The organism is Microseira sp. BLCC-F43, from assembly GCF_041929235.1.
In the GTDB taxonomy this organism is placed as follows: domain Bacteria; phylum Cyanobacteriota; class Cyanobacteriia; order Cyanobacteriales; family Aerosakkonemataceae; genus Microseira.
In genome coordinates this window covers 1-53,550 of sequence record NZ_JBHFNP010000149.1, presented here as the reverse complement: position 1 = coordinate 53,550, position 53,550 = coordinate 1, and the positions used below count along the sequence as shown (strand labels likewise).

The following is a 53,550-nucleotide window of genomic DNA, read 5'->3' as shown; positions in this document are numbered from 1 at the left end:
CTGGAATGATTTATTTTTCAAGGTTGTCGGTCGGTTTTGCCTTCCGATGTATATACATTAACCCACTTATTTAGTTTTGTAAATATCTGTTGCATTTATTTTTGATTGGTAGTAGTTATCAATGGTATTAGCGCAGCTTATCATTCTCACGACTGACGCAGCAACACCATATGTGGTGACTGCGGTGGGTGACGCTAGGGCTAACGCACCGCTACATTTAGCGGTGCGTTACGCGCTTCGCTAACGCACCCTACATTTCGATCTGTAAATTCTGCTGCTCTGCTCACCTGCTCACTTAACCGGGAGGCCATTTCATCTGGCGTCCGCCGAGAATGTGCAGGTGCAGGTGGAATACGGTTTGTCCGCCATCTGAGCCATTATTAATGACGATGCGATAGCCGTTATCGAGTCCGACTTGCTGGGCGACGCGCTTTGCGGTCAACAGTAGGTGTCCCATCAGGGCGTGGTCTTGAGATTCGGCATCGGATATTTGGGCAATCGGCTGTTTGGGAATAACGAGGATGTGAACAGGCGCTTGGGGGTTAACATCTTTGAAGGCGAGGGCGAGGTCGTCCTCATATACAATGTCAGCGGGAACTTCCCGGCGGATGATTTTGCTGAAAATCGTTTCTTTGGCTTGAGTCATGCTGGATGGTGAATTCGGCTAGCAGCATTCTACCTGTTGGGCTACGACGAGGCCATCACCTTTGTTTATTAGTGGAGAAACCCGGTTTCTTTGCCTAAGTCCTGTGTTTGTGGGAGAGACTTGGCGGGAACCCTAAAAACAAACCAAGTTATCGAAACTACCATGCTAGCCAGAGTTTGGAGTGCAACCATCGTCGGTATCGACGCGGTTAAAGTAGGGGTGGAAGTTGATGTATCGGCGGGAGGGCTGCCGGGAATTGTTGTTTTAGGACTCCCGGATGTAGCAATTCAAGAGTCACGAGAACGGGTAAAGGCAATGCTGAAAAATTCTGGATATGCCTTTCCCTTGCGTAAAATTGTTGTTAATTTAACTCCTGCCGATTTACGCAAAGAAGGGCCAAGTTTTGATTTGCCTATCAGCGTAGGCATTCTGGCAGCATCGGAACAAGTGAGCGCTCAATTATTGGGGGATTATTTATTCCTCGGTGAGGTTTCCCTGGACGGCACCCTTCGTCCTGTTGCTGGCGTTTTGCCTATTGCTGCTGCTGCCAAACCCATGGGAATTGTGGGATTAGTGGTTCCTGCCGACAATGCACAAGAAGCTGCTGTAGTCAAGGGTTTAGCAGTTTACGGATTTAAACATTTGGAAGAGGTGGCTAATTTTTTGAACCAGCCAGAACGTTACCAGCCAGTGCAATTCGATGGTATCAAAGAATTGGCTAAATCTCAGTTTAACGGGCCAGATTTAAAAGATGTGAAAGGGCAAACACAGGCCCGACGTGCGTTAGAAATTGCTGCTGCTGGCGGACATAATTTAATCTTTGTCGGGCCTCCAGGTAGCGGTAAAACAATGTTAGCGAGACGCTTACCTGGAATTTTACCGCCTCTGACGTTTGAAGAAGCATTGGAAGTGACGCAAATTTACTCGGTTGCTGGGTTACTTAAAAATAGAGGAACTTTGGTAAGCGATCGCCCGTTCCGCAGTCCTCACCATTCCGCTTCTGGGCCTTCTCTCGTTGGCGGTGGTAGCTTTCCCCGTCCCGGTGAAATTTCTTTAGCCCATCAAGGTATTCTTTTTATGGACGAGCTAGCGGAATTTAAACGCGATGTTTTAGAATTTTTACGTCAGCCATTAGAAGATGGTGTTGTTACTATTTCTCGCACCAAACAATCTGTTAGCTTCCCCGCTCAGTTTACCTTAGTAGCAAGTACAAATCCCTGTCCTTGCGGTTATTTTGGCGATGCGGTTCAACCTTGTACTTGTACTGCTAATAAACGCGAGCAATATTGGGCGAAACTTTCTGGCCCTTTGATGGATAGAATAGATTTACAAGTTGCCGTCAATCGTTTAAAAGCAGAGGAAATTACTACTCAAGCACAAGGCGAGCCATCTGCACCCGTGCGGCAGAGAGTACAAGCAGCTAGAAATCGCGCCATATTGCGATTTAAAGATGAACCTGCTGTGCGCTGTAATGCCCAAATGCAAAGCCATCACTTACAAAAATGGTGTCTGTTAGATGATGCATCTCGGAATTTATTAGAAGGAGCAATTAGGAAATTGGGACTTTCCGCTAGGGCGAGCGATCGCGTCTTAAAAGTATCCCGAACAATCGCCGATCTCGCTGGTGACGATCCGATTAAAACCCACCACGTCGCCGAGGCAATTCAGTATCGCACTATCGATCGAATGCAATAAGTTAACCCGATTTGCTAATTGCTAATTGCTAATTGCTAATTGGAAAAGAGAGAAAAGTTCACAATAATACTTTCCATTAGCCATTAGCCGCACGGTTGAGATAACTGGCAACTTTAGTTAATTTAGTTAAATTAGGAGATAGACAAATGTTAGGATTTGACCGCATTACTTTTGACCGCAACATCATGGCTGGACAAGCCTGCATTCGGGGAATGCGAATTACCGTTTCTTTAGTTTTAAATTTGCTAGCACATGGCAAATCAATTGCCGATATTATAGCAGATTATCCCGAACTTGAAACAGAAGATATTCAACAATGCCTGGAATATGCGGCTTGGTTAGCCAAAGAACAAGTTTATCCGAGAGGGTGAGCAAATTTGATGAGATTTTTAGCCAATATGGGGATTTCTCCCCGCACCGTTAAGTGGTTGCGATCGCAAGGACACGAAGCCATTCGTTTAGTAGAAAAAGGTTGGCAGTTTTTAACCGATGAAGAAATTGTTATCAAGGCGCGCCAAGAAGAGCGGATTATCCTAACCAGAGATTTTGGCATTGATTCGCTCATCGTCATGAGCGGCGAACTATCGCCCAGTATAATTTTATTACGGCTCAACGATGAAAGACCAGAAATGGTGAATGAAATATTAGCAGAAGTGCTGCCACAGTTTGCCAACGAATTGGAATTAGGCGCTATTATTACTGTGAGCGAAGAAGCGATCCGCGTGCGAAAATTACCGATATAAGATGAGTAGGGTTGGAATTTACCTAACATTTCAAATCAAATACAAGCACTTGGGAGTTAACACGAGCAAAGTAAATGCGCTCGCTACGTCAGAGAACCAAAGTAAAAAGTATCGGTTGCGGGATCGAAAGCAAAACGGATTCTTTCTAAAAAACCACCCAAGCCGATAAAAGAAGGAAAATTACCCCATAATTCTTCTCTATCCGGTACAAAAACAGTCGCTTGTACATCCAAGTCATCACCTAACTCTGCGACCAACTTTATATTCAATCTATAAATATTTCCATCCAACCACATTCCTCTAATTAACATTCTCTCCCTGGCTAAAGCAGAAGCAGAATTCACACCGGCAATTCTAGCGATCGCTGGTGCTAAGACTACATAAGGCGCACCTGTATCCACAACAGCTTCTGTGGGATAACCTGCAATTTCTACCCTTATAAAAATTCTATTTGTTTTCTCATTAGGAGTTGCAGGCTTGTACTTATACTGAATAGCACCTGTAGCAAAAGTATCGCCATTTGTAAAAAGCAATAGCATCAGTAAATAACTGTAAAAAATGTACCTTTTAAATCTCCTACTTTAGCTGCTAATTCGTCAAGAGAAGCTGCATCGGCTAGCAACTCGCCATTGCGAAGTGCTACCCATCGCCCTATATAGTTCAACCGATTTTTATCCATCCATGCTCGATCTGCCATAATACTTTGACGACGCTCAGGGTTGCTAGGAACGACGGTAGCTTTTGGCGGGGCGAGAACATAAGCGTAATATTGAATCTTTTCATTTTCAGGATAAAGTTCAACGGCTCGAAAAGCCAATTGACGTGCTATGTGCAAACCTCCTCGCTCAAAATCAGATTTAATCGCATTGATAAAATCTTCGGGTGAATTGTAAGTTGTGGGTAAACCTCTTGCTGCCAATTCAATTTGAAATTCTTCCCAAGGGATAATCTCTTCCTGGGTTTTTAGCTTTTGGGGAACTTTTTCCTCGTTTTGCAGGTTTTGAACAAGGGTGAATAGTTTCTCCCAAACTTCCATACTCAGAAAGACACCCGATCGCTTTCCCTCGGCGTCTACAATAAACTTTACCTGCTGCAATAGTTCTTGAGTATTCATATTTGCTTCATTATCTGGGGTCAATTTTTCTCAAACTCTGTCACCATAGCTTGACGGATTTGATTCTATTATGACCTGTTTAAACGCTAAAATGTGACAGATGCTCTGCCTCCAAACTGCGATCGCGCGATCTACGTTGCTGGAAACGGGCAATATGTGGAGGGAAATATTGCTAGCTCTTACTCTAAGCTTTGAGCCAATATTTGAAACGTTTTGATATCTTCTGAGCGGAAATTACCCTCAATTTTGTCATCCTGCACTCGCACTATCTCTGCTCGACCATCTTTAGCAGCAATCGCGATCGCAAACACACGACGCCATTCGTTTAGTTGAAAAAGGTTGGCAGTTTTTAATCGATGAAGAAATTGTCATCTTCGCTCGCGCCTAAGATTTCAGCTACAATGAGAACAAAACGGAGTCATGTAGGATGACAAACCAAGCAAAAACATTGGAAAAACTAGAAATATTGCAAATAATTTACAGCCAAGGGGGATACAGTAGCGATCTTGTAGAGCGGACTCTAGAAAAACTCATTGCTCATGAAATAACAACTGCACAACAGGAAGCTGGGGAGTTAAAAACAGAATTGCAAGCATTTGAAGAAAAGTATCAAATGTCATCTGAGGATTTTTACCAGCGTTTCCGTTTAGGGGAAATGGGTGATGCAGTCGATTTTGTTGAGTGGAGTGCTTTTTATCAAATGTGGACATCTGTGCAGCAGCGACTAAAAATTCTGCAAGCTCAGCAAGCATGACACTTCCACAGCAGTATTTAACCGAAATCAAGGCAAAATTGATTGCCAGTTCTGTCGTCGATTCCATTGCCATTGTCAAAGAACGTGCTTCGCTCGCTCAAGGGTATTTTCGGGCGCGACTTACCCTGACTAACGGTGACTTTCTAGAAGTAGTAGAATACTTGTCAAAGATGGACGCTGCGTGACAGAAAGTTATCGACATCAATGGATGGACGAAAAGCAACAAGTATTAAAAAAACGGTGGGATAATGTAGAACATTTTCCAAATTTGCCGAATTTACCACATCACGTACATGTGGGTGATGAATCTAACGTAGCTCCAGGTAAATCTCTGAGTATCCTAGAATTAATAGAGATTGTGGAAACCGAACTAATTTAACTAGGGCAACAATCCTTGAGGGAACAATTCAAGAATAAATAAGTGCAATAAAATAACAATAATTTGCTAACATTATGGTAAAAAAAATACCAGCGAGCGCTATAAAATATTAAAAGAGTTGGCTCGAACAGCGAACGAGGGCAAACCTAAGTTGTACAATAAGACAGTTGTAATCTGTGGCGGACTGTGATTGAGCGATATACGTTGCCTGAAATGGGCAACCTGTGGACGGAAACTTATAAACTTAAGACTTGGCTTCAGGTAGAAATAGCCGTTTGCGAGGCGCAAGCCGAATTGGGTTATATCCCCGCTGAAGCTGTTGAGGAAATTAAGGCGAAGGCGAATTTTGACCCCCAACGGGTGCTGGAAATTGAAGCGGAAGTCCGCCACGATATGATTGCGTTCTTAACCAATGTTAATGAATATGTGGGGGACGCGGGACGTTATATCCATTTGGGTTTGACGAGTTCGGATGTGCTGGATACGGCGTTGGCGCTGCAATTGGTAGCGAGTGTAAATGTATTGTTGGAACGGGTGGAAGATTTAATCCAAGCGATTCGCTACCAAGCACAACAGCATCGCAATACAGTGATGATCGGGCGATCGCATGGTATCCACGCCGAACCGATCACCTTTGGGTTTAAACTAGCAGGATGGCTGGCGGAAATGTTGCGTCACCGCGATCGCTTGGTACGCCTCCGCCAAGATATCGCCGTTGGTAAAATCTCCGGTGCGGTGGGAACTTATGCCAATATTGAACCGCGTGTAGAAGCACTTGCTTGTCAAAAACTCGCACTCCAACCCGATACCGCATCTACACAGGTAGTCTCGCGGGATATTCACGCCGATTTTGTCCAAACTTTAGCATTAGTCGCAGCTTCCATCGAACGCTTTGCTGTGGAAATTCGCAACTTGCAACGCACAGATGTTTTAGAAGTTGAAGAATATTTCTCCAAAGGACAAAAAGGCTCTTCTGCCATGCCCCACAAACGCAATCCGATTCGTTCGGAACGACTGACGGGAATGGCAAGAATTATCCGCGGACACGCAGTTGCTGCGATCGAAAATGTCGCGCTTTGGCACGAGAGGGATATCTCTCACAGTTCCGTGGAACGGGTAATCTTACCAGACGCCTGTATCTTAACGCACTTCATGTTAGTGGATATTACTGATTTGGTGAAACATCTATTAGTTTATCCGGAAAACATGGAACGAAATATGAACGTTTACGGCGGCGTTGTATTCAGTCAGCGGGTGTTATTAACCTTGGTAGGAAAGGGAATAAGTCGCGAAGAAGCCTATACAATTGTACAATCTTGCGCGCATCAAGCTTGGAATAAACCCGATGGTAATTTCCACGATTTGATTGCAAAAGATAGTCGCGTCACCCAGCTATTATCGCCAGAAGAAATAGAAGCTTGCTTCGATCCTCAACACCATTTGAAACATTTAGATCAGGTGTATCAGCGCCTTAGCATCTGATTAGGGGTAGGCTTTACTTATATCATGTCCGGTTAGGGTTGTTGTAGGGGTAGATTTTACCAATAAAATTTGCCTCCTACAGATATGCGATCAAAACCCCCCCTACTGCTAAGCTCGCGAAGCGGCTAATGGCTAATGGCTAATGGCTAATGTCAGGAAAAAAGCAATTAGCAATTAGCAATTAGCCATTAGCAATGTCTACTTATTTAAAACCTGAGGGATTAATTTCACCTATGTATGAAACTTGTTCAAAGGTCTTACCTCAACCGATTTTAGCGCAAAAGGATCTTGGTATAAGTTGAGCTTTTGCTGAATAAGCAACCAGAAGAAGGGGAGATCGTCTACTAAATATCTTTTCCACAAACGCCTTGGTTCAGATAGAAGTCGATACAACCACTCTAATCCTAGCTGACTCACAGGTTTAGGCGCTCTTGGTTTGGCACCAGCTTCAAAGTCAATGGTTGCACCAATTGCTAAAAATATTTTGATATTTTTTAACTGGTCTTTGTATTTAAAAATCCACTTTTCTTGTTTAGGACATCCTACACCTATTGCCAGAACTGTGGCTCCCGATTCCTCGATCAAATCAACTATTTTTTGGCATTCACTTTCATTTTTTTCAAAACCAAAAGAGGGAGAATACGCACCAACAACTATTTCCCTGCCTACCTTTTGATTGATTCTTTCCTTAGCTTTTTTCGCCACTCCTTCACCGGAACCCAACAAAAAAATTCTAGTTGATTTATTATTTTTGTTAAACTGATAAAATTCGGAAAAAAAATCAGATCCAGAAATCTTTTCTTTGAGGGGATACCCCAAAAATTTGGCAGCTAAAAATATAATCTGGCTATCACAAACACGATAATTACATAGTTTGTAAAGCTGATAAAACTCTCGATCTTTTTGGATTTTAATCAAATGATCTACATTGGGTGTTATTAAAATTCCACCCTGCTGAGTCAGTTTTTCTAGCAACTCTTGTTTCGAGATGTTGTCGATAGATACATTGAGTATATTAACCTTTTTCATGATTCTTGCTCCTCCATGGGAAAAATTATTGACGAATTCGATTCCATTCAGGTAACTAACTTGAAACAGCTATTTTTCAAGATTTACGCCATTGATGGTTAGCCGTGAAAAATAGCTGCAACGTATAGCTCAGTACCGCAAAGATCGCTGTAGTCCAAATCCCGGTTATCAAACATTCCGACGACCTGAAAACCATTTTTGGCTAGAAGAAGTTCCAATTCCTTAGAGGAAAACAAACGATATCTACAGTAATCTTCTATCGGTTCTTGTCCCGGAAGGTGCCAAATTCGCTGGCGATCCAGAAATTGTTGGCGCTGTCGGAAAATAGACTTGGCGATCGCTTCCCCATAAAATCTTTCTGAAACGCTCTTCAATGGCTTTTTATTCAACCTGTTTTCAGGCATATAAGCGTCAGCATTCAAAGCTTCTAGGAGCAGCAAGGTTCCCGTTTTTGCGTGGTCGGCATAGGTCTGTAACGTCCGATCAAGATCCCGATTGGTCAGCGCATAATTGATTGCCCATCTTAAGGATAAGATCCCATCGAAGCGCTGCTGCAAGCGGAACGAACTTGTATCGCCTACTTTAAACGTCAAGTTTGGATATCTAAACTGAGCAGAGCGAACAATTTGCAGTCTATCGTCGATACCCACACAGTTTGGACAGATGCGGGACAAAGCATTCAGTTCGCGACCCAGACCGCATCGAATATCCAAGATGGAGGAAGGAACGCGCTGCAAGTAACGGAAAAACATCCGCTGACACATTTTGGACAGTTCAATGTCGAAGGCAGAATAAATCTGTTCGTGAAGTTCAATTTGAGAATACAGCGATCGATCTATTTGCTTATTTATAAACATGAATTACCTCTATTATTTTTTTGTCAAATTTACCTGAATATCCGGGTTTTTAGGTAGAATTAATTACCAAAATCGTCAATTAAGCCCGCAACTTAAATTAGATCGATGCGAGGGCACTTGTTTGACTTCCCATACTTTTAACCCCATACAACATCCTCAATTTTTTCGGCTAATTAAGCAAATTTTTGTGGATAATTTGGGTAAATTAATTGCTGCTTTGCCATTTGGATTTCTTTAGATTAAAAACGGGAGCGCATCCCATAAGTCTGGTTACAGCAATGGGCAGATATATTCCTATACTTGCCCCCGTTGTAAAATTGCTGACGACCTAGACAAAGATTTGTTTAGTTTTTTTAGCGCATATTCTGCTCGTTTTCGACCGAGAATTTCTTGTCTCAATTTGGCATTTTTTTTAGCCAATTGAGTCTGCAATTTTTTGATGGTCAGCTGATAATTAACCCGAACTAAAACCTCTTCGACCTTAATGGGTTCAGTGATATAATCGGCTGCGCCCACAGCAAAAATTTTGACAACATCATCGAACTGAGTAGGAACATCCATGAAAATGATTGGAATTGAGCAAGTCGCTGGATTTGCGACGAGAGCAGCACAGACTTCATAACCACTCATACCTCGCAGATGCATCTTGAGCAAAATTAAATCTGGTAGCTTTGTTTGTACGGTTTTGATTGCCGCTGCTCCAGTTAATGCCTTGCGAAGTTTATAACCTTGTTTTATCAGTAATGTGGATAAAAAGAGCAGGTTATGTGGACGGTCATCAATAATTAACAGCGTGCTTCCAGTTACGCTGACTAAATTTTCATTCATGTTTGATTAAGCACTGGTTACATTTGCTACTGACATAACCCCAGAGAGTACAGGGAGTCATTGTCTCCAACTTGGCTGGAATCGAGTTGAAAAATGCGTAGATGCTTTTCTGATCGGCTGTATAAATAGTTTGCATCCAATGCCAGACTCGTGCAACTCAAGATCGCAAGTTAAGCACGCAACTTAAGATTATTTCTGTCTATAGAGCGATGCGATCTCACTTCCTTGAGTTCCAGTACTTGCACCCGCAGACACAATCCTCAAGTTTGTCGGATGCTTAGCAAGGATTTGTGGAAAATTTGTGCAAATTAAGGCAACTTTACAAAAATTTACATTAAGTGAGATTTAAAAGGCCAAAAACAGGATTTCGACCTAGATCTCTCACAGAAACCGGGTTTCTCGATCGCTCTCTGGTTCGCTTTCCCAAGGATGTTTCGTATCACCTTAGTTTCTTTGTGTCAGCGGTTTCTCGATCGCTCTCTGGTTCGCTTTCCCAGGGATTTTTCGTATCACCTTAGTTTCTTTGGGTAAGTCTTGGCATGTTTTCTATCCTGGGACAGATGCCAAGGGTAAACTGTTATTCTAGAAGCAATAAAATTGTTGGTTAAAAAGTTGAGACCAACATGCTTGCCTTGTAGGGCTAACGATTAGAAAACCCAGTTATATAGCACTTGGGAGGCTTTATTTTGGTGTCACCAGCTGATCAGTCACCAAAGCGTAAGCGAGGTGTTATCCTAACCCCTCAAGGTTGGCAGCGCTTGCAAGCAGCAAAGCGGCAGTCAGAAATTGAAGAAAATTCTCGCAACCCCTACACTTTGGAACAATTGAGGGCTCGCACTTCCTTGAGTACCAATACCCTCACTAGAATACACAACCGCAAAGTTGCGGTGGATCGGCAAAGTCTGGAATATTATTTTGCCGCGTTTAATTTAACTTTGAATGAGATGGATTGTACCAAACTTTCCCCTGAAAGTCTAGAGAGTCCGCCAAAAATCTGTCTCAAAGGTCAAGTAACGCTGAATTCCCATTTTTATGTAGAGCGTCCCCCCATCGAAACCCTGTGTGACGAAACTATTTTGCAACCTGGGGCGTTAATTCGCATCAAAGCGCCCAAACAGATGGGTAAAACCTCTCTGATGGCGAGGATTCTCCAGCAAGCGAGAGGGAAAAATCTAAGAACAGTGACTTTAAGCTTCCAACTGGCGGATGCTACGGTTTTTAGCGATTTAAATCGCTTTCTCCAGTGGTTTTGTGCGATTGTGACTCGGAGTTTGGGACTCCCCAATCAAATTTCCGACTATTGGGATGAGATTTTTGGCGCTAATTACAACTGTACGGATTACTTCGAGAATTATTTGTTGGCAAACATTGAAATTCCGCTGGTTTTGGCATTAGATGAAGTGGACGTAGTGTTTAATTACCCGGAAATTGCCACCGATTTTTTCGGCTTACTGCGAGCTTGGTATGAAAAAAGCAAGTATGGCGATTCGGGAAGCGATGTTTGGCAAAAACTGCGGTTAATAGTGGTATATTCTACCGAAGTTTATATCCCGATCAATCTCAATCAATCGCCTTTTAATGTTGGTTTATCGGTTGAGTTGCCAGAGTTTACCCGCGAACAGGTGCTTTATTTAGCCAGTCTGTACCAATTGGATTGGCAGCAAGAGGAAGTAGAAAGTTTAATGGGTTTGATTGGCGGGAATCCTTATTTAGTGCAGCTAGCAATGCATCGCATTAGCTGTGAAGAGATGAGCCTGGAACAGTTATTAAAAACCGCAGTTGCAGAAACCGGAATTTATAGCAATTATCTGCGAGGAATCTTGTGGAATCTCAAACATTATCCAGAACTGATGAAGGCGCTGACGCGAGTGGTGCTGTCACCCAATCCGCTGGAATTGGATCCGGTGCAGGGGTTTAAATTGCAAAGTATGGGAGTGGTAAGGGAACAAGACCGGGGATTCGTCCCCAGTTGCGATTTGTATCGTCAGTATTTTCGAGAATGCTTCAGCAGATCCCAGTTGAATGCCATCGAAGAAAGTCGCTTCGCCACGATTGTTGTCACCGATGCGGTCAATTTTGCGGCGCTGGTAAAAGCTGATTCAGAACGAACGCAGAATCAACTTTATCAAGACTTAGAGTTGATCTCCCAGCTATCTATGCAGTTTGAAGGTCAGGTAATTAAATCTATTGACGCTGGGTTATCGATCTACTTTCCGAATGCGACCAATGCAGTAAAATGCGCCCGAGAGATGCAACGGATATTCAATCAGGCGGCGCAACTCGCGAAAGAACCAGTGCTAATTCATCGCATTGGTATTCATATAGGAGAGGTGATTTTCAATTGCAGCGATATTACCGGAACTGGGGTCAAGATTGCGGAGCGCTTGCCAGGAGAAGCTCCCTCTGGAGGGATTTGTATTTCCCACGCAGTTTATGAAGCGGTCAAACCTTATCTTCCCCTGGAATTGCTCGACTTGGGAGAACAGGAATTTGAGGGAATTGAACAACCGATATGGGTGTATCAAATTGAGCTGGATTTTGCATTCAACAACTTGCAAGTGCCAACGTAAGGTGTTGAAATGCTGACTGGAAAAAGTCCTTCTTACGAATATAAGGTTGGTGGAAGTTTACCGCTTGATGCCCCTAGTTATGTGAGGCGTCAGGCGGATGAGGATTTGTACCGAGCGCTGAAAAACAGTGAGTTTTGCTACGTCCTCAATTCGCGACAGATGGGCAAGTCGAGTTTGAGGGTGCAAACGATGCACCGCTTGCGTCAGGCAGGGATTCGCTGCGAGTCGATCGATTTGACATTAATTGGTACGCAACAGGTGACGCCAGAACAGTGGTATGCCTCGTTGGTGGCTTTTTTAGCCCACAGTTTTCGCCTCAAGGTGAACGTGCGATCCTGGTGGCGCGATCGCAATCATCTTTCCTTAGTAAACCGTTTGAGCGAATTTCTGGAAACGGTACTGCTGGGTGAAATTGAGCAAAATATCGTCATTTTTATGGATGAAATCGATAGCGTCCTGGGTTTAAAGTTCCCGATTGACGATTTTTTTGCCCTGATTCGCGCTTGTTACAACAAAAGAGCGGAAAATTCAGCCTATGAGCGCCTGACTTTTGCGCTGTTGGGAGTCGCTACACCCGCAGATTTAATTGCGGACAAAAACCGCACCCCATTTAATATCGGACGGGCGATTGAACTCAAGGGTTTTGATATAGAGGAAGCGATGCCTCTGTTGCCGGGATTAGTTCAATCTCTATTGCCAAAAACCCCTATCGATAATAACGCATTCGGCGATGCTAGCCAGCCTGTAGCGGTTTTGCAGCAAATATTATACTGGACTGGCGGACAGCCATTTCTCACCCAAAAGCTTTGCCAGATCGTGGTTAATTATTGTCGAGGTATGGGCGAGGAAGTTGGGAAAATTCCTCCAGGAACAGAGGCACTTTGGGTGGAGGAGTTGGTGCGATCGCATATCATCGAAAACTGGGAAAGTAAAGATGAACCATATCATTTAAAAACCATCCGCGATCGCCTCCTCAGAAACGAGCAACGAGCAGGGCATCTGTTAGGACTTTATCAGCAAATTCTGCTCGCTCGTGAAGCTGGGGAAATCGGCATCGCCGCTGATGAAAGTTCCGCACAAATCGAATTATTGCTATCGGGATTGGTAGTGAAACATGAGGAATTTCTTCAGATTCGCAACCCGATTTATCAAGCTGTATTCAATCTCAATTGGGTAGGAAAACAGTTAGAAAAACTGCGCCCCTATGCCCCCATGCTAAGTGCTTGGCTAGCTTCTGCGGGTGAAGATGATTCGCGACTATTGCGAGGAAAAGCATTACGAGAAGCGCTGGAGTGGTCAGCATCTCGTAAATTGAGCAATCAAGATTATCAGTTTTTAGCCAAAAGCCAAGAATTGGAACGCCAAGAAGTGCAAAGAACGCTAGAGGCAGAACGAGCAAAGGCAATTGAATCGCAACTGATAGAGGAACAAAAAAGACTGGCACAACAGCAAAAAACTGCCAAATTGCAGCGGATATTGCTGGGTGTTAGCAGTTTAGCCTTAGCGATTAGTTCCGGATTCGGGATGATGGCATTTTTACAGTACCGCAAAGCTGCACTGAGTGAAATTCAAGCATTAGCTTCATCGTCTCAAGGCAGTTTTGATTCCCAGCGCCACTTGGATGCACTGATCGAAGCGATAAAAGCTAAGCGCCAATTGCAAAATCTAGGCACAGTCAACACAAAAATTGCAGCAGAAGTTGACGCGATATTGCGACAAGCAATTTACGGTGCCGATGAGTTTAACCGCTTGGTAGGACATCAAGGCGGCGCGATGGGAGTTGCCTTTAGTCCGGATGGCAAGATGATAGCAACTTCGAGTAATGATAGAACTGTGAAACTCTGGAAACGGGACGGAACTTTACTCAAAACTTTACCCCATAACGCCACAGTTTTTAGAGTCAAATTCAGTCCGGATGGTTCCCTAATTGCCTCAGCAAATTTAGATGGTACGGTTAAACTCTGGCGACGAGATGGCAGATTACTTAAAAGTTGGCAAGCTCATCGGGCGGCTGTTTGGGATGTGGCGTTTAGTCCCCAAGGTAATAGAATAGTCTCGGCTAGCGATGATAATACCCTAAAAGTATGGCAGCTAGATGGCACTTTAGTGGCTACATTGAAAGGTCATCAAACCACTGTGTGGGGGGTTGCCTTCAGTCCCCAGGGAAATCTGATTGCTTCCGCCGGTTTTGATGATACGATTCGACTGTGGCAACCGGATGGTATCCTAGTACGAACCATCAAGGCTAATAGTCTGCTGGTCAGAGGAGTTGCCTTTAGTCCTCAAGGCAATATTTTCGCCTCATCCAATGACGATGGTACGGTTAAACTCTGGAAATTAGACGGGACTTTAGTTAACACCCTTAAAGGACATAAAGGTCAAGTCGAAAGAGTTGTTTTCAGTCCCAATGGCAAGCAAATCGCCTCCGTTGGTGCCGATAAAACGGTCAAAATTTGGCAGTCTGACGGCACGTTAATCAAAACATTTCAGGGACATGAGAGTAGTATTTTGGATGTAACTTTTAGTCCTGATGGTAATATTATCGCTTCCGCCAGTGCCGATAGTACCGTAAAAATTTGGCGGCTAGAGGAAAAATTAGTCAAAACTCTCAATCCGATTAAGGCACAAGTGTGGAACATTGCTTATGCACCCGATGGAAGTCTGATCGCTTTGGCAGGTCGAGAGAAAACAATTAAACTGTTCGATCCTAAAGGGAATCTGCTGTTAACTCTCAAAGGACATAAATCTACAGTGCGAGGTGTTGCCTTCAGTTTCGATAGTAAATTCATCGCTTCCGCCAGTGCGGACAAAACCGTGAAACTGTGGCGCACCGATGGCACGTTAGTTAAAACCTTCACAGGACACAGCGCACCAGTTTGGCGTTTAGCTTTCAGTCCTGATGGTCATACCCTTGCCTCTACCAGCGATGATAATACAATTAAACTTTGGCAATTGGACGGAAAGTTAATTACCACCTTCAAAGGACATAGTGCCAGAGTTTATCAAGTCCGTTTTACCCCAGATGGCAATCAGCTTGCCTCAGTTAGTGAAGATGGCAATCTCATTATTTGGCAACGAAACGGAACTTTGTTACACCGCATCAAAGCACATAATAATGCAGTTTGGGGTTTGTCAATTAGTCTTGATGGTCAACTCATTGCCACCTCAAGTATGGATAGTACCATCAAACTGTGGCGACTTGATGGCACTTTAGTACGGACTCTCAAGGGTCATAAAATCCAAGCGCCTACGGTTGAGTTTAGTCCTGATGGAAAGATGCTAGCTTCTGGCAGTTTGGATAATACAGTTAAATTGTGGCAGCTAGATGGTACTGAGTTGATTACTCTGTTAGGACAGGGGGGTGTTTGGGATGTTAAGTTTAGTCCTGATGGGAAATATCTGGTGTCAGCAAGCGATGAACCCAGCGTCTTTGTCTGGAATTTGGAGCAAATTTTCCATCTCGATGAAATGGCATACGCTTGCAATTGGGTGCGGGATTATCTGCGGACGAATGCAGAATTTAAAGAGAGAGACCCCGCGGATATCCATTTGTGCGATCGCCTCAAAAATTAGCCAAACTTTTAGCAAGACAAACCGGGTTTCTTGCTGCAATCTCTAGGGAAAAGTAGAATCTTTTTAAGATAAACCAGGTTTGTTTACGTCAACAAATTAGCCAAACTTTTAGCAAGACAAACCGGGTTTCTTGCTGCAATCTCTAGGGAAAAGTAGAATCTTTTTAAGATAAACCCGGTTTCTTTACGTAAAAAAATTAGCCAAGATTTTAGCAATGATTTTTGACCAATCCGAGTTTGATTTGCGTTGCGAGTGGGGAGAATGGGGAGTTGCTAAACTTGCCCCCATCAGCGATGTGGTAATCATTGTCGATGTCCTGTCTTTTTCAACTTGTGTAGAAATTGCTACAAACAACAAAGCAATTGTCTTTCCTTATCCCTGGCGCGATGAGTCAGCTGCCGAGTACGCTAAATCTGTGCAGGCAGAATTGGCAAGTAGCGATCGCCAACAAGGATACTCGCTTTCCCCTGCAACGCTGGTGAATATTCCCGCCGGAACTAGGTTAGTTTTACCATCTCCCAACGGTTCAAATTTAACATTGCGGACTCTGAACACACCTACTTTGGCGGGGTGTCTTCGCAATTGTGGTGCGATCGCTCGCAATGCCCCTAACTACGGTGCTAAAATTGCCGTCATTCCAGCAGGAGAGCGATGGGAAGATGGCAGTTTGCGTCCAGCGTGGGAAGATTTAATTGGAGCAGGTGCTATTCTTAGTTATTTGGAAGGAAAACTTTCACCCGAAGCGGAAGCTGCTGTAGCAGTATTTCAAAACTGGCGTGACTCGCTTGGTGACGCTTTGAAACAATGCAGTTCTGGTAAAGAGTTAATCGCCAGGGGATTTACACTAGACGTGGAAATTGCCGCAGCTTTAAATGTTAGCAATTGCATACCCGTATTCGCGGATGGAGCTTATAGCGTTTTCCCTTAAATCTGTAACAGATCCCCCTAAATCCCCCTTAAAAAGGGGGACTTTGATTCTGCTTCCCCCCAAGGCATTGGGGGTTATACCGATTTCCCTTGATAATGCTACACATCAACATGTGGGGATTGTAGGGGCGGGTTTTACCAATAACCTTTGGTAAAAACAAACAGTTGAACTAAACCCGCCCCGCCCCAAGTGTTTCGCATTCATGGGAAAACCGTATTAGGGGGGATGGGATTTATCGCATCTTGAAGCGAAAACGATCGACTTTGATTCTGCTTCCCCCCTTGCCAAGGGGGGTGAGGCGGGATGGGATTTGTACCATCTTGAAGCGAAAACGATATTTATCTCGGTTCTTGGCATAGTTTTCCTACATAACTAATAACTTCTGGGAAGAAACTTAAAAAATCAGACTCTATTCCAGAGTAATTATTCATCAGTTCATCGATTGCTGTCGCCAAAGTATTTTCTCTTTTCAAGCGTCGGGATATCCGCGCAAATGCTAAACCAACGCCTTCGGGCGTTCTGTAAGAGCGGAGCCAATCTTCAGCAATCATTCTGGGTAGTGCTTTCTGTAAATTAGCTGGTAAAATATCTTGATATTTTTGTAATTATGTATAAATATTGCCGATAAATTTATCTAAACTTTCATCAGAAAACCTCTCCCAATGCTTTGCTAAAAAATGGTCGTAACAAACATCGATAATAATGCCGGAAAATCTTCTATTATAAACGATTCGCCTTTTACTGTTAATAAAAATTCGGTGCGTATCTGTAAATTCATCAACTTTTCGATGCAGCTTTATACCTTTGATAATTTCCGCACTATATTGGTTGTTATATTTTTCTAAATTGCCCTTGACAAAATCGCCCATTAGGTTTCCAATTCGGGATTCAGGATGGTTTTCTGCTAATAGTAAATGAGCGAGATAGTTCATAGATGAGCGATTTCAAAATAAACCGGGTTTTTTAAACAATATCTTTGCCAAAAAGGCGATACCCTAAAGGGTATCGCTATACAAACAAAGCCCGCCTTCGCGGGCTAAAATTTTTACAGCCCGCGAAGGCGGGCTTTGTTTGTGTAGCCCCAGGTTTTAACCTGGGGGTGGGGGCGTTTCTGAGTGGCTTTAATTTTCCGACTTTTCTGCTTTGAGGAGGGGGAAAGCGATCGCATCCCGAATACTGGCACAATCAGTCAGCAACATCACCAAGCGATCGATGCCAATTCCCAATCCCCCCGTCGGCGGCATTCCGTATTCCAACGCGGTGAGGAAATCTTCATCCACGCCTTGCGCTTCCAAATCTCCCGCCGCCTTCCTTTCCGCTTGCGCTTCCAGTCGCAGTCGCTGATCGATGGGATCGGTTAATTCAGAAAAGCTATTCGCAGTTTCTCGCCCTACTATAAATAGCTCAAATCGCTCGACCAAACCTGGTTTTTCCCGGTGAGGTTTCGCCAGGGGAGAAATTTCCACCGGATAATCAATTACAAAGGTAGGTTGAATCAGATGGGATTCTACCGTTTGCTCAAACATTTCATTCAGCAAATGTCCCATCGTTTCGCAGTCTTCCAAACCTTCAACGCCAAACTCGTGGGCAGCTTTTCTTGCTTCGTGAACTGTTTGGAAACGGTTCAAATCTAACCCGGTTTTTTCTTGTACTAACTCGTGCATGGTAGCGCGACGCCAGGGAGGTGTTAAGTTTATTTCCTCACCTTGATAAGTAATTTGCAGCGTACCTAACACTTCTTGGGCGACGGTAGCAATCAAATTTTCCGTCAGCGCCATCATGTCGTTGTAGTCGGCATAAGCTTGGTACACTTCAATCGTGGTAAATTCGGGATTGTGGCGCGTGGAGACACCTTCGTTGCGGAAAATTCGCCCCAATTCGTACACTTTTTCAAACCCACCTACAATTAATCGCTTCAGGTGCAATTCTGTCGCGATTCGCAGGTACAATTCCATTTCCAGGGTATTGTGATACGTGATAAAAGGACGCGCATCTGCACCGCCTGCTTCTGATTGCAGGACTGGCGTTTCTATTTCTAGGAAACCCCTTTCGTCTAAATAGCGCCGAATTCCTGTGGTAATTTGAGCGCGACGGCGGAAGGTTTCGCGTACTTGGGGATTTACAATTAAGTCAACGTAGCGCTGGCGGTAGCGTTTAGCAACGTCGGTGAGTCCGTGCCACTTATCGGGTAAAGGTAATAAGGATTTAGTTAAAATCGCGTATTGCTTGACATAAACCGATAGTTCGCCTTTTTCAGTGCGTTTAATCGTCCCTTTAACGCCGATAATATCGCCGACATCGGTGAGTTGCTTCAAGTGGTTAAAAGCTTCCCCATCGATATCTGCCATGCTTTCGGAGATTCTTTTCTTATCCAGATATAGCTGAATCGTGTCAGTTTCGTCTTGCAAGCTAAAGAAGGCGAGTTTGCCGAAGACGCGACGTGCTAAGATACGTCCTGCGAGCGCAACTTCTAGGTCAACTTCTTCACCGCTGGGTAACTCGGCGTATTTCTCCTGAAGTTCCGCTGCGTGGTGGGTAGACTCCCAACGGTAGGCGTAGGGATTGAAACCCAGTTGCTTAATCTGTTCGACTTTCTGGAGTCGCGTAGCGCGGATTTCTTCTAGGGTTGATTCGTGTTCTCTTGGGGACTGATCGGAGGACATGGTGATATTTTTTATAAGCGATCGCTTTGCGCCCTGATGCTAAAGTTAATTTAAGCATAGGCCGATAGCGAATTTATATTATAAAGTCAGAAACCCGGTTTTTTACAAAAACCGGGTTTCTAGAGAGAGGGTGTCGCCCGTCAATTTCCTTCGCTTTTAATTACGATGGAATAAAGAAGCGAAGTCTTCCATCCTCACCCCAAAAAACCTATGAACCCCATCCTCTTAAATTTCACAGAAATTGACGAAATGCAAGCCATCTTGCACGATTATCCCCCCGCTGACGAAGCAATGGAACTGCTCAAAAAACACAACGGCAGACTCGACACGACTTTCGAGCAGTTGTGGACCCAAGCAAACGGAATCGAACCACTCGAAACTCAAAAATCTCTCTGGCAAGTGACGCTGAAAGTTATGCGGGATGAACTTTGCGGTCACGAGGGTTTTCGGGCGATTCTCAACGAATATCTTAAAAATCCAGGAAATGCGGCTTTATTGACTACGTTGGTTGTGACTTTGTCTGGGATTACAACGTTGCCGATTAATCCAGGGATCGCTACTATTATCATTTTATATATTCTCAAAGTCGGGCTCGGCATTTTTTGCGAGTATACCGAACCAACTTCGCCAACAAGTGCAAGCTAAATGTTATTTCCTATTCACCTTGCCGCCAAATCTATAGCTCGCTCAGATTCTTCATAAAATACAGCGTAATTGGCTGGCAAATCTGGCAAGGTAAAGTAGAAAGTACTGCCTCCACCCAGACTACTTTCAACCCAAATTTTTCCGCCATACTGCTCAATGATACTGCGGCAGATAGCTAAACCAAGCCCAGAACCGCCTTTCTGGTGTGCGTCGGAAGGATAGACTTGCTCGAAGCGAGCAAAAATTGATTCGAGTTTATCTGATGGAATCCCCCGTCCCCGATCTTTTACTTTGATTAGTAAGTTTTGTAACTGAGGATTAGATCCCGCTTCCTCATCTCCAGTTTCTAGCAATTCCGCTGTCAACCACACTGTACTACCTGGGGTTGAAAATTTAATCGCATTACTAAGTAAATTCGTTAGCACTTGGATGATATGGTCTGGGTTAACGTATCGTTTTACGGGGATAGTGGAAAGCGATAGCGTCACCTCAGCTTGTTCAGACATTGCTTGCAAACTATCTGCCGCTTGTTCCATCAAATCGGCAATATTGCAGTTTTCTCTAGATGTCAAATCTATGCCTGCTTCGATCCGTTCCAAATCCAGAAGGTCGTTGAGCAGGCGTAACAAGCGATCGCTATTCGTCAGCGCAATGTCTATAAATTGATGTCCCTTCGCTTCCAGAACGCCATAATGCCCCGTACTCAAAAGCTCTAACGCAGTCTTTATACAAGCCAAAGGTGTGCGTAATTCGTGGCTGACGATGGAAATCAGTTCATCTTTTTTGTGTTCTGCCTGCTTGCGGGCTTCTATTTCCCGTTGCAAGCGATCGTTTTGTTTCTGGAGTTTATTTTGCAGGTTCCTGATCGTTAGTTGATTCTCAATCCTCGCTAATACTTCTTCTACTTGAAATGGTTTGGTAATGTAATCTACCCCACCTAATTCAAAGGCTTTTACTTTATCGGTTGTTTGGTCTAAAGCGCTCAGAAAAATTACGGGTATTTCGCGAGTATTATCTATTGATTTTAATTGTTTACAAACTTCATACCCATTAATTTTTGGCATGATGATATCGAGCAAAATCAAATCGGGGGGAGACGCGATCGCTGCCTTTAAAGCCAGGTTGCCGCAAATGGCTTTTTGGACTTTGTAACCCCGTTTATTCAATATTGTGGATAGAACCCGCAGGTTATTGGGTTCATCATCTACCACTAGGATTGTCGTGTTTCTAGTATCCATGTTTTACCATTGATTTTTTGATGAACGACTTCAGGTGCTGGCGATTCTTCTATAATTGTAATTTTACTTACATAATACAGCAGTAGCCGGGTTTGGCAGCCAAGGCGCTAATGTTTTTATGTTATCTTTACAAACAACGGCTAAATATCCAAACTTACCACAGTTAAGTCGGCGGGATGCTCAACGGTAAACTGATAGTATAGTTCCCGTTTATGCTTGCCCCTGGATTGACGTGGCAGCGCCAGCAACCATTCTAGCTGACCCATCTTGCCCAGCCCAATTGGGGGATTGGTGGATTTGAGGTGGACTTTAATTTGCTCGTTGCGGCTCACGGGCAATTGTTCGATTAGTCTTATGGTAGTCGCGCGATCGCGTAAATTGGTAACCACCAATCGATAATCATAGGTTGTGCGGCGATAATTCCCCATCAGTTCTACCTCCCGTTCAGCTAATTCCCGCTCAACTTTCAAACCCTCATCAACTCCTAAGTTCAGTTTAAACTCTTCTCCCGGTGCAACTTTCTCTAGCTGGGTCGTCCCTACCAGCGCATCATCGCGGAAAATATTCGCCTTACCCGGTAGCAGCGTTGCCCCCAGCACGTTATTCTTTACCGTAGCTTCAAGATAGGCAAACCTAAATAATCGCGGCACCGCGACGTACTCGGTGCGACAAGGATAATCTTGGCTAAAAATGACGACTTTATGCGCCGCTGCATCGGCGGGAATATTGCACCCCCCATCAACGCAGAATGTCACAACGCTACCCGATGAACTGACGACTTTCTGCGTTTCTACTACATTTTGTTTCTTAACCGCATCGGTTTCATCTGCCAACAGCACTTCTAACTCGGCGAAATCTGTATCCTCTCTCAAATCGGGCGCCGGTGCTGGAGTCGCATCCAAGCTGTCAATATACCAGGGTTTCAGCTTGGGAGGCAGTGTTGTCAGCGCTGGTTTGGCGGTAGAAAGTTTCAGGGCAACACCCATCCAATCTTCCCCTGTTTTTTGTCTAACTTCCGCTAAATAACTCAAATTTACCCGCTTGCTGCTGCTAGTCCGCAAATCGTATATGGGAGTCCAAATCGCTCGATTGACCAGGTAAGATACTTCTAACTCGAAATCAAGAGCATTAGCAGGCTCTACACTAACAACGATCTTGTAACTGCTCAACGTATCCTTATAAGCAGGTTGCACCATTTGCTGTCGCTGCTGGCGTAATGCTTCTAATTGTCGATCGATTTCTTGTTGTTCCCTTTCCCGCTGGGCAATTGTTTTAGCATATTCCCCGTGCTGCTGTCCCAAAAAGTTTAGGAACTCCTCAATCTCATTCAAACTAATTTTTTCTGGGCTATTTAATCCCGAATAACGTTCCACCGACTTTTCCCCCAAACCTCGGACAAAATCCCGTTGCAGTCCCACCGATGTCAGTATATCCCGCAGATTGCGCTGTTGTTCTTCTAACTGCCGAATTTGCTGACTTATCTGGACGACGCGCTTGGCAAAGGTTTCAGAAGCAAAAACTTTTTCGGTTCGCACGCCCAATAATTTCACGGGGACGCTACCGCTAACTTTTGCGCGTACCGAGTCCGTCTGGAGGGTTAACGGCAATTCAGAAACAATTAATTCGCGCTCATAACCAGTCAGCGACACCATACCGCGCCGAGTTACTAAAGCTTGATTTGTATAAACCGTCACTTCTGCTATGGGAGCGACTATCGACTGACTGGCTGGAAAAGAGGTTTCTGGGTTCATGGGATATGCCTCCCTTCCGCACTCGCGTTCGCAGTTACTAATTGAGGACTGACGCCAAGAAACCCGGTTTCTTGGTTCCTCGTGGGTAAGTCCTGTGATTTTTTCCCTTTCATTTCATAGGATAGTTCGTTAATTGGATTTATTCTTTTTAATTCTGTCAATTTCTTGTTGCAATTCTTCAATTTGTCGTCGCAAATCGTTAACTTGGTTGTTGGGGGTTTTAGCTTCAACTTCAACCGCTCCCTCTGGGGCGGAGCGTTTATAATTACCGTTGCGAATTTGGCGGTAGTCTTCGGAAGTTGACCACTGGCGCAGGTGACCGATGCGTTCTACTAAGAAAGGATGGCTGAGAAATACACCTTGAGCCAAGTTATTATAAAGCAGAAATTTATAAACTTGATTGAGTTCTTCTCGGTCGAGTTCTTGATACCTTTCCGATTGGCGGATAAATTCTTCTAAGCTGCATTCGTTGGCATATTTACTGCTACCGCCCGCTAATTTCATCATCCCACTCATGACGGGATTGATGTCATCCACGACTAATAAAGCCGCCCGATCGGCAGATAATTCGGCTTTGCGCTTCCACTCATAAAAGGCAAAAACTAAACCGCTGCCGATGACATTTCCCAATCCCAGAGTCAGTTCACCAATTAAAGAAGCAGTACTAATTGCCCAAATTGCCATTTGAGTTAAAGTAGTGTGACCGCATTTGATATGGCCTAATTCGTGGGCAATTACCGAACGCAGTTCGGTTTCATCCATTAAATCTAATAAGCCGGAATTGAGAACGATCGAAGGTTGTTCTTGACCCAAAGCATAAGCGTTGGAGATGGGATATTGACTGACAAATAAAGACGGTTCCGGGTAGATATCTAAATCCCGCACGCATTCGCGAAACATTTGATAAAGCGTAGAATACTGACGCGGCCCCACTTGAATGCTGTTGCCCATATGAAACACAAATTGGGGACGTTCGTAGAGAAATTCGACAAATTTTCGCGCGACGAGATCGAAGCCGGGTAAGTTGCGTAAGCTTTGTTCTGCTTCCAAATCTAGGGGGTGACGAAAGGCGTTGCTGGCGATTCCGGTGTAGGTGGGCATGATAACGATGATGGGATGGGATGGGTGACCTACCCTCGAAGGGTAGGGCGTGACAAACAAAGCCTGCCTACGCAGGCTTTAAAGCCGTTGATTTTTCTTCAGTCCGCGCAGGCGGACTTCGTTTGTATAGCCGCACCCTTGAGGGTGACGGCTTGAGGGTGATGGAGACTGATGGCAGGTGTGCGATCGCATAACCCCATGCTATCGTAATCCCCCTTGGACGTAGCTTGGCGAGGGGTAAGAGCCAACAAATGCAATGCTTAGCGCGGCATAATCTAGAAGCAGAGCGAATTGAGAAATATTATGCAAGCTTACAAACTCAAAGGCATAGTTGATGAAGCGGGTAACTTAGCGATCTCGTCCCCCGTTAAAATGCCACCCGGAGAAGTAGAAATCATCATTTTGCAGGCAGTTGAGACAGTTGATAACGATACACCGGCGAAAAGTAACCCAGAAAATGCCACACCTAAAAGACAATCTCGCACCAAAATCAAAGCTTTCCAAGATTGGTTTGAAAAAACCCAGCCTGCACCACCTGATTTTGATCCAGATCAAGCTCGCTGGGAAGCCTTAAAGGAGAAACATAATCTGTGAAAGCCTTGCTAGATAGTAATGTCATTGTATATCAAGGGATTATTGGATTTTCAGACCAATGTATCCAATAATTATTTTTCCCGGCCCTAATTCTACACAGAAATGAAGCCGCCAAGCTCCCGGTGTCATGCGGGCGTGCAAACTGAATATACGCTCCTCACCATCAGGACACTGAAACGTTAGGTTCTGTTTTAATTGCTTCAGCCTTGAATCACTTTCTGGAGATATCTTATAAGGAAGACGATTTAAATCAAAAGCACCATCTGTCCAAGTTTTGCAGTAATTATCGAGATGATATAAACGTTCTACTACTTGTCCTAGCATTGGGTTACCGGAATAAAGACATTCGATCTGCTTAGCAACATCTTCACAAAATTCTAAGCTGGGGAATAACTCATTTCTGCGATTCCACAGATCCGTTCCATTTAGCACTTCTAATGTGAGACGATTCCTAATCCATTCATTATGTTCTCTTACATGTTCAATACTACTTGCATGAATCACACTTTCTGTTTTAGTAATTAATTCATCATTATCATCGACTGATGTTACTTCCAGTTCTAATCTGCTACAGTTCCATTCAGGCTCAGACATCAAGCTGACTACAAGCGCATTAAACACAAAAGCATATTGAAGTCCAATAGCTTGTTTTCCCTGATATATAACTTCTATTTCTGGAGCGGCAATATCTGGTAATGGTGGGTCATTTTTGTCTTGAAGAGCTTTGAGAAATCTTCGCGTTTCTAAATCTACATCTGGATCGTTGCGCCACTGAATTACACGATAATCCTCTGCAAGTAACAAGTATTGAAAATCGCTTTTAGCGCGCAGCTTTCTTTTGACACCTGATGCTGGTTTCACTGCACGTATAGTGTCAATTAAGTTGCTCATCCATTGTCTTGCAGTGGCAATATCAGAAGCAGGAGTTTTTAGGGAAATTTCATTAAAAACTATTTCCAAATCCATTTTTACTCTTGCACTGGTTCTAACAAAGCTTCCAAACTTTTATCCCACTCATCAAAGAATCCGTCAGGCCATTTATCAATTCTTCCATTACGATTGATACGTGGTGAAACTACTTCAGTCAAAGCCAATCCTTCTTTTTCTCGTCGTTGAAAGTAGTGTAGTTGCACATCATTGCAATCAATTTTTCCGCCATGAACTGCTAGACGAATTCCATTCAAAACATGGTCGCTATGGGTTTCTATCAACACCTGAACACCGCAACTGGCTGCAAGTGCCAACAACTCTCCCATTTTTGCTTGCCCTTTGGGATGGAGATGGGCTTCTGGATTTTCTATGAGAATCATTGTACCTGGTTCGGATGCTAGAGCTGCAACAATAATCGGCAAAGTGTATGTAATTCCAAAGCCAACATTTGTGGCACGGTAGGGATTGCTGTCTCCGTAAAAGTATTGCAAACTTATCAAATCCCTACTTGAATTTGGTGTAATTTTTAGGCGCGTACCAGGGCTAATTTCTCTCATCCACGCTTCAACTTGGTCTATCAAATCCATTGATTTTGCCTGCGGGTAGCGGAGGTTTGAATTGGGAATAACTTTGCGCCCATGTACTAAAAGAAAGTGTGGTGTATACTCACCTCTAGTGCCGATTTGCCCAAGTCGTCGCACTTGATAATCTGACATTTCATTAGATGGACGAGGCCCAATCCTTTCGGCTTGGAGGTAATGAAACTTTTGACTAAAAATATTTGATTTATATACATCGTAATTAGTTGGCTCTGCATCAATATTTAATACATCTACGTCCAGTAAACCCACTGTTTCGCGTACATCCACATCTAGGTTGTACGTGAAACGCCATTGCGCCTCTATGTTATTTTCACTCCACGCAATATCAAAACCAAGATATTCTTTTGTCGTCCCCTCGTGGAACGCATCTTGAGCAGTACCAATGCAAATCAAATCTCCATTCAATGCCAATCCTGTTTTTGGCAATAATCCCTGTTGGTAAGATTGACGCAGCAGCAGTAGCGACTGTAGCACTGAAGATTTACCAGTGCTGTTAATGCCAGAAAGCAAAGTTAGCGGTCTAAATTGAAGTCCCTGATTTGTAAAAGGTTTAAAATTTATCAAACGCAAATTACTTATCATTGTAGAACTTCCTGGATAATTTTTTCAATTGTTATAAATCGATATTCTACCTTGTTCGCCGCCTGAGAAATAGATGCCAAAAATTCTTTGTCGCTATCTACAGATTTTTTAAATCTCTCAATTAACTTTGATTTTCTGCTTTTCAATATTTGAATTTCTTGCTCGCTAAGCTGACTTAGATTTACTGACCAAGATTCAAATAGTGCTTTATTCAACGGATATTTTTTCTTTCTGTTTTTAGATAGTTTACGAAATGCATCATCCCCGAATAGATCAAACGCAGCAATCATAGCTTTTTTAAAATTATTATCAATCCGGTCTAATTCGGATTCTGACAGACGATTAGCCTTAAATAAGGCTTGACTTAAAAATGAATCTCTATTCCCATCATAATCTTTGTAAGAGGTAAGTGTAAAAGCTAAGAAACCAAGTATAAATTCTCGGTCATCCATCCGCTTCTTTTTCGAGTCACTAAGATCGACAACTTGCTGAAATTCTTGATATTTAGCAAGCTTAGCCAAAAATTGGGATGCTTTACCAGGATTGAGCGCATGGCGTAACTCTTGGGGCGATAGAGGTGTTCCACCCGTGTTAATTCGTTTAAAAATATTGTATTTTACCTCATCAGGTGTGCCTTTTTCAATCAGATAAACTGTCACCTGAGTCTCTTCAATACGACGCTGGTATCTGCGCTCCAGCTGATCGTAAGTTTTCCCTTCAAGGTCTGTAAGATACTCTAGTCCACTTAGTCTAAGCCTCTTGTCGCTGCGATCGCTAATAAAGTGTTTGAGGGCAGATAGCCGCTGTAATCCATCTACAACTAACCATTTATCTTCATTAGTTGCGTCTATGTAAAAAGCTGGTAGCGGAATCCGAATCAGAATAGATTCAATTAATCGGCTTTTAACATCAGGCTTCCATATGTCTGCCTGACGCTGAAAATCAGGTGCTAAATCAAGCGCTTCCTCATCAATTCGTCTCAGTAATTGTTCAATAGTTGGTTCCCTGGTAACAATGTTAATTTTGTCCGGGTCATACCGGAACGTAGCTTTTTCGTATTGGTCTTGATCGTTCTCTTCTTCTTCTAAAATGTCATCTTCTGGTAATTCTGTGTAATCGTTCTTTAACTGTGTCATAGCAAATACTCCTTGACCTCATCACCCATTGTGTAACCTGCTGGGAATGCCTGTAGCGGCTACATCAGTAAATTAGGGTCTTCTGAGATGGCATAGTTGCATTGTAATATTTTGTGGGGCTAATCAGATCTACTCGTCAGGCTGCGATCGCTCCTACCCCTAGCGATTGCCGAACTTACCCAACACCTCCAGATGTAGTGCCAACAACGAAGGGATTGGGTTTTCCCGTAGTTGAGGCGATCGTAAAACCTGATAAATCATTCTTAGGTTGAGTTGAGCCAAGCGAAACCCAACCTAAGAATGATTCAATAAATTTATCACCCTAAGTACAGAAGAGGCTCTACCGCGAAGAAAGTAAAATTCCATCCAATTTTATTGCCCGGTTTTAGGTTTGAGTGCTAACAACATTTGCATCTCGCTGGTAGATGCATCTGGTTGCATGGCGGTGGCACCAATACCCCGAATCGAGTTGAGAATAGCGTTTGCTTCTAGCGGTACGGAATTCTTTTGTTCCGCTGGTAAGGTGCGATTAATCGCAGACATGGCTTTCTCTACATCTAGGTAAAAGTAGCCTGCGTTTGGTTTGGGTAAAGTACCGGCGATCGCTTTAAAAGATTCGCTATTTTCTAAAGGATTCGCATTGCTGGCGATCGCATCAAAAATAAGGCTACCAATTGCTATTAAAAGGGAATTATCATCTAGCCAACCATAACCCAACCAAGCTCCTTGTTGCGGAATTGTCCATTCTGTTACGGTTTTACCTCCAACTTGTCTTTGATTGATGGCGATCGAATTATCCCTGGTGGCGAGAGCGTTTAGTTTATTTAAAGTTGCTTCTGCGGTTTGGCGAGCGCTTGTTTTCAACACCACCGCTCCCCCCGCACCAATTGGCGCTAAAATTCCTTCGTTAGATGCGATCGCTCCCACTGCAAATTCGCCATCCATCCAGCCAAAAATATCTCGATCCAGGTCAAGTTCGGTAGCGGTTTTTACTTGCAGCCGCATTTGCTCTAGTTGTTGCTGAAGTTGAGGATTCTTGTTTGATTGCTCTGCTACGGTTGACCAAACTTTGTTAATCCCATGTCCGCTGATTAAAGCAATGGTTTCTAGGGGAAATTGATCGACTATCTTGCCCGGAATGGGTTTGTATTCGATTAAAGTTGCCGATGGGTTTAATCTCCCAATTGCTTTCATCCTTACGCCTACATTATCAATCCCTACCCCCATAGCAAAAGACTTTAATTGGTTGATAGATTCGGGAGGCAATTGGGAAAATTCCGGATTGTTTGCCATGTATTGCCGTACCAAATTACCGTAATCTGGTATATAAATTTGAGCAATCGAGTTCGGCAGATTCACGCCCTTGTCAAGCATTGCTTTCGCTTCGGTTTTATTGGCGAATGAAGGTTCGCCTTTAAAGGTATCAATGGCAAGTTCAACAGATTTTCGTTGCGGCGAGAACACTACATGGTCGCTTAAGAAAGCCGTGTAGGTTTTATCAGTACTCCCTGTATCTTCCTGGATTTTGACGCCTTTGTAGTCGGTTTCTTTGATTTTTACCCCAGATTGAGACTTCATCTTATTAGCAAAGTTAAAGGCGCTAATCTTGTCTTTAATTCCCACTACAACCAGGTAATTGGGTTGTGATGGCGCTTCAGGGGTACTGGGTGGCAGAACTGCGAACATGATACTGCCGAGCCACGGCTGCACATCTTTGGCATAATCAATTTTGGAGTCGGTAAAGGCTTGCTGGTTGAAGTTAGCAAGACCTTTAGCGATCGCATTTTGAGCTTCAGGGGTACCAAACTGCTGCAATTTCGACCAAGTTTGCGGATCTGTGGAGATATAACCTGTCATTAATGCTTCATCTGGAACCACTTTAGCACTCGCTAGGGGAGCGGTCGCATCGCTAAAAGCACCTTTCAAGTAAAGGTAGCCTGCCGCACCTCCTGCGATCAGAAGAGTAGCACCAATACCAATAGGAATTAGCAGATTTGATTTTTTTGCAGACATCGTTGATAGCCTCAAGTTTCTCAGGAACTAGCGGTTGATAAACTGAACAAAAAATTTAACCTTAACAGTAACTTTCCTCCTTGATGCAACCTTTGGAGTTAGGGAGAGGTTAAGCTTCGCGTTTGGCAAACCGTCGCTGGTGCATCCGCGCAGAAAATTTCCTTGTGCCAAACTTGGAACTAATGGAAAACTTCTGCTATAATCCTCAACGAATCACTACAAAAAAGCGCCCGCAATTACAGACGCTGCTCATGCCAGCAATAAATCAAGCGATATGCCTCGCTTCGCTTCGCGAACGCTCCCCACCCACCCCCCACCGCCAAAATCCCCCTATTATCTACCACACGGTATATAAGACCACCAAACATATGCGTCCGCAGAATGACGAGATTGCTCCCCCAAGCTTTTTAGGATGTGATTAACAAATCAAATACTTTGAGGATGGGAGTTTAGTTATGTCAGAGAAAAGCAAGCCCGAGAAAAGCAAGCGCGGCTTTGCGTCAATGGATGAAGAAAAGCAACGGGAAATCGCCAGCAAGGGTGGTAAAGCTGCCCACGAAAAAGGTACCGCCCACGAGTTCACTCCCGAAGAAGCTAGAGAAGCTGGTCGCAAGGGTGGCGAAGCGGTCAGCCAAGACCGCGAACACATGTCTGAAATTGGTCGCAAAGGTGGCGAAAGCAGCCGCAAAAAAAGCGAATAACCAATTCGGTAATGGGTAATAGGTAATTGGTTTTTTTACCCATTACTTAAAGCCTTGAAATAAATTTCAGACTGTAGTAGCACGGCATTGTATAACTTTTTGGTAGAAATCAAAAGTTATGCTGCGCCGTGCTACTACAAAATCTATTAAATGTGGCTCCACGAAATATCCCGTTAAACTTGCCCCTATGTTCCCTACATCCAGAAATTTATCAACCAACCTGCAAGCTCAAACCATTACCAATTACCCATTACCAATTACCCATTACCCAATAAAAAAGCGCCCATAATTCCAGGCGCTGCTAAATGCGGGGATGAAAATTTTTACCTAACCCAAAGCTTCCGCACCAGCTACCACTTCCAGGAGTTCCTGAGTAATAGCAGCTTGTCGAGCTTTGTTATAAGACAGGGTGAGCGTACCAATTAATTCCTTAGCATTTTCGCTGGCGTTGTTCATCGCTGTCATCCGCGCCGCGAGTTCGCTAGCCGCAGATTCTTGCAATGCCCGCAGTAACTGGTTATTCAGATACAGCGGTAACAGCGCATCCAGAATTTGCACTGGATTTTGCTCGAACAGCATGTCTTGCGGTAAACTACGCACTTGACTGGTAACTTTTTCCCGCTCTACTTGAAAATTACCGCCTCTTGTGGTAAGGCGGAAAATTTCATCATCTGTATTCAAACCTTGCGGATCGAGGGGTAGCAGGGTTTGAATTACGGGGCGAGAACTGATCAGCGAGACAAACTTGGTATAAACCAACTCAACCCGATCCACGCTTTCCGAGAGGAACAAAGACAGCAGTTCGTCAGCAATTTTGGAAGCTTCCCCTGCTGTGGGAATTTGTTCTAGTCCCGTAAAGCTGGCATCGATCGGTTGCTCGCGACGTTGGAAGTATTGTGAGGCTTTGCGCCCGACAATCACGAATTTGTAGTCAATGCCTTCAGCTTTGAGTTCCTTGGCGCGGGTTTCGGCACGACGGATAACGTTACTGTTATAACCGCCGCACAAACCGCGATCGCCTGAAATTACCAGTATTCCCACTGACTTGACTTCCCGCTGTTTCAGCAAAGGCAAGTTGGCTTCTTCAAACCGCAGACGGGTTTGCAAACCGTACAATACTTGAGCCAAAGCATCGGCAAACGGGCGCGTGGCGATGACTTGCTCTTGGGCGCGACGCACTTTAGCCGCCGCCACTAGGCGCATCGCTTCGGTGATTTTTTTGGTGTTTTTGACCGACTTGATGCGATCGCGAATTGATTTTAAATTAGGCATAATTCTTTGGTAATTGCTAATTAAGTTTGTAGTAGGCGATGTCAGCGCCTACTACAAACCCATCCCTAAACGGCTGCCAAGAATGTCTTCTTGTATTCCGTTAGCGCTTCCTTGAGCAAGGTTTCAGCTTCGGGGGTGAGGTCTTTCTTCTCCCGAATCGTGTTAACGTAGTCCGCCTTACTGGTCTTCAAATACTCCCGCAGACCTTTGGTAAAGCTGGTGACTTTATTAACCGGAATGTCATCCAAGTAGCCATTCAAACCTGCGTATACCAATGCCACTTGCTCGTAAACCCCTAGAGGCGAGTATTGCGGCTGTTTCAGCAGTTCGCGCAAGCGCTGACCGCGTGCCAGCTGGTCTTGGGTAGTTTTATCCAAGTCAGAAGCGAATTGGGCGAATGCTGCCAAGTCGTCAAACTGTGCCAATTCCAGCTTCAACTTACCAGCGACTTTCTTCATCGCTTTGGTTTGCGCTGCCGAACCCACGCGGGATACCGAGATACCAGGGTTAATCGCCGGACGCAAGCCAGAGTTGAATAAGTCGGTGGTCAAGAAGATCTGACCGTCAGTGATCGAGATCACGTTGGTGGGAATGTATGCCGAAACGTCACCCGCTTGGGTTTCAATTACTGGCAGTGCGGTCATGCTACCGCCGCCGAGTTCGTCGCTTAATTTAGCGGCGCGTTCCAACAAGCGCGAGTGAATGTAGAATACGTCCCCAGGATAAGCTTCCCGTCCGGGAGGACGACGCAGCAGCAAGGACATTTGGCGATAGGCTGCAGCTTGCTTGGACAAGTCGTCGTAAATTACCAGAGTGTGGCGACCTTTGTACATGAAGTACTCAGCGATCGTCGCACCAGTGTAAGGCGCGAAGAACTGAAGCGTTGCCGGGTCGTTAGCGTTTGCTGCCACTACAATGGTGTAAGCCATTGCGCCGCCTTGTTCGAGTTTGTTAACTACGTTGGCGACGGTGGAAGCTTTTTGACCGATGGCGACGTAAACGCAGACGACGTTTTCTTCTTTTTGGTTGAGGATGGTGTCAACGGCGATCGAGGTTTTGCCGGTTTGACGGTCACCGATAATCAATTCCCGCTGACCCCGTCCGATGGGAATCATCGCGTCGATAGCGGTAATCCCGGTTTGCATTGGTTCGCAAACCGATTTGCGCGCTACAATACCGGGTGCCATCGATTCGAGCAAACGGGTTTCGCCGGTGTTGATATCGCCTTTACCATCGATGGGGCGACCCAGCGCGTCTACTACGCGACCGATCAATGCTTCCCCTACGGGTACTTGAGCAATTTTACCCGTGGCTTTAACGCTGCTGCCTTCTTGAATCGTGCGACCGTCGCCCATCAACACGGCACCGACGTTATCTTGTTCCAGGTTCAGCACCATGCCAACTGTGCCGTCTTCAAAATCCAGCAATTCCCCTGACATTGCCTTATCGAGGCCGTAAATCCGGGCAATGCCGTCGCCAACTTGCAATACAGTACCAACGTTTGATACTTCAACTTTTTGGTCGTATTGCTCGATTTGCTGGCGAATAATGCTGCTAATTTCGTCTGGTCTGATGCTGATCATGTTAGTTTTCAGTTGTTAATGGTTATTAGTTATTAGTTATTAGTCATGAATTGCGATTGCTAATAACTACTAACTCAAGCGCAAAGAAATGCGGCGCAGTTGTCCCCGCAAACTAGCATCTACAATTTGGGAGCCTACTTTGATGATGACGCCCCCAATTAAATCGGGGTCGGTTTTGAGATCCAAGTCTACCGATCTAGCACCCGTCATTGCCATCACTTTTTCCCGCACTGCATTCTGTTGCTCTTCGCTCAATGCAACTGCTGAGGTTACTTCTGCCAAAACTGCCTGATTTAGTTTCCGCAACAGCGCTAAGTACTGCTTGGCAATTCCTTCTAGAAACAGAATGCGACGCCGGTCTACAAGCAGCCTTAAAAAGTTGACCATGAGTGGGTTTACACCGCTCACTATTTGCTCCAATACTGCTTTTTTGTTCTCTGCTGCTATGAGGGGACTGGCTAGAAAATCGCGCAATTCTGGTGAATTCTCTAATAAATTCAACAATTCGCGCATATCATTGCCAAACGGTTCGGCAAGGTTGTGTGCTTGCGCTACAGACATCAGCGCTTCTGCATATGGCTCTACAACTTCAGCCATTACTGCACTATCTTTCACGATTAACCTCCTAATAGCGCGATGCTGCGGTCAACTAACTGTTGTTGGCGACCTTCGTCGAGTTCGTTTCTCAGTTGGGACTCGACTTGCTGCAATGCCATTCTAGTGACTCGCTGCCGCAGTTCGGCGATCGCTCGCTCTCTTGCCGTTTCCATATCTTGTCCCGCTGACTCGCGCAAGCGTTCGATATCTTTTGTTGCCTGCGCTAAAATTGCTTCCCTGGCTGCTTTAGCGTCTTCTTCTGCTTTGCGGCGAATTTTTTCAGCTTCTGCTTGCGCTTGAGCTAATTTCTGTTGCCAATCCGCTAAAGATTCTTGTGCTGTTTTCAGGCGTTGCTCTGCATCTGTTATGGCTTCTTCAATTTTGCTTCGGCGATCGCTTAGAACGTTTCCTAAAAACCCCCGCCCAAAGTAAACCAACACGCCGATTACAATTGACAGGTTAATCAGGTTGGTTTCTAAAATATCGAAGTTTATACCGAAACCACCTTCCGCTGCTTCTGCCGCCGCCTCTGCCGTTCCCAGCAAAATAAAAGTGAGCATCCTACTGTTCCATCACGCGCGATTGATGCAGTTGTCAGCGTTCAATGGTAATTGGTCAATTGTAATTGAGCAATCCATTACCAATTACGCATCACCCATTACCAAAAAACTCTTGACAACTAACTTACTTGAAGAAGTTTGTCTAAAATTTGGCGGCTGAGGGCATCTACTTGCTGCTCTAGCTGTTGCAGAGCTTGTTGCTTTTGCTCCTCGATTTCTCTTGCCGCCTTTTCTCTTTCTGCCTGAGCCTCTTGTTGAGCTTGAGCGATTTGCCCTGCACCAATTTTCTGTGCATCCGCCTGAGCATCAGCAATTACTTTTTGAGCTTGTCGGCGAGCTGCCGCTAGTTCTTCTTCGTATTGCTTCGCTAACCTTTCGGCTTTTGACAGGCGTTCGCTAGCATCTAGTTGATTGTTGCGGATGTAATTATCGCGCTCGTCGAGTGCCTTGGTCAGCGGTTTGTAAAATACTACATTCAACACCGCTGCCAATATCAGAAACTGCACTGCCATCAATGGCAAGGTTGCATCAAAATCAAACATTTTTTTCTCTCCCCTTGCACTTTTCGTAATGTAGAGAAGTTACATTTTTCGTAATTTAGAGACGTTACATGTAACGTCTCTACACAACGATGTGCAACGTCTCTACACGACCGAACAATCCTATGAAAAGGGGTTAGCAAACAGCAGCACTAGAGCAATAACCAGGCCGTAAATGGTAAGAGATTCCATGAACGCCAGAGTTAACAGAAGCGTACCGCGAATTTTACCTTCTGCTTCAGGTTGACGGGCAATCCCTTCTACTGCTTGACCTGCGGCGTTACCTTGACCGATGCCAGGGCCGATTGCAGCCAAACCAATTGCCAGAGCAGCAGCCAGAACTGAAGCAGCAGAAACCAATGGATCCATGATGATTCTCTTCCCTTTCGTACTAGATGAACTACTTAGAATTTTGAGGTTCTCCATTTTAGATTTTAGATTTAAACGGGCATCTAAAATCTAAACTCCTCAAATTAATCGTGATGCTCGTCGCCACCGTGTCCTTCCATCGCCTCGTGTATGTAGGCTGCTGCGAGGGTAGCAAATACCAACGCTTGAATTGCACTGGTAAATAAACCTAGCAGCATTACTGGCAAAGGTACGAATAGAGGCACTAACAGCACTAATACTGCCACCACCAATTCATCTGCCAGAATGTTCCCAAATAGACGGAAGCTCAGGGATAGGGGCTTGGTGAAATCTTCTAAAATCGCGATGGGTAATAAAACTGGCGTTGGTTCGACATACTTAGCAAAGTAGCCCAAACCCCGCTTGCTAAATCCGGCATAAAAATACGCCAAAGACGTTAGCAAAGCCAGCGCGACTGTGGTATTGATGTCATTGGTTGGTGCTGCTAATTCCCCTTCTGGGAGTTTGATTAACTTCCAGGGCAGCAGGGCACCCGACCAATTGGAGACGAAGATGAACAAAAACAAAGTGCCAATAAACGGCACCCAGGGGCGATATTCTTTCTCACCGAGTTGGTTTCTTGCCAAATCTCTGATAAATTCCAGGGCGTATTCCATCAAATTTTGGATGCCGCCAGGAATTCTTTGGATACTCCGAGTCGCTGCTAATGAAGCAATTATCAGCAATCCGGCAACAAACCACGTGGTGAGAAAAACCTGCCCGTGGACTTTGAGATTTCCCAGATGCCAGTAGAAATGTTTACCCACTTCCAAGCTGGCCAGGGGAAGATAATTGAAGGCGTTTAAAACACTGAGCATTTTTCCGATGTGGTTGTTTACTCAGAGAGCTAGGTTTTGGAGGCGTCGAAGATCCCCTAACCCAAATTAATCGGGCTAGGACTGAAGTGTTCTCAGCATGTAGACGATGATCGCGGCTTTATATGTCAGAAAACCCAAAAAAATTGGCATAATCTGTAGCTGATTCCACTGGGATGCTACTATAATCAACCCAATGAAGAGAGCAAAGCGCGTTTTACTCAGCTTCGCACTTTGGTTGCTCAGCCGCTCAACATCTTTCCCCAACATTCTCAAGTAAACCACACCTGTGCACGCCCCAATCAAATAATTCAGGGCAATGTTAAGGTTGTAAAACATCCATACAGAGAAAAAAATTATCCCTGTCAAGGCCAGTGTGGCTGTAAACAACTCTTTTTGCAGGCCATAGAATTCCTGCATCGATTGGCTTGTTGGCGATTCGGGCGCATCGGTTTGAGAACCCTGCTCCGATTCACGGGTGGGTTCCTGAGATTCGGATGACTGAGTCACGTGACGAGAGTACAAGTCCTGCTAGAGGGCTTTGCTTTTCTGTGCCAAATTAATCATATCACGGTTGAGTAACAATACTTAAAAAATAATTAAACCTGTTAGGGGTATAGGGCATTGTTAAGTGAGATTAATCAATAGATCTCTGGCATAAGTAGGGGCACGGCATTATACAATGTTTTGGTTTTTACCAAAATTTATGCGAATGCATAAGTAGGGGCACGGCATTATACAATGTTTTGGTTTTTACCAAAATTTATTTGACGCCGTGCTACTACATGGAATGGGAATGGATAAATTTTTTCAGCGCCAAACACAAGGCATAAAGGCTGAATCTTGGCAAGAGGGAGATGCTGTTTTAGAGGCTTGAATTAAGCTGGAGTTAGCAAAATTAGCTGTTGATTGACGAGACTTCGCACGCCTTCGACTCCTATCTCTACCTCAGCTAAAATCTCGTTAACCGTTCGCTGCATAGCCGAGTTACCATCGCAAGCTTGTAGAAACTTAAATTCTGTTTCCGATAGCTTGACGATCTGGTAATCATGGTTAAACAAGGATTGGCTAGGCCATCCTTCCATACAAGGGTTACGTGAAGGAATTGCTGCCAAAAGTGCCTCATCCGATGACCAGTCTGCTTTAGGCAAGGGAGGGCGACTCAAGAAAAACTCGTAATGGCTGAAGTTTTCCGGGTCTAATAATTCAATTAAACGATAGACTTCGCGAGGGCTCAACTTCTCGGCGCGTGCCATTAATTCCGGATTTTTCCCCAAAAGTCGCTCTAATTGCCAATTTTTCGGATTAGAAAACCCGACAAAATCCAAACCCGACGCATCAATTAATTCAAACAGCGTGTCAATGTTGTAGTCAATTTCCTGGGGATGAACGTACATATCGGCAAAACATTCATCCCGGTGATTTTCCAACGACCAACGCTCTTTTTCCCGCTTGACAATTCTATTATTTTCTGGTAATGCAGCAAAGATTTGTCTTCCGACTTGGACGCCATCGCGATAATCGCCGCGTTGGGTGTTTTGCAGCAGAGCGATCGCTTTCTGCATCAGTTGAATTTCCCAGCGTCCCAACTCTCCATATACAAAGATATGCATCAATCCCCCAGGCGCTAACTTACTCGCCAGCGCTTGAATTCCCCGTTTCGGGTCGGCTAGGTGATGCAGCACCCCGACGCAGTTAATTAGATCGAATTCACCCGGCAACTGTCCCGCATCGTACAAGCTGAGGTGATGGAACTCGACGCGATTTGCCCCCGACATCTGACAGCGCTGTTTTGCTACATCCAACGCCCCCGAACTTAGATCGATGGCTACAACTTGAGCATGGGGATTGAGGTGAACCAGGTATTCAGTGCCGACACCCGTGCCGCACCCAGCATCCAAAATGCGGATATCCTGCTTTTGGGGCGAAAGCCCGGTGCAGAAACTATAAGCCGTCTGCCAATTCCAGCGCCAATTGTAGCCCGGAGGCGGACTATCGAGCAGCGGTTCTGGGGGAAACGGGTAGGTATCGTAAAGCCGCTGAACGGCGGAACTTATGTCTGGATCGGTTTTCATCGCGAATTAAGGCTAATGGCTAATGGCTAATGGCTAATGGGTTATCGTGGATGTTTGCCGACCAGAGGGATGCCCCATGACCAATGACCTATTACCCCAGAAAGTTACAAAACTTATCAAGATTCTCAGGTAAATAGTCGCCATCCAGTATGATTACATACGAAAGAGCCAATCAGGGTTCGATACACTTTTTAACAAATGAGTGTGAAGATCCCGAAAAGTTTTAATCTATAAGCTGAGCTGATAAACCCAAAGGTGGCTCGCGCTCGCTGGCTGTTACAAGCTGCTCTTCAGGCAAACCAACCCTTGGGTTTGGAATCTCAGTCATACCCCGCTCAAGCTTAAGGCAGAAACGATTCTATAAGGGAGCTTTAGGAATTCAATGAGTGTTAAGGCAAGTGGTGGAAGCTCAGTTGCGCGCCCGCAACTATATCAAACTGTAGCCGTAGCTACCATTTCCCAAGCAGAACAACAAGACCGCTTCTTGGAAAGCGGGGAACTGAAAGAACTGGAAAGCTATTTCCGTTCCGGTGCTAAGCGTTTAGAAATCGCTGAAACCCTCACCAAAAATTCGGAAATCATCGTATCCCGTGCTGCCAACCGGATTTTCGTCGGTGGGTCGCCGATGGCATTCTTAGAAAAGCCAACGGAACAACCCGTCATGACGATGGCGGGAACAGCCCTGGACACGAAAGAAGGGATGAAGCTGGGAACCGTTACCTACGTCGATACGAAAGGCGGCTTCTTAGAAGGATTGCGAGGTTTATTTGCCTCTGCCGGAGGCGGCCCTGCCCCCGCTGGTTTTAGGCCGATTAACGTAGCGCGGTACGGCCCAGCCAACATGACCAAATCCCTACGGGATTTAAGCTGGTTTTTGCGCTACGCGACCTATGCAATCGTGGCAGGCGACCCGAACATTATCGCCGTCAACACGCGCGGTTTGCGGGAAATTATTGAAAATGCTTGCTCTGGCGAAGCTACCATCGTGGCGCTGCAAGAAATGAAAGCCGCAGCTTTGTCCTATTTCCGTCAAGATGCGGCAGGGGCAGCCGTTGTCAGCGAGTACATGGACTTGCTGATTACCGAATTTAAAGGCCCAACGCCCGCGAACAAAGTGCGGCAGCGTCCTAGCAGCGACCAACAAGGTCTGGAACTGCCTCAAATTTACTTCAACGCGGCAGAGCGGCGGCCTAAGTTTGTGATGAAACCAGGACTTTCTGCCAAAGAAAAGCAAGAAGTCGTCAAAGCAGCTTACCGGCAAGTATTTGAACGGGACATCACCCGCGCCTACAGCCTGGGTATTTCCGACCTAGAAAGTAAGGTGAAAAACTGCGATATCTCGATGAAGGAATTTATCCGCCGCTTGGGTAAATCTCCGCTTTATCGCAAAAACTTTTTTGAACCCTACATTAACAGTCGCGCCCTAGAACTGGCTTTCCGTCACTTCCTGGGACGCGGCCCCAGTAGCCGCGAGGAAGTACAAAAATACTTTTCCATCGTTTCTAATGGCGGTTTAGCAGCCTTGGTAGATGCCTTGGTTGATTCCCAAGAATACTCGGATTACTTTGGGGAAGAAACCGTACCCTACATCCGGGGTCTGGGTCAAGAAGCCCAAGAATGCCGTAACTGGGGGCCGCAACAAGACCTGTTTAACTACAGCGCTCCCTTCCGGAAAGTACCCCAGTTCATCACCACATTTGCGGCATACGATCGCCCGCTACCCGACCAACACCCCTACGGGTCCGGCAACGACCCGTTGGAAATTCAATTTGGCGCGATTTTCCCGAAAGAAACCCGCAATCCCAGCGCCAGTCCCGCTCCTTTTGGCAAGGATACCCGCCGCATCTTGATCGCCCGCGGCCCCGGTATTAACAGCCAAGTTAGCAATCCAGGGGCGCGGGGCGTAGCACCTGGTACGCTCGGCCCGAAAGTGTTTAAGTTGGATCAGCTGCCCAGCTTCAGCATGGAAGTGAAGGGCAGCGGGTTCTTATCAGCAGGACGCCGTACTGTATCTAACAAGGGTCTCAGTGTTAAATACGGCGAAAGCTCTACCCAAGCAATTATCCGAGCCGCTTACCTGCAAGTATTCGGTCGCGATGTTTACGAAGGTCAGCGCCTCTCGGTACCAGAAATCAAGCTGGAAAACGGCGATATCACCATGCGCGAATTTATCCGCGCTTTGGCGAAGTCGGATACTTTCCGCAAAATGTACTGGACGCCGCTGTACGTGTGTAAAGCAATCGAATACATCCACCGGCGGTTGTTGGGACGTCCTACCTACGGGCGGCAAGAAATTAACTCCTACTTTGACCTCTGTGCCAAGAAAGGCTTATACGCCTTAATTGACGCCATCATCGACAGCGTGGAATACGCTGAGGCGTTTGGGGAAGATACAGTTCCCTACGAGCGCTATCTAACTCCAGGTGGGGTGGCACTGCGTAATCTCCGCGTTGGCAGCATCGCCGAAAAGGGAGCTAAGGTCGAGAAACAAGAAACACCGCGGTTTGTCGAACTGGGTACACCTTCAGAAACGCGGACAGAACCAGATGTTCAGTTCCGCATCGGTCAAGGGGTGAGCAAGCAGCGCGAACAAACCAAGACGTTCAAGCTGACTACGACTAGCGATAAGGTAGCAGTACAAAATCTAATTCGGGCAGCTTACCGGCAAATCTTCGAGCGGGATATTGAACCCTACATCATCAAGAACGAATTCAGCGCCCTGGAAAGTAAGCTAAGCAACGGTGAAATCAACCTGAAAGAATTCATCGAAGCTTTGGGTGGATCGAACCTTTATATTAAGGAGTTCTACACTCCCTACCCCAACACCAAGGTGATCGAACTCGGTACCAAACACTTCTTGGGTCGAGCGCCAAAAGACCAGGCAGAAATCCGCAAGTACAACCAGATTCTGGCTTCTGGCGGGATCCGCGCCTTTGTCAACGCGATGGTCAACAGCGTGGAGTATACCCAGTTGTTCGGCGAAGATACGGTTCCCTATCGTCGCTTCCCAACCCTGCCAGCTGCTAACTTCCCGAATAGTGAAAAGCTGTATAACCAGCTAACCAAGCAGAATGCTGACTTGGTAGTACCCAGCTTCGAGCCAGTTTCGTCGCGCATGGATAATACCAAGATGCCCATGATGGCGAAAACAATGGCAGATATGGCAGCGCACGCCAAGATTGCTAATGGGTCCCTGGTAGACGTGGGTCGTTCCTCCAGCAGTGCAGCATATGCGGAAGCGCCTGTAGCAGGACGCCATAAACCAGCTCGCATTTATCGGCTAACTTCAGGTGCAAATCTGGTGGAAACCGAACAGGCGATCGCCGCAATATACTGTCAGGTGCTGGATATCTATAGCAGCGAAATTCCCCAAGAGTTCCGTCGCTTAGATCTGGAAAGCCAACTCCAGCGCGAAGAAATCTCGGTGCGGGAATTTGTCCGCGCTTTAGCCAGTTCGGAAATCTATACCCAGCGCTTCTTTACCGCTTATCCCAATACCAAGACGGTAGAATTCCTGTTCCGCCATCTCCTGGGACGCGCACCGGCAACCCAAGCCGAGATCCGGCAATACAATCAGATCCTGAGCCAGTATGGGCTAAAAGCGGCTGTAGACGCGATGATCGATAGCCCTGAGTATGCTCACTACTTTGGTGATGATGTGGTGCCTTACAACCGCTTCCCCTCGCTACCAACGGGTAACTACCTGGGCAGCGTCAAACAGTAAGCGATCCCTCGTAGTAGCACGGCATGAATCAACTTTGTCCCTCAATCCAAGGTTGTTACACGCCGTGCTACTAAAGAAATCCCAGGCGATCGCAGTAACAATCTTTACAGCCTTATCTCCTCGAAAGGGGATAAGGCAATTTCTGTTGCTATACCAAGTCAACGACGCTCGTAGTAGCACGGCATCAGTAAACTTGGCACTAAATCGAAGCTTGTTGAACGCCGTGCTACTACAGAAAACCCAAGGGCGCGCGGTAATAATCTTTACAACCAGTTCTGCAGGTTTAGGGTTCGGGCAACCACACTTGTAGTAGCACGGCATCAGTAAACTTGGGTTCTGAGTCGAAATTTGTTGGACGCCGTGCCCCTACTTCCAACTGTGCTGCATTTGTATCCAACAATCCCGGCGATACATACCCATTCTGGTTAATTCGCTTGCCAATCTGAGTCGTTTTGTTACAAAATATTACAGAAACAGTAAAAATGTGAACCTAATACCGCAAAATATTTGCGGAAGATAGCTGTGTTTGAGACCGGAGCGACTTCTAATTTCCGCAAAAAGTTGAAGAATGCTGAAGCAAACTCATAAGAGTTTGGCTGAGGTATTGATTCGATTTGGAAGTTGGAACGCTTGAGGATACAGACTCAGTAATCAAGTTGCAAGCAGCCAGTTTACAAATCCTGGTTTATTTTTTTGGAGGAATCGTTTAATGAGTATCGTCACGAAGTCCATCGTGAATGCCGATGCTGAAGCCCGCTACCTCAGCCCCGGTGAATTAGATCGGATCAAAAACTTCGTTACCTCTGGCGACCGCCGCGTTCGCATTGCCCAAGTTCTGACCGAATCTCGGGAACGCATCGTCAAGCAAGCTGGCGACCAATTGTTCCAAAAGCGTCCCGATGTAGTTTCTCCTGGTGGAAACGCTTACGGTGAAGAAATGACCGCCACCTGCCTGCGCGACTTGGATTACTACCTGCGCCTGATCACCTACGGAGTTGTTTCTGGTGACGTAACTCCCATCGAAGAAATCGGTATCGTGGGCGTGCGCGAAATGTACAAGTCGCTGGGTACCCCCATCGAAGCCGTTGCAGAAGGCGTCCGCGCCATGAAGAGTGTCGCTACCTCGCTGCTGTCTGCTGATGACGCTGCTGAAGCTGGCTCTTACTTCGACTACGTGATCGGCGCTATGTCATAGTCTGGGACGAAATATTCCCAAATTTAGCTGACATTCAGACTGGTGAAATAAGGAAACAAGAATCATGCAAGACGCCATTACCGCTGTTATTAACTCCTCCGACGTTCAAGGCAAGTACTTGGACAGCTCTGCACTCGACAAGCTGAAAGCTTACTTCTCCACCGGCGAACTGCGCGTACGCGCCGCTACCGCAATTAGCGCCAACGCAGCTGCAATCGTTAAGGAAGCTGTTGCTAAATCCCTGCTGTACTCTGACATCACCCGTCCCGGTGGTAACATGTACACCACCCGTCGCTATGCTGCTTGCATCCGCGACTTGGACTACTACCTGCGCTATGCTACCTACGCTATGCTGGCTGGCGACCCATCCATCCTCGATGAGCGCGTTCTCAACGGTTTGAAGGAAACCTACAACTCCTTGGGCGTTCCCGTTGCTGCTACCGTGCAAGCAATCCAAGCAATGAAAGAAGTTACCGCTAGCCTCGTAGGCGCTGATGCTGGTAAGGAAATGGGCGTTTACTTCGACTACATCTGCTCTGGCTTGAGCTAGACAATCAATACTGAGTGGTGAGTTGTGAGTGGTGAGTTCAGCTCAAAACTCAAAATTCAAAACTCTCTAAAAGGCATGGTCTGGGAAGTCTAGAGTCAGTGCTAGAGCGTTAAATGCTTGTCTAACTTATCGGATAAGTTTTAGCGGCTGGTATTGACTCTAGACTCCCAGACCTTGGTCTATCAAGGTAAGAAGATATTATTCAATTCGGGAGGAAATAAACGATGCGGATGTTTAAGGTAACGGCCTGCGTTCCCAGCCAAACTCGGATTCGGACTCAGCGCGAGTTGCAAAACACCTATTTTACCAAACTGGTTCCCTACGATAACTGGTTTCGCGAACAGCAACGGATTATGAAAATGGGTGGCAAAATCATCAAGGTTGAACTGGCTACCGGCAAGAAGGACGTAAATACCGGCTTGCTATAATTCCAGAACATAAACACAACAAAATGCCGTCTTTCACCTTGGGGCTGTTCGGTCACGAGGTGAAAGGCGGCAAAGTTTTGGTACACTCCTTTTGGAGTCAGATGCTTGAACCTAGTGAATTTACGCTCCTTTATTCCTTTTTTCGATCCCTCGGTTCAGGAATGGTCGCTAGAACCGCGTTTGTTGCGTTGGCTGACATTCCTGTGGCTATTTGTGGGATTGGTGGTTTTGTTCTCGGCTTCTTATCCCGTCGCCGATACCAATTTTGCCGATGGTCTGTACTACTTTAAGCGCCAAGTTCTTTGGGGCATCGTTGGACTGCTGGCATTTAGCATGATTGTGAATACCCCTTTGCGCTATCTGTTGGGGATGGCGCATTGGTGGGTGATGATACTTTTAGGCTTAATTTTAGCTACTCTCGTTCCCGGCTTGGGAACGACAGCGGGTGGCGCGACTCGTTGGTTATCTATAGGGCCGATTCCGATTCAACCTTCTGAGTTAATTAAACCTTTCCTAGTGCTGCAAAGTGCAAAAGTTTTCGGTAACTGGGATAGATTAAGTTGGTCAGTCCGCTTAAGCTGGCTGGGTGTTTTTGGGCTGATGCTAGTGGGTATTCTGCTGCAACCAAATTTGAGTACGACGGCATTCTGCGGCATGACGATTTGGCTGATAGCGCTAGCAGCTGGATTACCTTATTTATACTTGGGAGGAACGGCTTTTGCTGGGATACTTCTAGCCACTATTAGTATCAGCTTGCAAAGCTATCAGCGGCGGCGGATTATGTCTTTTACGAACCCCTGGGCTGATGCGATGGGTGATGGTTATCAGTTGGTTCAAAGTTTGCTGGCAATTGGTTCTGGTGGGACTTGGGGTAGTGGATTTGGGCTATCTCAACAAAAGTTATTTTATCTCCCAATTCAGTATACGGATTTTATTTTTGCTGTATTTGCAGAAGAATTTGGCTTTGTAGGCTGCTTGCTGTTGCTGTTGCTATTAATGGCCTACGCGACACTGGCATTAATTGTTGCGATGAAGGCGCAAAATATTTTGCACCGACTTGTGGCAATTGGTGTGATGATTTTGATGGTGGGACAGTCGCTGTTGAATATTGGCGTGGCGGCTGGTGTGCTTCCGACAACGGGTTTGCCGCTACCGTTGTTTAGTTATGGTGGTAATTCGATGATTGCTAGTTTGGTAGCTGCTGCGTTATTGATTCGGGTGGCGAGAGAAAGTAGCGAAGCTGAGGTGTTGCCTTTGCAGGATGCTAAACCTAAGACACAACGAAGACGCCGGGGTGCGACTCGCTCTTAATCCTGGAAATAGAACTAATAAGCTCCTACGCATTTAAATCCAATAAAGAGGCGGGCAATACGTCCCACCCCACAAGAAGAAGGGAAAATTTGACTCTCAAATTAGGTGCTCCCGCAGCTTATCTTTGATATCATGTTTGTTTGCTTCGGCATCCCACCCACGGGGCGGGTTTATAAAGACAATTTGCCTTGGCTCAAAGACGACTGGTAAAACCCGCCCCTACAACATCAAAAATTATACACAATATTTGCTACCCGACATGATATGGCCCGTTAAAGTAAAGGTACGATCGTTACAACAGTTTTTAAATTCATTGATCGATAGCTTTATTAATGAAATGGATAGCTAGTTTGAGGTTTTGAGTTTTTCGCTGGGTTTGGCTGCAATTTGGGTTGAAAAAATTGAAAAAAGAACCAAGCATTGAAGAGGATAATTGCAGCGATCGCAAAAACCTTAAATCCCATCCCAGCGGTTTGCTGTTTCAGTGGTTCTCCATTAATTATCTGTATTAATTCCTGGCGGCTCCGATTTGCTTCGTACCAAAATGCACACCAAAATGTAAATAATACTACAATCGGCATTCCTAAAAACAACAAAGGTTCAAATGTCACATCTCCTGACATCGCTCCAGACAGAAAAATCGGGATCGTGGCGCCGTACCATACCAAGAACCAAAAAATTAAAAAAGCGGTGACCAAAGGATGCAACCTCATCGTCACGCTAATGACTGTTCGATTCGGTAAGGACTCAAATCGCCCCCGGATATTGGGTAAAAATGAGTTGCGGTAGTGTATAATGCGATTGAGATCAAATCCAGTGCTATCGAGCCTGCCTTCATAAGGCGCATGGTTGCGAGAAAAATACGATCGAAATGCCTTTGGAGCTTCGATTTGAGCCTCTAGCCTCTTGATTACATCGGAAAGTGAATCTTGGGTTTGAATGGTAAAGCTATCGTAGGGTAAGAGTTGCATGAGTAGGTATTCCTCTAATAGGTGCAGAGCAGGTGAGATTCCCTTGCTACTCTTTTCACTACAGATTTGAAGATTAAGTTTCCATATTTACCTATCTTTTACAGCGGATTGTTTTCCTCGTCTTGGTACAGCCTTTTGGCTCTTGGTGTGCAGGCAGCATTAATCCTGCTTATACACCAAGGTGTAGCTCATCCGACTGCAATCCGCTGTAATTTATTTCCATTCTCACGATCGCGCGATACGTGCTGACGCACACGCGCAAGCGATCGCACCGCTCTTTCTATACCAATTTAAATTTTTTAATCATCGCATTCCCAATTGTATATAACACTACTAAAATCTAAATTTTTTAACGCAGATTCTTGAATAAAAAAGTGACATACACCGCCAATCCAGTTAATACTTACCACCTGATTAAAATCTTCATATATCTGAAACAAAAGAAGAATATATGGCTCTCGGTCGCTTTCCGGCTGATTAGCTTCTGGTCTAGGATCAAATGGTTGCACTGTATTATGATATCCACCTATTTTATGACCTATATCATCTGATATCTTTTTATACTCATGTCTAATTCGAGCGTTATTTATATATAAATCCTCAAATTCTTGACCTAAAAGCTTTTTAAATCGATAGTCATAACGGTTAATTGGCGCGGACTTTTTAGTAAAGTGCAAACTGCAACATCCAGCGACTGGGAAAAATTCAGTTTCCGGGAAAAAATCATAATTGGTTACGATATTTTTTACATTTAAATCTGGTTTATTAAAATACACTACTTGAAAAACATCTTCTACATTAGGAGCAGGAGATGAACCTAATAACTCATCGTCAGGAATATAAAACTGCAAGATTCCTTCGTTAGGAAAACCTTCTAAATTCGGAACTTCTGTAAAGTTAATTTGCGCCAGCTAAAATAAATAATCGCCATTGGGGTTTTTAGGATATTCAAATCCTTTAGGTAAATAGGGCAAGCCACCAAATTTACTTTGCCACCAGCTAACCTGGTCATTATTTTCAATTTTAATTTCAATGTAAGGTTTGAGGGTAGCCTCAATTCGGTGGCGAAACTTTTCTAATTCCCTTGAGAGTGGAACTTCTAATTTGTAGTTCATTTATCCCAATATTTCACCTTAATTCTTGAGCAAAAATATGGAGCTATCGCACTCCTGACCCAGCGCAATCGCCATCATAAACCTACTCCTTCAGTAGTAGATAATACAACTGCCCCGTCCAACCGATCACGCCAGCGCGATCGCCCGCCACTTCACCAGTCCCCATAAAATAATCTACACGTCCTGGCCCGCGAATCGCACTGCCAGTATCTTGATCCAACACGTAGCGACTCACCAAACGCTGTTCCATTTTTCCTTTAACGGCGGTAGGAAAGGGAACTCGCGTGTGTATTAACGCTAAAGCACCTGGAGGCATTAAAGATTTATCGGTGGCAATAGATCGCTCTGCTGTCACCGGCACTTGTATGCTACCCATAGCAGGCGCACCGTGGGTTTCTCGGAAAAAGATAAAGCGATTGTTGCGCGGAATATAATTACTCAACTCGAAAGGATTGCGGCGGAAAAAGTCGATCAGTACGGGTAAAGTTAACCCATCCAAAGGCAATTTCCCATCGCCAGCAATTTGTCGCCCGACGCTGGTATAAGGGAAATCCGTACCGCCGTCATAGCCCACGGTCATCGTGGTACCATCGGTTAGTTTTAGTTGCGCCGAACCTTGGATTTGGACTAAAAATGCTTCTAAGCGATCGCGCAACCAAACCAATTCCAACCCGCGTAACATTCCATTTCCGCTTAACCCATCTCTTCCTTCTAGCTGTACCCGCGTCGGATGAGGTTTGCGCCAGCTTTCCATATTCGCTGGTTGTCGATATAGTGGATAGCGAAACTCTGGGGTGGGAACGCGACTGGCTTCATAAATCGGTTCGTAGTATCCAGTAAAAAAGACGTTTCCTTGACCGTCTCTACCCACAGATTTGTAGAATACAAATTCCTGCTTGACAGATTCCCTTAATTGTGCTGGAGATTCCGATGCCAGCAGGAGTTCGCGGAAGCGGAGGAGGGAACGCAAGATGCGATCGCGGGTAATTCCCCGTACCGGATAATTGCGGTAAACTTGGGCAGCTCTGGGCGTTTGCAGAAAGGTGATACTGTTGTCGATGGAGGTGATGAGCGAGCGCTGATCGCCCGGTTCGCCGTCACGCCCCCAAAGTTGATCGTCCAATCCCAGGGATTCCGCCGCGACGTTGATTTGCTCAGTACTGACGAGTCGCAGCGGTACAGACAAAACGGGTAAAGTAACGGTGCCCAGGGCAATACCCAGACCAAGGGTTAAAGAAGCTAGAGTTTTAATCATTCTACGTATGAACGGTCGATACTGCTTGTAAAAACTGGTTCTACGCGAATTGCCAGAATACTCGATGGACGCACGACCATATATTCTCCCTGAATATTCTTAATCGGGACATTAATAAAGTCGTCCGACCCAGACTTGGGTACTAATTCGCCACTGTACCACTTTTGGAAATCTTGAATAGTCGGAAACCGCACTTCTTCTCGATGACCGCCATTGATCAGTAGGTGTACAGCATATTCGCTAGGTTTGGGCATAACTGGATTTTTATAATTGACTGCACGGAAAACATTATGCGGCGATTGGGTTCAAAACGCGCGATTGATTTCTCATCGGGTCATGGCGTTCCCACGCAGAGCATGGGAACGAGGGTCATGGGGCAGGTTGGGAACTAGGGGAGAGTATATTACTTTTTCATCCCCTTGTCTTCCCCATCTCTCTGACGCCGATTAGCGATTAGCGATGAGCGATTAGCAATTAGAACAAGTTATACCTTGCCAGTTGAGCTTCCAGGGCTTTAGGCAGCATTTTATCGAGTTCTGCTGCGTTTTTAAACGATAGCCGTTGATAATTGGGCAAATCAAACGGAAATTGCCCGGTTAAGTCGGGGCGTTCCATCTGCGCCAGCAATATTTGCTCGGTGCGCTTGCATTGTAGGGCATATCCCAGTTCGATGCAGACTTGGGGACCCGGAATTAGCTGGGTAGTCTCCTTGCCTGCCAAACTGGTGATCGGCGTAGTGTCGGCTATCATTAACAGACTTTTGCGGATTTTCCGCATTTGCGTGCTGTTGAGTCGAATCGGGGCATCCGTTGGTCGGTGGGATTCTTCTAATATTAGAGGCACGCGCGATCGCTTGTTCAACTTCTCCAACGTTTTTTGCAGTCCCTCCCGCAACGCCTCGCTTGCAGCAGCATACTCATTTTGGTAGCAAAAGAAAATTATTGGCTCCAAATTCGCCATCACCGTCTGCTTGGTGAAATAAATCTCGTGACTGCTCAAGTCTATGTTCGAGATTGCATAGCCGCCGCTACCTTCGATGTAAAATTCTACCGTCTCCCCTTCTAGGTAGCGTTGAAACCAAGCTGAGGCTTTTACTTCGTGACTGTCTTCTAAAAAGTCCGCTCGCAAACCGGATTTCAGCAAACTATTTTTGCTCAGGCGCAGGTCGTGGGGACGTTTTTCTAATTCTTTCAGTGGTTCGTATTGCTGGAGATACCAGGCTCGCAGGGCAATGATTGCCATGATCTGTTATTTACACGCTCTCAAACACAACAACACCCAAGCTTCTACTCCTTGAGTGATTTCCTCTCATTGTTATATCCTAGTTGGAGCCGCTCCGATTTAGCAATTCTCGTTTCTCGGTTGCTTTACTCCCTTAGCCAACATCTGAGGAAATATCAATTTTCGCGTTGGGTGTTGTTGTGTTTGGTTACAGACATATTTGAATTAAACAGCTCTTTTTACCTCTTTACTTTTTGTGGACTTGGCTGTTTTGTCTGCCAGAAGCTTTATCAGCTTCGATTATTAATTTATCACTACCTATGTTAGACATCAAGCCTTTGAAACTAAACTTTACGTTTCTGATTTCCAGCCTGCTTTACTTCATCAGGACTTACGCAATACCAGGCCATAAACCCGGTTTCTTCGTTGATCTATGCTTCCTCAACCAACAATTTTTCGTATAAACCGGGAACTTGCGCTTAATTCCTATTCATAAAGTTTAGCGGGTCTTGTAGGCAAGACCCGCTCTCAACTTCCATTTCACAATACAACAACATCCACCTCTGACTTGTTGAGCGATTTCCTCCTAATTTTGGTTAAGTCTATCTAGAGTTGCAACTAGCAAAAACTTTTTCACAAAGTTCATTCATCTCAGTTGCCTTACTCCCTATCCACCATTTTAGGAAATATCAACTTTCATTCCGGTAGTTATTGTTTTCGCAATAGACAGATTCAAATGAAACAGCTTTTTTTTCCTCTTAACTAAACTACACTTGGCTTTGGCTGTTTTATCTGCCATAGAAGCTTTTCTTTGCTTCTATGCTTAATTTATCACCGCTTTATTTGGTTAGCAAGCATTTGAAACTAAACTTTACTATTTTTGGCTGCTATTATTCGCTTACCTATGGATTAAATTTATAAAAACCCTTGCTGCGTCAGCTAGATACTGTTAAGCTTGCTACCTGATGCACCGTTGAACAAGTTTGAGTAAATGCTCAGATTATGTTAAAAAAAGTTGCGATAGGCGATAAATATAACAAGGCATGGTAGAAAGCTGAGAGAGGGCTCGCCCAAACCCAAACTTGTAGGGTGAGTTAACGCAGTGTAACGCACGACTCGCCCTCAAACTTGTAGGGTGAGTTAACGCAGTGTAACGCACGACTCGCCCTCAAACTTGTAGGGTGAGTTAACGCAGTGTAACGCACCAGTCTCCGAGGGTGGGTGAGGAATCGATAGGTAAAAACTCACGCACCCTACACTCGCTCATGACTGATGACGATTCGCAAAATCGATAATGCCAAAATGACCAAAAATAAGACTAACCCGATAGTGCAGGCATAGCTAATTTCTAAATTTTGGAAAGCCTGTTCGTAGAGGTAGTATACAACTGTCTTAGAACTATTGCGCGGCCCACCTTGAGTCATGATGTAAACTTCTTCAAAAACTTTGGTGGCAGATATAGCAGAAATCACCGCTACTAAAAACATATACGGTTTCATCAACGGCACGGTAATATCCCAATGTTTGCGAATACCATCCGAACCATCCATCGCCGCCGCTTCATAAAGTTCATCGGGGATGGATTGCAACCCGGCTAAATAAACTACCATGTAATAACCCAATCCTTTCCATATTGTTACAGCCATGACGCTATAAATTGCCCAATTGGGACTGGTCAACCAAGGAATACCAGTTTTAAAGCCAAATTGTGCTAGCAATTGATTCAGCAAACCGTTTTCAGCATAAAGCCATTTCCAGGCAATTCCAGCTACAACCATTGAAATGACGACGGGTGTATAAAAAGCCGCCCGAAACCAGTTTATTCCACGGAGTTTACGATTAACTAAAATTGCGATTAAGAGGGGTGCAATAACCAAAATCGGTACAACGCCGATTAGATATAACAGCGTATTTCCTAGGGTTTTCCAAAAAACGCGGTCATTCCACAAACGCTGAAAATTAGCCAAACCTACCCATTCGGGAGATTGAGAGAGGTCATAACGAGTAAAACTGAGGTAAAAAGCTTGCAAAGCAGGCCAAAATACAGTTAAACCTAAAACGAGTAAAGCAGGTAGTAAAAATAGGTAAGGCGTGAATCGCCGTTGCAGGGGAAGCCAATCTTTCCGTAACAAATTTTGCATAGGTTAAAAGCAATTGATTGATGCAAACATTACCTGTCAAACCCACTCCTACGAGTTTCCTAATGCCCACTTACTTGCAATTGGCATTCGCCATCCTGTACCGAAGGCGCGATCGGTAATTTTTAATCCTGGGGGTGCTTGGCGTCGTTTAAATTCGGCGCGGGTTACTAATTTTACTACTTTATCTACTACTATTGAATCGTGTCCGGCGGCAACTATTTGGGCGGGGGATTGGTGTTGTTGAATAAAGCGTTGCAAAATATCGTCGAGGATGTCGTAAGGCGGCAGGGAATCTTGGTCTGTTTGTCCGGGTTTTAGTTCGGCACTGGGTGCTTTGGTGATGATATTTTGAGGAATAATGTCGCTTTCTGCTTTGCTATTTAACCAGCGACAAAGCGAGTAGACCCGCGTTTTGGGTACGTCGGCGATCGCTGCCAATCCCCCATTCATATCCCCATACAACGTACAGTACCCAACTGCCATTTCTGACTTGTTCCCCGTCGAGATTAATAGGTGTCCAAATTTGTTAGCGATCGCCATTAATAAATTTCCCCGAATCCGCGATTGAATGTTCTCCTCTGCAATACCAAATGATGTACCGGCGAACAGCGGTTCTAAGGTTTTGTCGTAAACTTGCATTAAATCCCCAATCGGTAAAATCTGCGTTTGTATGCCCAAATTTTCCGCTAATTTAAGCGCATCTTTTACCGAATGATCCGAACTGTAGGGGGAAGGCATGAGGACACCCAAGACATTTTCTTTACCGATGGCGGCGGATGCGATCGCAGCTACCAATGCCGAATCTATCCCCCCACTCAATCCCAGCACAATTTTACCAAAACCGCACTTGCGGACATAATCTCCCACGCCCAATACAAGTGCGTTCCAGATTTCTTCATCCTCGCATTCTGGTAAAGGCGCAATCGATTTTAGCTGTTGCCTTCCCCCCTTTTGAAGGGGGGGCAGGGGGGGATCTGATTTTGGATTATTATTTAGCGGTTGCCTCCCCCCCTTTGCCAGGGGGGGCAGGGGGGGATCCGATTGTGGATGATGATTTAGCGGTTGCATCCCCCCCTTGTGAAGGGGGGGCAGGGGGGGATCTGATTTTGGATGATGATTTAGCGGTTGCATCCCCCCCTTGTGAAGGGGGGGCAGGGGGGGATCCGATTGTGGATGATTGCTTAGGGGTGGCATCCCCCCCTTTTGAAGGGGGGGCAGGGGGGGATCCGAGTGTGG

48 protein-coding genes and 3 pseudogenes are annotated in these 53,550 nt (G+C 45.2%); 19 read left to right on the top strand and 32 right to left on the bottom strand.

Features of this window, described 5'->3' with window-relative positions:
* Positions 1–295: 295 nt before the first annotated feature.
* Positions 296–646, bottom strand: coding sequence for a histidine triad nucleotide-binding protein (locus tag ACE1CM_RS21435; protein WP_374880168.1), 351 nt, complete (start codon positions 644–646; stop codon positions 296–298).
* A 162-nt stretch (positions 647–808) separates the two neighbouring features.
* On the opposite strand from ACE1CM_RS21435, the gene ACE1CM_RS21430 reads away from it, so the two are divergent.
* The 3 genes from ACE1CM_RS21430 to ACE1CM_RS21420 all read left to right on the top strand — a co-directional run bounded on the left by ACE1CM_RS21430 (position 809) and on the right by ACE1CM_RS21420 (position 3,084).
* Positions 809–2,341: a YifB family Mg chelatase-like AAA ATPase gene (locus tag ACE1CM_RS21430; protein ID WP_374880166.1), complete on the top strand. Its 1,533-nt coding sequence runs from the start codon at positions 809–811 to the stop codon at positions 2,339–2,341.
* A 146-nt stretch (positions 2,342–2,487) separates the two neighbouring features.
* A complete protein-coding gene (locus ACE1CM_RS21425) occupies positions 2,488–2,712 on the top strand; it encodes a DUF433 domain-containing protein (protein WP_374880164.1) in 225 nt (74 codons plus the stop codon).
* Positions 2,713–2,721: 9 nt separating this feature from the next.
* The gene (locus ACE1CM_RS21420; protein ID WP_374880175.1) at positions 2,722–3,084 is read left to right on the top strand and encodes a DUF5615 family PIN-like protein; all 363 of its coding nucleotides are present in this window, start codon (positions 2,722–2,724) and stop codon (positions 3,082–3,084) included.
* Between the two features lie 83 nt (positions 3,085–3,167).
* Here the strand turns inward: ACE1CM_RS21420 and ACE1CM_RS21415 are convergent, their stop codons facing one another.
* The 3 genes from ACE1CM_RS21415 to ACE1CM_RS21405 form a co-directional block, all read right to left on the bottom strand.
* The gene (locus ACE1CM_RS21415) at positions 3,168–3,623 is read right to left on the bottom strand and encodes a hypothetical protein (protein ID WP_374880163.1); all 456 of its coding nucleotides are present in this window, start codon (positions 3,621–3,623) and stop codon (positions 3,168–3,170) included.
* Entirely contained in the window at positions 3,623–4,222 is a 600-nt protein-coding gene (locus tag ACE1CM_RS21410; protein WP_374880161.1) for a hypothetical protein, read from the bottom strand. Before ACE1CM_RS21410 ends, ACE1CM_RS21415 begins: the two co-directional genes overlap by 1 nt.
* A gap of 155 nt (positions 4,223–4,377) precedes the next feature.
* On the bottom strand, positions 4,378–4,509 hold the full coding sequence (locus ACE1CM_RS21405; protein ID WP_374880159.1) for a hypothetical protein: 132 nt from the start codon (positions 4,507–4,509) through the stop codon (positions 4,378–4,380).
* Positions 4,510–4,625: 116 nt separating this feature from the next.
* On the opposite strand from ACE1CM_RS21405, the gene ACE1CM_RS21400 reads away from it, so the two are divergent.
* From ACE1CM_RS21400 to purB, 4 genes are all read left to right on the top strand, one after another.
* Positions 4,626–4,952 (top strand): hypothetical protein, encoded by a 327-nt coding sequence (locus tag ACE1CM_RS21400; protein ID WP_374880157.1) that lies wholly within the window; start codon positions 4,626–4,628, stop codon positions 4,950–4,952.
* Positions 4,949–5,137, top strand: coding sequence for a hypothetical protein (locus tag ACE1CM_RS21395; RefSeq protein ID WP_374880155.1), 189 nt, complete (start codon positions 4,949–4,951; stop codon positions 5,135–5,137). The genes ACE1CM_RS21400 and ACE1CM_RS21395 overlap by 4 nt, the downstream gene beginning before the upstream one ends.
* Positions 5,134–5,331, top strand: a complete 198-nt coding sequence (locus ACE1CM_RS21390; protein WP_374880153.1) for a DUF6516 family protein — start codon at positions 5,134–5,136, stop codon at positions 5,329–5,331. The genes ACE1CM_RS21395 and ACE1CM_RS21390 overlap by 4 nt, the downstream gene beginning before the upstream one ends.
* A 186-nt stretch (positions 5,332–5,517) precedes the next feature.
* Positions 5,518–6,813, top strand: coding sequence for an adenylosuccinate lyase (gene purB, locus ACE1CM_RS21385; protein WP_374880151.1), 1,296 nt, complete (start codon positions 5,518–5,520; stop codon positions 6,811–6,813).
* Positions 6,814–7,044: 231 nt separating this feature from the next.
* On the opposite strand, the gene ACE1CM_RS21380 is transcribed toward purB, so the two are convergent.
* The 3 genes from ACE1CM_RS21380 to ACE1CM_RS21370 form a co-directional block, all read right to left on the bottom strand.
* Positions 7,045–7,842 carry a WecB/TagA/CpsF family glycosyltransferase gene (locus ACE1CM_RS21380; protein ID WP_374880149.1) on the bottom strand — a complete coding sequence of 266 codons (798 nt, stop codon included), beginning with the start codon at positions 7,840–7,842 and terminating at the stop codon, positions 7,045–7,047.
* 98 nt (positions 7,843–7,940) lie between these two features.
* Positions 7,941–8,699 (bottom strand): class I SAM-dependent methyltransferase, encoded by a 759-nt coding sequence (locus ACE1CM_RS21375; RefSeq protein WP_374880148.1) that lies wholly within the window; start codon positions 8,697–8,699, stop codon positions 7,941–7,943.
* Between the two features lie 294 nt (positions 8,700–8,993).
* Positions 8,994–9,527 (bottom strand): response regulator, encoded by a 534-nt coding sequence (locus ACE1CM_RS21370; protein WP_374880146.1) that lies wholly within the window; start codon positions 9,525–9,527, stop codon positions 8,994–8,996.
* A gap of 689 nt (positions 9,528–10,216) precedes the next feature.
* Here ACE1CM_RS21370 and ACE1CM_RS21365 point away from each other — a divergent pair.
* The 3 genes from ACE1CM_RS21365 (at position 10,217) to ACE1CM_RS21355 (ending at position 16,598) form a co-directional block, all read left to right on the top strand.
* A complete protein-coding gene (locus ACE1CM_RS21365; RefSeq protein WP_374880144.1) occupies positions 10,217–12,097 on the top strand; it encodes an AAA-like domain-containing protein in 1,881 nt (626 codons plus the stop codon).
* A 9-nt stretch (positions 12,098–12,106) separates the two neighbouring features.
* Complete coding sequence (locus ACE1CM_RS21360) at positions 12,107–15,670, top strand: AAA-like domain-containing protein (protein WP_374880142.1); 3,564 nt, start codon at positions 12,107–12,109, stop codon at positions 15,668–15,670.
* Between the two features lie 214 nt (positions 15,671–15,884).
* A complete protein-coding gene (locus ACE1CM_RS21355; protein WP_374880141.1) occupies positions 15,885–16,598 on the top strand; it encodes a 2-phosphosulfolactate phosphatase in 714 nt (237 codons plus the stop codon).
* A 338-nt stretch (positions 16,599–16,936) separates the two neighbouring features.
* On the opposite strand, the pseudogene ACE1CM_RS21350 reads toward ACE1CM_RS21355, so the two are convergent.
* Together ACE1CM_RS21350 and lysS are read right to left on the bottom strand one after the other, a co-directional pair.
* Positions 16,937–17,467: pseudogene (locus ACE1CM_RS21350) on the bottom strand (ACP phosphodiesterase).
* A 252-nt stretch (positions 17,468–17,719) separates the two neighbouring features.
* Positions 17,720–19,261, bottom strand: a complete 1,542-nt coding sequence (lysS, locus tag ACE1CM_RS21345; RefSeq protein WP_374880139.1) for a lysine--tRNA ligase — start codon at positions 19,259–19,261, stop codon at positions 17,720–17,722.
* A gap of 210 nt (positions 19,262–19,471) precedes the next feature.
* On the opposite strand from lysS, the gene ACE1CM_RS21340 reads away from it, so the two are divergent.
* Positions 19,472–19,906: a hypothetical protein gene (locus tag ACE1CM_RS21340; RefSeq protein WP_374880138.1), complete on the top strand. Its 435-nt coding sequence runs from the start codon at positions 19,472–19,474 to the stop codon at positions 19,904–19,906.
* 14 nt (positions 19,907–19,920) lie between these two features.
* On the opposite strand, the gene ACE1CM_RS21335 is transcribed toward ACE1CM_RS21340, so the two are convergent.
* The 3 genes from ACE1CM_RS21335 to ACE1CM_RS21325 form a co-directional block, all read right to left on the bottom strand.
* Positions 19,921–21,144, bottom strand: a complete 1,224-nt coding sequence (locus ACE1CM_RS21335; RefSeq protein WP_374880136.1) for an ATP-binding protein — start codon at positions 21,142–21,144, stop codon at positions 19,921–19,923.
* A 140-nt stretch (positions 21,145–21,284) separates the two neighbouring features.
* Positions 21,285–22,895 carry a mucoidy inhibitor MuiA family protein gene (locus tag ACE1CM_RS21330; protein WP_374880134.1) on the bottom strand — a complete coding sequence of 537 codons (1,611 nt, stop codon included), beginning with the start codon at positions 22,893–22,895 and terminating at the stop codon, positions 21,285–21,287.
* A gap of 129 nt (positions 22,896–23,024) precedes the next feature.
* The gene (locus ACE1CM_RS21325) at positions 23,025–23,996 is read right to left on the bottom strand and encodes a M48 family metallopeptidase (protein WP_374880132.1); all 972 of its coding nucleotides are present in this window, start codon (positions 23,994–23,996) and stop codon (positions 23,025–23,027) included.
* Between the two features lie 303 nt (positions 23,997–24,299).
* On the opposite strand from ACE1CM_RS21325, the gene ACE1CM_RS21320 reads away from it, so the two are divergent.
* Positions 24,300–24,590 carry a hypothetical protein gene (locus tag ACE1CM_RS21320; RefSeq protein ID WP_374880130.1) on the top strand — a complete coding sequence of 97 codons (291 nt, stop codon included), beginning with the start codon at positions 24,300–24,302 and terminating at the stop codon, positions 24,588–24,590.
* 39 nt (positions 24,591–24,629) lie between these two features.
* Here the strand turns inward: ACE1CM_RS21320 and ACE1CM_RS21315 are convergent, their stop codons facing one another.
* The 3 genes from ACE1CM_RS21315 to ACE1CM_RS21305 are packed head-to-tail and all read right to left on the bottom strand — an operon-like array spanning position 24,630 to position 27,840.
* Positions 24,630–25,556: a hypothetical protein gene (locus ACE1CM_RS21315; protein WP_374880128.1), complete on the bottom strand. Its 927-nt coding sequence runs from the start codon at positions 25,554–25,556 to the stop codon at positions 24,630–24,632.
* A 2-nt stretch (positions 25,557–25,558) separates the two neighbouring features.
* Entirely contained in the window at positions 25,559–26,704 is a 1,146-nt protein-coding gene (locus tag ACE1CM_RS21310) for a DUF3696 domain-containing protein (RefSeq protein WP_374880126.1), read from the bottom strand.
* Complete coding sequence (locus tag ACE1CM_RS21305; protein WP_374880124.1) at positions 26,701–27,840, bottom strand: DUF262 domain-containing protein; 1,140 nt, start codon at positions 27,838–27,840, stop codon at positions 26,701–26,703. Before ACE1CM_RS21305 ends, ACE1CM_RS21310 begins: the two co-directional genes overlap by 4 nt.
* Positions 27,841–27,953: 113 nt before the next feature.
* On the opposite strand from ACE1CM_RS21305, the gene ACE1CM_RS21300 reads away from it, so the two are divergent.
* On the top strand, positions 27,954–28,112 hold the full coding sequence (locus ACE1CM_RS21300) for a hypothetical protein (protein ID WP_374880122.1): 159 nt from the start codon (positions 27,954–27,956) through the stop codon (positions 28,110–28,112).
* A 100-nt stretch (positions 28,113–28,212) separates the two neighbouring features.
* Here ACE1CM_RS21300 and ACE1CM_RS21295 read toward each other — a convergent pair whose 3' ends face one another.
* Positions 28,213–29,853, bottom strand: a complete 1,641-nt coding sequence (locus ACE1CM_RS21295; RefSeq protein ID WP_374880120.1) for a DUF3352 domain-containing protein — start codon at positions 29,851–29,853, stop codon at positions 28,213–28,215.
* A gap of 455 nt (positions 29,854–30,308) precedes the next feature.
* On the opposite strand from ACE1CM_RS21295, the gene ACE1CM_RS21290 reads away from it, so the two are divergent.
* Positions 30,309–30,554: a KGG domain-containing protein gene (locus ACE1CM_RS21290; protein WP_226580671.1), complete on the top strand. Its 246-nt coding sequence runs from the start codon at positions 30,309–30,311 to the stop codon at positions 30,552–30,554.
* Positions 30,555–30,881: 327 nt separating this feature from the next.
* Here the strand turns inward: ACE1CM_RS21290 and ACE1CM_RS21285 are convergent, their stop codons facing one another.
* The 9 genes from ACE1CM_RS21285 to ACE1CM_RS21245 form a co-directional block, all read right to left on the bottom strand.
* Positions 30,882–31,826, bottom strand: coding sequence for a F0F1 ATP synthase subunit gamma (locus ACE1CM_RS21285; protein ID WP_374880119.1), 945 nt, complete (start codon positions 31,824–31,826; stop codon positions 30,882–30,884).
* Positions 31,827–31,891: 65 nt separating this feature from the next.
* Positions 31,892–33,409: a F0F1 ATP synthase subunit alpha gene (gene atpA / locus ACE1CM_RS21280; RefSeq protein ID WP_374880118.1), complete on the bottom strand. Its 1,518-nt coding sequence runs from the start codon at positions 33,407–33,409 to the stop codon at positions 31,892–31,894.
* Positions 33,410–33,478: 69 nt separating this feature from the next.
* A complete protein-coding gene (atpH, locus tag ACE1CM_RS21275) occupies positions 33,479–34,006 on the bottom strand; it encodes an ATP synthase F1 subunit delta (protein ID WP_374880174.1) in 528 nt (175 codons plus the stop codon).
* A gap of 20 nt (positions 34,007–34,026) precedes the next feature.
* Positions 34,027–34,566 carry a F0F1 ATP synthase subunit B gene (locus ACE1CM_RS21270; RefSeq protein ID WP_374880116.1) on the bottom strand — a complete coding sequence of 180 codons (540 nt, stop codon included), beginning with the start codon at positions 34,564–34,566 and terminating at the stop codon, positions 34,027–34,029.
* A 119-nt stretch (positions 34,567–34,685) separates the two neighbouring features.
* Positions 34,686–35,138: a F0F1 ATP synthase subunit B' gene (locus tag ACE1CM_RS21265; RefSeq protein ID WP_374880172.1), complete on the bottom strand. Its 453-nt coding sequence runs from the start codon at positions 35,136–35,138 to the stop codon at positions 34,686–34,688.
* A 90-nt stretch (positions 35,139–35,228) separates the two neighbouring features.
* Positions 35,229–35,474: an ATP synthase F0 subunit C gene (atpE, locus tag ACE1CM_RS21260; RefSeq protein ID WP_008233924.1), complete on the bottom strand. Its 246-nt coding sequence runs from the start codon at positions 35,472–35,474 to the stop codon at positions 35,229–35,231.
* 104 nt (positions 35,475–35,578) lie between these two features.
* Positions 35,579–36,331 (bottom strand): F0F1 ATP synthase subunit A, encoded by a 753-nt coding sequence (gene atpB / locus ACE1CM_RS21255; protein ID WP_374880115.1) that lies wholly within the window; start codon positions 36,329–36,331, stop codon positions 35,579–35,581.
* A gap of 75 nt (positions 36,332–36,406) precedes the next feature.
* Positions 36,407–36,748 carry an ATP synthase subunit I gene (locus ACE1CM_RS21250; RefSeq protein WP_226580645.1) on the bottom strand — a complete coding sequence of 114 codons (342 nt, stop codon included), beginning with the start codon at positions 36,746–36,748 and terminating at the stop codon, positions 36,407–36,409.
* A 458-nt stretch (positions 36,749–37,206) separates the two neighbouring features.
* The gene (locus ACE1CM_RS21245) at positions 37,207–38,403 is read right to left on the bottom strand and encodes a class I SAM-dependent methyltransferase (protein ID WP_374880113.1); all 1,197 of its coding nucleotides are present in this window, start codon (positions 38,401–38,403) and stop codon (positions 37,207–37,209) included.
* 382 nt (positions 38,404–38,785) lie between these two features.
* Between ACE1CM_RS21245 and ACE1CM_RS21240 the strand changes: the two genes are divergently transcribed.
* From ACE1CM_RS21240 to ACE1CM_RS21220, 5 genes are all read left to right on the top strand, one after another.
* Positions 38,786–42,127, top strand: a complete 3,342-nt coding sequence (locus tag ACE1CM_RS21240) for a phycobilisome rod-core linker polypeptide (protein ID WP_374880112.1) — start codon at positions 38,786–38,788, stop codon at positions 42,125–42,127.
* A 709-nt stretch (positions 42,128–42,836) separates the two neighbouring features.
* Complete coding sequence (gene apcA / locus ACE1CM_RS21235) at positions 42,837–43,322, top strand: allophycocyanin subunit alpha (RefSeq protein WP_374880110.1); 486 nt, start codon at positions 42,837–42,839, stop codon at positions 43,320–43,322.
* 64 nt (positions 43,323–43,386) lie between these two features.
* The gene (gene apcB, locus ACE1CM_RS21230) at positions 43,387–43,872 is read left to right on the top strand and encodes an allophycocyanin subunit beta (protein WP_226580625.1); all 486 of its coding nucleotides are present in this window, start codon (positions 43,387–43,389) and stop codon (positions 43,870–43,872) included.
* A 224-nt stretch (positions 43,873–44,096) separates the two neighbouring features.
* A complete protein-coding gene (locus ACE1CM_RS21225; protein WP_226580621.1) occupies positions 44,097–44,300 on the top strand; it encodes a phycobilisome linker polypeptide in 204 nt (67 codons plus the stop codon).
* 114 nt (positions 44,301–44,414) lie between these two features.
* Positions 44,415–45,611: an FtsW/RodA/SpoVE family cell cycle protein gene (locus ACE1CM_RS21220; RefSeq protein WP_374880170.1), complete on the top strand. Its 1,197-nt coding sequence runs from the start codon at positions 44,415–44,417 to the stop codon at positions 45,609–45,611.
* A 329-nt stretch (positions 45,612–45,940) separates the two neighbouring features.
* On the opposite strand, the gene ACE1CM_RS21215 is transcribed toward ACE1CM_RS21220, so the two are convergent.
* From ACE1CM_RS21215 to ACE1CM_RS21185, 7 genes and pseudogenes are all read right to left on the bottom strand, one after another.
* Positions 45,941–46,582, bottom strand: a complete 642-nt coding sequence (locus tag ACE1CM_RS21215; RefSeq protein ID WP_374880107.1) for a hypothetical protein — start codon at positions 46,580–46,582, stop codon at positions 45,941–45,943.
* Between the two features lie 299 nt (positions 46,583–46,881).
* Positions 46,882–47,697: pseudogene (locus ACE1CM_RS21210) on the bottom strand (YwqG family protein).
* Between the two features lie 82 nt (positions 47,698–47,779).
* Positions 47,780–48,952 carry a murein transglycosylase A gene (locus ACE1CM_RS21205; protein WP_374880105.1) on the bottom strand — a complete coding sequence of 391 codons (1,173 nt, stop codon included), beginning with the start codon at positions 48,950–48,952 and terminating at the stop codon, positions 47,780–47,782.
* Complete coding sequence (locus ACE1CM_RS21200) at positions 48,949–49,206, bottom strand: hypothetical protein (protein ID WP_374880103.1); 258 nt, start codon at positions 49,204–49,206, stop codon at positions 48,949–48,951. The genes ACE1CM_RS21205 and ACE1CM_RS21200 overlap by 4 nt, the downstream gene beginning before the upstream one ends.
* A gap of 220 nt (positions 49,207–49,426) precedes the next feature.
* Positions 49,427–50,194, bottom strand: coding sequence for a hypothetical protein (locus ACE1CM_RS21195; protein WP_374880101.1), 768 nt, complete (start codon positions 50,192–50,194; stop codon positions 49,427–49,429).
* A gap of 1,232 nt (positions 50,195–51,426) precedes the next feature.
* Positions 51,427–52,314 carry a carbohydrate ABC transporter permease gene (locus tag ACE1CM_RS21190; protein ID WP_374880099.1) on the bottom strand — a complete coding sequence of 296 codons (888 nt, stop codon included), beginning with the start codon at positions 52,312–52,314 and terminating at the stop codon, positions 51,427–51,429.
* A 48-nt stretch (positions 52,315–52,362) separates the two neighbouring features.
* Positions 52,363–53,226 (bottom strand): annotated as a pseudogene (locus ACE1CM_RS21185) (NAD+ synthase); the annotation flags it as partial.
* Positions 53,227–53,550 lie beyond the last annotated feature (324 nt).

Excerpts from the sequence above, each read along its gene's own strand:
- ACE1CM_RS21360 (WP_374880142.1), top strand. The coding sequence starts at position 12,107 with ATGCTGACTGGAAAAAGTCCTTCTTACGAATATAAGGTTGGTGGAAGT.
- atpB (WP_374880115.1), bottom strand. The coding sequence starts at position 36,331 with ATGCTCAGTGTTTTAAACGCCTTCAATTATCTTCCCCTGGCCAGCTTG.
- ACE1CM_RS21435 (WP_374880168.1), bottom strand. The coding sequence starts at position 646 with ATGACTCAAGCCAAAGAAACGATTTTCAGCAAAATCATCCGCCGGGAA.
- ACE1CM_RS21290 (WP_226580671.1), top strand. The coding sequence starts at position 30,309 with ATGTCAGAGAAAAGCAAGCCCGAGAAAAGCAAGCGCGGCTTTGCGTCA.
- lysS (WP_374880139.1), bottom strand. The coding sequence starts at position 19,261 with ATGTCCTCCGATCAGTCCCCAAGAGAACACGAATCAACCCTAGAAGAA.
- atpA (WP_374880118.1), bottom strand. The coding sequence starts at position 33,409 with ATGATCAGCATCAGACCAGACGAAATTAGCAGCATTATTCGCCAGCAA.
- ACE1CM_RS21205 (WP_374880105.1), bottom strand. The coding sequence starts at position 48,952 with ATGATTAAAACTCTAGCTTCTTTAACCCTTGGTCTGGGTATTGCCCTG.
- ACE1CM_RS21370 (WP_374880146.1), bottom strand. The coding sequence starts at position 9,527 with ATGAATGAAAATTTAGTCAGCGTAACTGGAAGCACGCTGTTAATTATT.
- ACE1CM_RS21200 (WP_374880103.1), bottom strand. The coding sequence starts at position 49,206 with ATGCCCAAACCTAGCGAATATGCTGTACACCTACTGATCAATGGCGGT.
- ACE1CM_RS21240 (WP_374880112.1), top strand. The coding sequence starts at position 38,786 with ATGAGTGTTAAGGCAAGTGGTGGAAGCTCAGTTGCGCGCCCGCAACTA.
- ACE1CM_RS21355 (WP_374880141.1), top strand. The coding sequence starts at position 15,885 with ATGATTTTTGACCAATCCGAGTTTGATTTGCGTTGCGAGTGGGGAGAA.
- ACE1CM_RS21310 (WP_374880126.1), bottom strand. The coding sequence starts at position 26,704 with ATGATAAGTAATTTGCGTTTGATAAATTTTAAACCTTTTACAAATCAG.
- ACE1CM_RS21380 (WP_374880149.1), bottom strand. The coding sequence starts at position 7,842 with ATGAAAAAGGTTAATATACTCAATGTATCTATCGACAACATCTCGAAA.
- ACE1CM_RS21330 (WP_374880134.1), bottom strand. The coding sequence starts at position 22,895 with ATGAACCCAGAAACCTCTTTTCCAGCCAGTCAGTCGATAGTCGCTCCC.
- ACE1CM_RS21315 (WP_374880128.1), bottom strand. The coding sequence starts at position 25,556 with ATGGATTTGGAAATAGTTTTTAATGAAATTTCCCTAAAAACTCCTGCT.
- apcB (WP_226580625.1), top strand. The coding sequence starts at position 43,387 with ATGCAAGACGCCATTACCGCTGTTATTAACTCCTCCGACGTTCAAGGC.
- ACE1CM_RS21395 (WP_374880155.1), top strand. The coding sequence starts at position 4,949 with ATGACACTTCCACAGCAGTATTTAACCGAAATCAAGGCAAAATTGATT.
- ACE1CM_RS21285 (WP_374880119.1), bottom strand. The coding sequence starts at position 31,826 with ATGCCTAATTTAAAATCAATTCGCGATCGCATCAAGTCGGTCAAAAAC.
- ACE1CM_RS21420 (WP_374880175.1), top strand. The coding sequence starts at position 2,722 with ATGAGATTTTTAGCCAATATGGGGATTTCTCCCCGCACCGTTAAGTGG.
- ACE1CM_RS21270 (WP_374880116.1), bottom strand. The coding sequence starts at position 34,566 with ATGCTCACTTTTATTTTGCTGGGAACGGCAGAGGCGGCGGCAGAAGCA.
- ACE1CM_RS21195 (WP_374880101.1), bottom strand. The coding sequence starts at position 50,194 with ATGGCAATCATTGCCCTGCGAGCCTGGTATCTCCAGCAATACGAACCA.
- ACE1CM_RS21225 (WP_226580621.1), top strand. The coding sequence starts at position 44,097 with ATGCGGATGTTTAAGGTAACGGCCTGCGTTCCCAGCCAAACTCGGATT.
- ACE1CM_RS21215 (WP_374880107.1), bottom strand. The coding sequence starts at position 46,582 with ATGCAACTCTTACCCTACGATAGCTTTACCATTCAAACCCAAGATTCA.
- ACE1CM_RS21400 (WP_374880157.1), top strand. The coding sequence starts at position 4,626 with ATGACAAACCAAGCAAAAACATTGGAAAAACTAGAAATATTGCAAATA.
- ACE1CM_RS21375 (WP_374880148.1), bottom strand. The coding sequence starts at position 8,699 with ATGTTTATAAATAAGCAAATAGATCGATCGCTGTATTCTCAAATTGAA.
- atpE (WP_008233924.1), bottom strand. The coding sequence starts at position 35,474 with ATGGATCCATTGGTTTCTGCTGCTTCAGTTCTGGCTGCTGCTCTGGCA.
- ACE1CM_RS21305 (WP_374880124.1), bottom strand. The coding sequence starts at position 27,840 with ATGACACAGTTAAAGAACGATTACACAGAATTACCAGAAGATGACATT.
- ACE1CM_RS21245 (WP_374880113.1), bottom strand. The coding sequence starts at position 38,403 with ATGAAAACCGATCCAGACATAAGTTCCGCCGTTCAGCGGCTTTACGAT.
- ACE1CM_RS21430 (WP_374880166.1), top strand. The coding sequence starts at position 809 with ATGCTAGCCAGAGTTTGGAGTGCAACCATCGTCGGTATCGACGCGGTT.
- ACE1CM_RS21325 (WP_374880132.1), bottom strand. The coding sequence starts at position 23,996 with ATGCCCACCTACACCGGAATCGCCAGCAACGCCTTTCGTCACCCCCTA.
- apcA (WP_374880110.1), top strand. The coding sequence starts at position 42,837 with ATGAGTATCGTCACGAAGTCCATCGTGAATGCCGATGCTGAAGCCCGC.
- ACE1CM_RS21190 (WP_374880099.1), bottom strand. The coding sequence starts at position 52,314 with ATGCAAAATTTGTTACGGAAAGATTGGCTTCCCCTGCAACGGCGATTC.
- ACE1CM_RS21295 (WP_374880120.1), bottom strand. The coding sequence starts at position 29,853 with ATGTCTGCAAAAAAATCAAATCTGCTAATTCCTATTGGTATTGGTGCT.
- ACE1CM_RS21335 (WP_374880136.1), bottom strand. The coding sequence starts at position 21,144 with ATGGATACTAGAAACACGACAATCCTAGTGGTAGATGATGAACCCAAT.
- ACE1CM_RS21425 (WP_374880164.1), top strand. The coding sequence starts at position 2,488 with ATGTTAGGATTTGACCGCATTACTTTTGACCGCAACATCATGGCTGGA.
- ACE1CM_RS21250 (WP_226580645.1), bottom strand. The coding sequence starts at position 36,748 with ATGCAGGAATTCTATGGCCTGCAAAAAGAGTTGTTTACAGCCACACTG.
- ACE1CM_RS21415 (WP_374880163.1), bottom strand. The coding sequence starts at position 3,623 with ATGCTATTGCTTTTTACAAATGGCGATACTTTTGCTACAGGTGCTATT.
- ACE1CM_RS21320 (WP_374880130.1), top strand. The coding sequence starts at position 24,300 with ATGCAAGCTTACAAACTCAAAGGCATAGTTGATGAAGCGGGTAACTTA.
- atpH (WP_374880174.1), bottom strand. The coding sequence starts at position 34,006 with ATGGCTGAAGTTGTAGAGCCATATGCAGAAGCGCTGATGTCTGTAGCG.
- ACE1CM_RS21340 (WP_374880138.1), top strand. The coding sequence starts at position 19,472 with ATGAACCCCATCCTCTTAAATTTCACAGAAATTGACGAAATGCAAGCC.